Source organism: uncultured Clostridium sp., assembly GCF_963527835.1.
Classification (GTDB): domain Bacteria; phylum Bacillota; class Clostridia; order Clostridiales; family Clostridiaceae; genus Clostridium.
Window position 1 is genome coordinate 1 of sequence record NZ_CAURTC010000035.1, and the last position, 40,837, is coordinate 40,837.

A 40,837-nucleotide genomic window follows, 5' to 3' on the forward strand; every position below is an offset into this window, starting at 1 on the left:
CCCCATTACGGACTTTCACCGATTAGTACGTGCCCATGCTGGGCACACAATAAAATGCATAGTATGTAAAAATAACACACTATGCATTCACACTATATTAAAAAGTAATACTCAAAATTACTTTAAAACTTTATCTATTAAATTATTAAACTTTAAAAGATCATCTTCATCATATTCTTTTATTATTTCATTTATACAATAATATATATAATACTGTAATATTATTTTGCTAGCATCATTTAAAGCTATTTTAAAAATCGTTATTTTTTTAGACAATTCATCATTGGAATTATTAGGGATATTTATTTTTTCTAAAATTCTAGCATGTCCTAAAACTTCATATAACTTTTTTATAATTAGGTCTTTTCCATGAAAATTATCTTCGTTCAAATTACCTCCTATTAATTGCTCACAAATTATAATAAAATATTTTTTAATATATTATATTTTGTACATTATATCTAGTGAATACTTTCTTATATATTAATCTTTTACTTCACCAGATATATTTTTGTTTATAAAATATTTTCTTACCATAAATAATCCTGAGATTGCAATAATCCCCAATAATAATTCAGTCATTGCACCATCTTTAGGAATTAATAAAAGTTTTCTGGCTATTGCATAAAGTAAAACTTCCATAATAGTATCTGGAGTATGTAATGAAAGCATTATTACAAGCTCTATTCCTATTATTAATAAAAATATTTGTGCAAGTAAATCATTAATCTCTTCATACTCTACTATTCTCTTACTATTAATTATAAAAATTTCCACAATATGTTTTACAGCATCAATAGTAGCTAATAACACTAATAGCATAACTACTATAGCTAAAGCAACTTCAAAATAATTTGCTATTTTAATAATTACCACTTTAATTTTCTATAATTTTGTTAATACTATAACTGTAATAACATAGTAAGGAGGTGTTTGTTTTGAAAAATGATAATAAGAAAACATTTAATAAGGATAACTTTCTAAGAAATGGAACTAAATCTCAAAATCAATATGCCAAAAGTAGCTTTAATACTACCATAGAAGAACCAGCTTTAAATGAAAGTGGTATTGAAGCTAAAAAAAGAGGATTTTAATAATTTTCTTCTAATAGAATTTTAATAGACATATAACTTATAGGAATTTACATTAATGCCTTAATAGTTTTAAAGCTCTTGGTTTTTATGTAAAGATTATTTTAATATTTATGTGCTTTCGTACTTTATCTTTAAAATCATAAAAAGAATTAATCGTAAATTCCTATATGTCTCTCATCATCTTACAATTCTCTATAAAACTATACTAAAATTTATATGTTACTCATGTGATTTATTTTTAATAGATTATGCACTGTTATATAAAAATCTACTAATAAATAAATAAGTATAAATACAGTTAATTTTATAAATATCACTTCATTTCTTATAAACATATTAAGAAAAATTGGTTCTATATATTTTAATCCTAAAAATGTCATTAAAGTCCAAGCTATAGAGAATTTTAAGCTAACTAATCCCTTAAAATTATACTTTAAATTAGAGTAGTCCCAATAAACTTTATTAAATATTTCCTTTAATAAGTATCCACTTATGTATTCTATTATAGATGGTATAAAAAAGCAAAACATTAACATTAATATGGTGTAATCAGAAAAATAATTCTTTAATATTATAAGAATGCTTACAGTTATTCCATACATAGGTTTAAAAGGACCTATTAAAAAACCATCTTCTTTAAATTTTCCAGTTATACAAAAGCAATATACTTCTTCAATAATCCACCCTATAAAGGAATAAATAATAAAATTGAATAATGTATAATTAATTAAATTCATTGAGTTTATCACCTTCCTTAATGTTAATATTTGCATAACTTAATATATTTATTTATTAATTAAATGATTTTTTGCAATTACTTGTTATAATGTTCTTATAGTTATATAAAATATCATTTAATACAAGGAGAAATATATTATGCAAAAACTTTACTACGAAAATCAATATTTGAAAAAATTCACTGCTGAAATAGATGAAGTCAAAGAAGTAGGTAATGAGTTTCATATAGTTTTAAATAAAACCGCATTTTTCCCAAGGGGAGGAGGACAAAAACATGATTTAGGGAAAATCGATGAAATTGAAGTGTTAAATGTCTATGAAAAAGATAATTTAATTTATCATGTAATAGGTAAAAAGCCTTCAAGAATACATAATGTTAAGTGTTCAATAGATTGGTTAAGAAGATCAGATGGAATGAATCATCATTTAGCTCAACATATACTATCTGCATGTTTCTTTAATCTTTTTAATATAAATACAATTGCAGTTCATCATGGAAATGAATTTAGTACTATTGACTTTAATTCTATACTTACAGAAGAACAGGTACGTTCCTGTGAAAAATATGCTAATGATATTATTGAAGAGTCGTTAGATGTGGAATTTCTAACTCCAACTAAAAGAGAACTTAAGAATATGAAACTTAGAAGAGATCTTCCAGATACTAATGAACAAATACGTATTGTTAAAATTGATGATTTAGATCTTAATGCTTGTTGTGGTATTCACCCGAAATCAACATTAGATTTGAGACTTATAAAAATAAAAAAATATGAAAAACATAAAAAAGGATCTAGAATTGAGTTTATAACTGGATCAAAGGCTGTAAGTGATTCTTTAGAAAAAGATTTATTTGCACATTCTATGTGTAAATACTTAAATTGTAATGAAAAAGAAGCTTTAAATGGAATAGAAAATTTAAATTTACAGCTAAAAAACGTACTGAATGAAAATAAAAATATGAGCATTGAACTTTCAAAATATGAAATTAAAGAAATTATAGAAAACTCAGCTCAAATTAATAATATAAACATTGTTAAATATGTATACAATAATAAAACCTTAAAATTTGTTAATACAATTGTTTCACAAATAACAGAGGAAAATAATAGAATTGCTCTAATGGCATTAGTAAATGATGATAAAATAAACCTTATATTTTCATGTTCTAAAAATATAAAAAATGTTAATATGGGTGAATTATTAAAAGATGCAATAGTCCTTATAGATGGACGTGGTGGTGGAAATCAAACCCTTGCACAAGGTGCTGGTAAAAATATACTGAATTTAGAAAACACCTTAGAATATGCCTTTAATAAACTTAAAAACATATTATAAAATTTACGGAATGCTTAATAAATTTATTTTAAGTTAAACTTATTAAGAATGTGTTACTACTTCAGGATTCATTAGTTCAAAGTGGGTGAATAAAATTGTTTAACAAAATTCAGAATAAAAGTTATCCTCAGATTTTACGTTAATATAATTTCATAAAGAATAAAAAATCAACCGAAATCTCTAGTACTCTGAAGGTTGATTTTTTTATTTTAATATATTACAAATTTTAAATATATTACTATAATAATGTTTGGACTAATTCTTTGCTTGGTGAAGGTAATACTACAGTTCCTATAATATCTCCGCCCTCTTCAAGCTTAGCTTCTGCTGCTTCTATTGCTGCTTTAACAGCAGATACTTCTCCTGTAAGGATAACGTATCCTTTTCCGCCAAGGCCTCTTGCTATTCTTATTTCTAATAGTTCTACATTAGCTGCCTTTAGTGCTGTATCACCTGCAATTACAGAAGCAACAGCTGACATTGTTTCAATAACACCAATAGATGAAATATTGTCAAAATCACAAGTTGCTGTTATGGCTGGAAATACCTTTTCATGTACACTAGCTATTGTATACTCGCTTATAAGATAGCTAAGTCCAACTTCTTTACCGACGCCTACAGCATTTGTAACATCCCCTACATCTCCTGCTAATATTACTATATATTTACCTGGACACATTGGAGTTGCTAAGATAATTTCTACATTAGCGGATTTAACCATTTCATCTGCTGCTTGAATTCCTTTTGCAATACTTTTAAATTCTAGTAATCCAATAGATCTTCTCATTTCATTCTCTCCTTTCTAGTTATCCTATCTACTTATAACAATGCTATCATCATTTATTTCTTTTATAATTCCATCTATACTTGCATGAATCTTTGCACCTAATTTATCATTAGGTATATCTCCTATAAGATCACCTTTTTGAACTCTATCACCGATATTAACTACTGGTTCTGCTTTAACTCCTATATGTTGTGATCTTAAGATTACAACTTCCGAAAAATCATATTCCTCATTTTGAAGTGGTGCTTCAGCATCATATTTTTCTATATTTAATCGTTGCTTAAGCTTATGAACTGGAAACTTTCTATATTCTCTAAAATCATCTGCTTTTTCTGGAGCATTATGATTAGGATTTTTAATACCATTTTTAGCCAATTCACCTTTAAAGAAACTATTTAGCTTCCAAGGTTGAAGTCCCATAACACAAACTTGTTCACAAAGTCCACATTCACTGCATAAAAAAGAAGCTGTTGGTAAAATTTCTTTACTGCAAGTTCCACCATAACTTGCAATTCTCATCATCTTATCTGGTTCTAACTTATGTCCTAATAAATGTCTTGGACATACCTCAGTACACATTGAACAATGGCAACATGCCGCTCTTGCTTGTTTTAACATAGATTGTATGTTTCTTTTCTTTGAAACCACTATATTATGACTCCTAGGTATAACTATTAAGCCTTTAGTATTTTTCTTTATCGGTCTATCAATATCTTCTATTAATTTTCCCATCATAGGACCACCATCAATAATTTCAAACTCATCAATCAATGTTCCACCAGCTAATTCAAGAGCTTGCCTTATTGATATTCCAATAGGAACTTTAACAGTAATAGGATTTTTAACTTCACCTGTAATAGTTAAATATTTTTCAGTAACTGGTTTCCCTTCTAAAGCATTATATACATTTAATAATGTTTCAACGTTAATAACTATAACCCCAACATTTAAAGGAATGCCACCTTCTGGAACAACTCTTTTAGTTACTTCATAAACAGTAACTTGTTCGTCTCCTGCAGGATAAAAGTTTCCAAGTTCGAATAATTCCAGTTTTGGATATTCTCCTAATTTTTCATTTAAATTTTTCATTGCTGACTTATATTTACCCTTTAAAGCAATAACACCTTTAGTTGCTTCAGTTTGCTCTACTATTTTATTTAAGGCATATAAAAGTTTTGAAGCTTCTTCTGCCATCAATTGTTGATCTACTTTAAGAAGTGGTTCACATTCAGCACCATTTACAATAACATATTCAACTTTTGCATTTAATTTTACATGAGTTGGAAAACCAGCACCACCAGCACCAATTAATCCACCATCTTTTATTAAATCTAAAAAGTTTTTTTCCACTAATCTCATCTCCAATTCTATTTAATAGAGAAATTATCTACCATTACACATCTTCTTTTTCTTGTAAATGTTCTTGCAGATGTTAAACCTTCTCCAGTTGGGCCTGCAATAGTAAATGTTCCATGTCCTTCTGCACCATATCCAATTCCAGCATATGATGGAGCATTTTTAACAAATATAGTTGTTTGTACTGCTTTAGCAAATTTACTTAAATTATCTATATGTTTTGAGTGCATTATAGCAGTATGCCTATTTCCATGTTCAAGCTCAACACCAAGATCTATAGCTTCATCTACATTCCTAACTCTTATAACTGGTAAAATTGGCATCATAAGTTCTTCAACTGCAAACGGATGATTTGCTCCAACTTCAGCAAATATGACTCTTATGCTTGGATCTATATTAATTCCTAACTTACTCATTATATAATCAGCATTTTTTCCAACAAATTTTTTGTTTATAGTTCCATCTTCTGTTAAAACAAGTTTTTCTAATTGTGCAAGTATATTTTTATCAGTTATTTCTAAAGCACAATATTTTGACATACAAGTCTTTAAGTAATCCGCAACTCTATCTACTACTATTACTTCTTTTTCACAGATACATGGTAAATTATTATCAAAACTACAACCATCTATAATATCAACTGCAGCTTTTTCAATATCAGCAGTTTCATCAACAACTACTGGTGGATTTCCAGCTCCAGCTCCTATTGCTTTTTTACCACTTGAGAGTGCTACTTTAACAATTCCTGGACCACCTGTTGCACAAATCATATTAACTTTTGGATGAGCTAACATTATATTAGTACTTTCAATATTTGGATTTCTAACAGTAACTATAAGATTCTTAGGTCCATTTACTCTTTCTATTGCTTTATTAATAAGTTGTATTATAAATACTGAAACATCCTTTGCTCCTGGATGAGGTGAAAATACAACTGTATTACCTCCTGCAAGCATTGATATTCCGTTGTTTATTATTGTTTCAGTTGGATTAGTTGATGGTGCAATTGCTCCTATAACTCCAAATGGTGACATTTCATAAAGAGTTAATCCACCATCTCCAGTTTTAACACCTGCTTCAAGGTCTTCTACTCCTGGAGTTTTATCTAAAGCAAGATTGTTTTTAAGTATTTTATCTTCATATCTTCCCATTCCAGTCTCTTCAAAAGTTCTACGAGATATTTCTTCTACATTTTTTCTAACTTCTGCTTTAAATGCTTTAATTATTTCAGTTCTTTTATCTAATCCAACTTTTCTATATTCTTGCTCTGCTAACCATGCTTGTTCTATAGCATCATTTATATCTTCAAATACACCATATTCACCAACTGTCGTTGTAGGAGTATTCACAAATCCCATTATTTTCTTTTCAATATCTGCTAATGGATTTACTTCTTTTGGCACAGTCGCAGCGCTTGTAACTGCTTGTCCCTTTTCATTTCCTGTAAGCTCTTTAACTATATTCTTAACTATACTTTCTATATCTATCATATTTAAATCATTCATTCTATTTTCCCCCTAATTTCATTCTTTACTTACTTCAACGCTATCTACTATAGCAACAATAGCTCTATCTATAGGTGCATCCTTAGCATTAAATTGTTGATGTGCTGCATAACCAGTTGCTACTAATACAAGCTCACCATTACCTGCCCCAACAGAATCTATAGCTATTTCAATATTTCCTGCTGGATTATATTCTGGAGTTAATGGTTGTACCATAAGCATTTTCTTTCCTACTAGTCCTTCACTTTTGGTTGTTGCAACCACTACTCCAACCACTTTTGCTAAATACATATTTTTACCCTACCTTTTTATAATTTGTATCCCAAGCTCTTCTGCTAAATCTTTTGCAAGAGCTGTAATTATGGAGTTACTTGGAATTACAATTTTTTTATTCCCACTATTATTAGAGATTTCTTCACTTGAAATTACTTTTTTATTTATTTTGAATTCTAAAGCTCTGTCATTTTCATTAAATTCATTTTTTAAATCACTTAATACCATTTCATTTATATTACCGTCATCTATTTTAGATTTAACTTTGGGTAAAATCTCTTCACTAAAATCTTTTTTTACTACAGAATCAACTAGATTTTCCGAATTAACCAATTTTATTCCATAAGATTCTAATTTATCTAAATATCCTTTAATCATATTCATATAGGGAACAGGAATATTTTTGTATGGATTTTTTCTTGTACTTGATTCTCTAAAATCAACACTGTCTTTAGACATTATTACTTTTGTGCCATTTAAAATACACTTTGATATAAGTGCGGTTGGCATGGTATCGCTTATTCCATTTGCTACTTTGGATAAGGAATTTATACTTAAAGTTGCACCTATTAATAAATCAAATTCTTCATCATATATATGGTTACTATCTTCTAAATTACCATCTATATAAATATCTTCAATATTAAAAATTTCATTTATAATATTTCTATCTATTATTTGTGATGCATGTTTTGATAAAACTGCTTTTAATTTTATACCCTGAGTTTTTAATTTTTTCAATTCCGTGATGCTCTCTTTTAATCCCACTGTACTTCCTGTAAAAAACACTACAGCTTTTTTAGTTCTAAACGATTTATTTTCTAATTGAAACATCACTTCTTTTAAAACAACTTGGACAATCTCATCAAAGTTCAAATTAATCACCTCACTTAATGCAACTAACAGCAATACCTAGAGGTGTAACTAGCAATGGGTGGTTTGGTTTTATAGTTTCTATACCAATAATCTTTTCAAAAACAGATGTAAATTCACTGAAACTACAAGCTCCACCAACAACATAAATTTTATTTACATCATAGCCTTGTAAGTGTTTTTTTACAATGTAAGCCATCTTTTCTATAACCGGTTTGATAAGGATAAAATTATCTTTTTCTTTTTTAGGATCTTTTTTTAATTTTTCTGCTTCCTCAAAAGATATATTGTAATTTCCTGATAACACCAAGCTCATATGAGTACCACCAGTTGGTTCATCTGCTGTATATAGTACTTTACCATCTTTTAAAATACTTACTCCAGTTGTACCACCACCAACATCAACAACTGCTCCATCTTTTATTCCAAGTATTGCTGCTGCTGCAGTTGGTTCATCAATAATACTGACTAATTCGATATCAGCTGCTTCTAGTACATTTCCAATTGCTTTTACATTTCCCTCTAAAGTTCCAGGTGGGATTGCTGTTGATCCATAACTTATAGTTGCACCTAAAACCTTCTCTACTTTAGCTTTTAACTTTCTAACTATTTCTATAGCACCAATAAAATCTACAACTAGTCCATCTTTAACAACAGATGCTGGATATGATGCTCCAGCTACTGGATTATTGTTTTCGTCAACTACTGAAAGAACTATATTGGCTGTACCTAGGTCTACTCCAACTTTTAAGTTATTACTAACTTCATTGCACTTTTCTTCTTTTATTAAATTATAAAAAATATCCAACCCTTTATTTGCATCATATAACCCCATAGCTAAACTCCTTCAACTTTAGTAATTCTTATCTTATCACCATTTTTTAGTCCTGAAGCATTAGCTTCATCTGTATCAATATGCATTTCTGGTACAAAATCATCTGAAATCCTAATAATTACATTGTGGAAAGTTACTTTTCTTGGACCATAACTAGTTACATCTACTAACTCTCCATCTCTATATCCATATTTTTTTGCAAAATCTGTAGATAAATGAATATGCCTTGCAGCAATTATTACACCCTGATCTATTTTTATTTCCCCTTTAGGTCCCTTAAGTAATATTCCTGGAGTACCACTAAGTTTCCCTGATTGTCTTATGGGAGCATTTATACCTAATTTCATCTCATCTGATATTGAAACTTCTAATTGAGTAGATTCTCTCAATGGTCCAAGTACTCTTATTCTTTCAAAATATCCTTTCGGACCTCTAGCTTCAACTGTTTCATCATATGCATATTGTCCTGGCTGTCTCAACTCTTTTTTTATATTAGGTTTATAGTTTTCTCCAAATAAGCCTTCAAGCTCCCTTAATCCAAGATGAATATGCTTATTAGATATTCCTACGGGTATTAAACTTTCATTATACTTATTCAATTCTTCTATAACTGCTTTTGTAACAGTTAATATTATTTTTTCTATATCTACTTGAACCATATGAAATTTTTACTCCTTTCTTATATTAAAGATTAGACTGCGGTAATATTTTTTCAGTATCTATATGTGGCCTTGGAATTACGTGTATTGATACCACTTCTCCTACTTTTTGTGCTGCTGCTGCTCCTGCATCTGTCGCTGCTTTAACTGCTCCTACATCTCCTCTTACCATTACAGTTACTAGTCCTGATCCTATTTTTTCATATCCTACTAATGTTACATTAGCACTTTTAACCATAGCATCTGCTGCTTCTATAGCTCCTATTAATCCCTTTGTTTCTACCATTCCTAATGCATCTTTCATAATAATATCCTCCTTAAAATCAATCATTAATAATATTCCAAATATTCAGAATATATTTTTTAAAACAAATTCCTTAATAATATTATTTACTTAGTCTTATTTATTAATTTTCAACTTTTGGTATTAATTTTTCAGTGTCCATATGTGGTCTTGGAATTACATGTATTGATACCACTTCTCCTACTTTTTGTGCTGCTGCTGCTCCTGCATCTGTTGCCGCTTTAACTGCTCCTACATCTCCTCTTACCATTACAGTTACTAGTCCTGATCCTATTTTTTCATATCCTACTAATGTTACATTAGCACTTTTAACCATAGCATCTGCTGCTTCTATAGCTCCTATTAATCCCTTTGTTTCTACCATTCCTAATGCATCATGCATAATAATATCCTCCTCTTATTTCTTTATTTCATTAAAATGTATGCAAGAAGTCCTAGGTTCTCCTTTTTTTCTTGAACACACTGTGTCCATACATAAATTACATGTTATATTTTTTTCTTCAACTGCCTTAATATCTTTTTCTTTTTTATCATCTAGTATCTTTACTTCTTCATTAGATTTATGCTCATTTTCTACTTTATCAGCTTTTTTTTTACTTTCTAAGGATGTAGTAGCTTTGTTCTTAGAAAATATAATATTTTTTAATTCAGAATTAGGTCTAGGTATAATAGATGTAGCCAATACTTTATTCACCAAAGCAGCTGAAGTAGATGCAGATTGAATTGCAGCTTTTACAGCACCAACATCACCCTTTATTTTAACTACAACTGTTCCACCTTTTGAATTTTCATATCCTATGACTTCTACATTAGATGATTTTACAGCTGTATCAGCGGCTTCAATTCCGGCTACAAGGCCAATTGTTTCGATAAGTCCTAAAGCAAAGCTCTCCAGTTTAACCACCCCCTTAAATAATTTTTATTTTAAAATAAGCTATATATAAATTTAAAATAATAAATTCTAAAACTAAATATAAGGAGTACTTTGTGAGGTAGGTGTACTTCCTATTTTAGATAAAATATTTGTACCTAATTCTCTCGCTGTAATTAAAGCTTGCTTAACTGCTTCTGAATCACCATAAATTGTTGTCACACATTCATTGCTATAGCTAGTTTTATAGGCTGGTGACCAGTGATCTATTATATCAACATTTGATGCTTTTAAAGCACTATCTGCCATTAAAAGTCCTATTGCTGCTGGTGCTCCTACTATAACTCCAAATGCCGATCCTATTGGTGCATTAAAAGTCTTATTGCAAGCATAACTAGCTCTTGAAGTATATTGAATTTCTAAATGTCCACATTCATTAATGTATAGATTACCAAATGTTCTATTTAAATCATTTAAAGTGATTTCTACAGCTTGTCTTACATCTGATACATCAGCTGCTCCAAAAATTATTAATACTCCATGACCCGCATTACCTTTTGTATCTCTTGCAAGTTCAACTTTTATAATTTCTGAATTAGTTCCTTTTACAGCCTCATCGGCAGAAATTATCTGTGCACTTGCACCAGTACGTGCTCCTATTATTCCAATAGATCTATATTTTTTAGAAACATTCATCTTATTAAGTAGTAATTCATTTACATTTGCTATAACAAGACCTACTGTATCTCCAATTGCACTTCCAACAAACTCAGGAATATCATTTTCAAGACTAATCTTACTATTCTGAAAATTTTGGATATTTTTTAATTCTTCTTTATTTTGATTCGTATCAATTGTAATTTCTACATTTTTCAAAACTTCAGATATAATATTTCTCATTAATTGCTCCTGCACAATCAATCTCCTCCTATGAATTTAGTATTTTAAGTTTTATACATTTTATTAAACTAGGAATTACTGTAAATTAACAGCTAATTAAATTCTCTTTATTGGTATAATTTAATATTTACATTAAACATTCAAAACTTTGTTAAAAAAATTACAAATAATTTTAAAATTTTCTATATAAATTTTTTTTGAAAAATACCCATTTTATTATAATCGTATATTTACTTATACTTTTTATCACAATAATCAACTATAGCATACAGATTTTATGAATTAATACTCTGTGATAATTAACATGGCATTGTAATTACTTTTTTCTGTTAATTATTTAACAAGTATTTTCAAAAAAAATTATACCTTTTTAATTTCCATTATAAGCTTTAATTAAAATATCTCTTAAACCTTTTTCATCAGCATTTCTTGGATTTCCTCCAGTACAAATATCCTGCATTGCTCTACCACACATAGATTCTATAGCTAAATTAAATGAACTTTCATCAATTCCAAAATCTTTTATTCTTATTGGTATATTTACAGATTGTAATAAAGCTTTTAAAGCTTTCCCAAACATTACTACACCTTCTTTAAAGTCAGTATGTGGTAATCCTAATAACCTAGCTATCTCTGTATATCTTTTAGCAGCCTTAAAATCATAACAATCATTTTCATCAAATAATGATGAATTGTATTCTACAACATATGGTAAAAGAACCGCATTAGCTCTACCATGGGTTATTCCAAAAGTTGCACCTAATGCATGAGCTAAACTATGATTTATTCCAAGCCCAGCATTTTCGAATGCTATTCCAGCCATACAAGATGCATTATGAATTTTCATTCTTGCTTCTTGATCTACTCCATTTTTAAATACTTTTTCTGCATATTTAAATATTGTAGAAATAGCTTCTTTTGCTAATGCATCAGTATACTCTGATGCCCCTGTTGATACATATGCTTCAAGTGCATGAGTTAATACATCTAATGCGGTATCAGCAGTTACTGTAGGCGGAACACTTTTTGTAAAATTCCAATCTAATAATGCTACATCTGCATACATAACATCACTTTTAAGTGGTATTTTAGTATGTGTTGATGCATCAGTTATAACTGCATAAGATGTTACTTCAGAGCCAGTTCCACTTGTAGTAGGGATTGCTATAAAATATGGTTTTTCTTTATTTGAAGAAGGTAACTTTTGCTTTAGTACATCTAAAAAATAGATCATAGCCTTTGAAGCATCAATTACAGATCCTCCACCTATAGCAATTATAGTATCAGCCCCATAATCTAAGAATTTTTTAAATCCATGTGTAACAACTTCCATTGTTGGTTCTGGTTCTACTTCTGTAAATATTTCATAGTTTATTCTATTTTCTTTTAATATACTTGTTACTGGATCGATTACACCCAGCTTTGACATAACTTTATCAGTAACTATAAATATTCCTTTTGACTTTAAGTCTCTTAAATATTGTACTGCATTATCTTCATACAATATTTGTGCTGGAACCTTAAAACTTTTCATCTACTTTATACCCCCATTTTATTTTTGGAGAATATATAGCCTGTTAATTTAATAACATTCCTAATTAATTTGATTTTACCATATTAAACATAAATTTCAAGTATTTTTTATAAAATCTAAAAATATTTTTCAATTACGTAGTTTATATATATATTTCTCTTATAAATATACGTATTATGGTGCTTTTTTCTATCCTTAATTAATTATAACAAAATTCTGAAAATTTGTACAATAGTTTTTTTGAAAGTTTTTCCTTTAAACTATGTTAATATTTTAACTTGTTTTCGTATCGTTAATATAATTTATAACTTACATTATGTATTATATTAAAAAAACAAAAAACAAAGAAATTTATATATTCTTTGCTTTTTTGATTAATCCATATTTTAATATAATGCTTAATAAAATTGTAATTCCTTAAGCTCTTTCTATTTCTTTATTTGAGAATTTAATTTATCGTAAAGATTGCTTAAATTATCTATATCTACATTTTGATTTTTAAGATTTTCCATTCTTCTATCTATTATTTCCAATGTATATTTTGCCTCTTTAAAATCTTTATCTTTAATACAATTATTAGTATATGTTAATAAATAATCTATTTTTAAAACATCTTCTGCTAAATCTTCTTTATCCTCATTAACTAAGCTAACCAATAAAGAATAAACTTTAGGAGTTGTTGTATTTTTTGTTTCTTTTAATAAATCATTGTTTCTACTATTTTTTTTCGCCATTTTTACACCTCTTTCTAGTTAAGATAATATATCTTAAGTTTTAACTATGAAATTTCTAATTTATCTGATATATTATAATTCATTTTATTTATTAATTAGATTTTCATTATAAATTATTGCATAAAAAATTTCAACATTTAAGATAATACTTTCATTTTTTGATAAATGTATTTATTAATTATTCATAAGATTAGAATTAAATAAATAATTATTTTTACATTTTTAATATAGATTTTATATTCCCACACTATTCTTTTAATTAAAAGCCTTTATTTTCCTTGCATACTTAACAGAAATTTATGCAAAATATAACTATGATAATAGATTGAGGTGTTTAATGTTGAAAAAATTTTTATTTACATTATTAACTTGTTTAATAATATTTAAAACAAATGCTTTTGCTATTCCTTTAACATCAAATTTATATAAAGAAGGTGTTTATAGAGTTGATAGCACTGCTGGAAATACTGCAACAGCTAAGCTTACGACGCCTAATAATACTACATATTTATTAATATTTGATGAAAAAAATAATTTAGAGTTAATAAGACGTTTTGATTTTAAAAATGAAACTGCTAATTTAAATAAAATCAACGCTGGTTCTATTATTTCTGTAATTGGAAATGGTGAAATATCTATTAATTTTAACGACTAATATATATTAAATGTATCACATATATTCGATTAAAAAAATAAGCAATAAATAATAACTATTACATTTATTGCTTATAATTCCCCTTAGAATATACACTATACTATATTCTAAGGGGTTCTTTTTTACTTACTATTAATATTTTTTTCTTTATCTATTTTATCAAAACTATTTGCAACTGTAACTGTTGTTACCATTGTTCCATTTACATTAAGCATTGTACGTCCCATATCAAGAATTGGATCTATTGCAAGAATGCCGCCTGCTAATGAGAAATAATTTCCCATTCCCATACCTGATATTACTACAGATACTGCCATGGTAGCAGTACCCGGAAGTCCTGCGATTCCAAGTGAGCTTACTACTATTATTACAAGTAGCATTCCATAAAAGCTAAAATCCATAGGTGTTCCTGACATATTAGCAATTGTAACTGCCATTAATGCTGGATATATAGCTGCGCACCCATTCATTCCTGCATTAGATCCTAAACTCCCAACAAAGCTTGCTATTCCTTCATCTACTCCAACTTTTTCTGTTAATGTTTCTATTGTCACAGGTAATGTCCCTAAGCTAGATCTTGAAGTAAAAGCTAGTATTAAAGGTTCCATTGTATTTTTTAAATATTTAATAGGATTTAAACCATTAAGAGATATTATCACTAAATGTATTACAAACATTATAGCTATACTAACATATAAAGCTATTATGAAATCTAATACACTCATAAGTGCTGGTATTCCTCTTGCTGCAATTGTATTTGCAAGCAATGCTATTACAGCATAAGGCATAAATTTAATTACGGTCATAGCTACGCTTGTAGTAATCTTATATCCTGCTTCTACTAAATCTTTAGCTGGTTTTATTACATCAGAATATTTCTTCTTAAGTCTATTCATTGCCACTCCAATAAAGCCTGCAAAAATAACAACCCCAACAACATTTGCATCTGCCATAGCTTTAACTGGATTTGATGGAAGTAATCCTCTTAAAGTATCAACTACAGAATTTATTTCTTTCATTTCTGAGTTATTTTGAATAATTTCAAAACCCACTCCTAATTTAAATAAATTTCCTATAACAATTCCTACTATAGCAGCAATTGTAGTTGTACTAAGCAAAACAAGTAATGATCTAAATGTAAGTTTTCCTAAATTTTCTCCTTCTTTCATATTAATAATTACTCTTATTATTGAAAGAAATACTAATGGAATAACTAGCATCTTTAATAAATCCATAAATCCATATCCAAATAATCCATACCACTTTGTAACTTCATTTATCCAGGTTATTTTATCCGTTGTTTCTGGAAAACCTGCTACCACTTGTATTATTCCTCCAAGTAATAACCCTAAAACGGTTGATAAAATCATACGTTTAGAAAACTTCACTTTTTTTCTTTCAAGAATATTCATTAAATAAAATATTCCTATTAAAACTCCTATAAATAATATAGTTTTAAAATTAGTTATCATTAAAAAATCTGTTAAAAATGTACTGTTCATTTTCTTCCCCATCCTTTGTGTATTATTCCTATAAGTTTAGTATGATTTATATAATACCTAGAAAACATACTTATGTCAATATAGTTTATACATAAGTATGTTTTCTATGCTTCACTTTTATAATTATCACAATATATTTCAATATATTGATTCGGAAATTTTTGCTTTAAATTTACAATTATTTAAAGCAATTATAATTCACATTAATTCTAAACATTTATAATTTATCCCAATTTAAAGATTAAACGCCATTTTAAAGGCGTGTTAATATTATAGTATATATAATGTTCTTAGCTTTAGCTGGAGCTTAGTGATAATTGAAAGTTAGAGATTTCTATCTAGCAATGTATAACCATTATGAAGCGGATAAAATTATTTAATAGATTGAAATATTCGAATACAAATAATTTTCTATATAAAACAAGCGATACTAACTTAATTAGTACCGCTTTAAATTAATTTTTTAAATTGTTTGCATATCTTTATATATCTTATGGATAATTTCCATTCTCTCTTCTCCAAGGACATTTGATAACTTAACAGATACAAATCCATTCCTATACACATTATTTGCTACCAATATCTTAGATATTTTGCTTTCCATTTTCTCATAAGTTAGTAATCCCTCTAAGTATGTATCAACAAAATCTTTTAAACATGTTGCTAGTTCTGATGGATTCTTATAAACACTTCTCATAATAGTTCCTCCAATAATTTATTATGTATTGTATTTTTATTATATAATAAATTACTAAAGTTTCATATACTTAAAAATACTAAAAATCTTAACTTAACTCTTTTATTTGAATTAATTTAAGAAAATGCTGAAATAAAGGCATCTGATAATAGTATGATATATTTAATTCTTAGCATATTGGGATTTATTATGATTCCAGTATGGATAATGCAATATAATTTCAATAAAATTAGTGATTTATAATATTTTTCTTATAATTAAATGACAAATTACTCTAAAAATTCATAGAATGACAAATGTATAGCTACAAATTACTGCAAGCAATGGATATGTTCTTCAACTTCATCCCACTTTACCATATATCCCTGACCTTTAGAACAAAATACTGAACTTGAAGTATATTCTCTATCACTTTCTTTTTTATATTTTATTTTTTCTATAACCTCATCACTATTATGACATTCATCATATCCATCAAAACTTAAAGCAATGATACCTTTTCCTTTAGTAAAAGATATTAATTCCATACTATAATTCATAAAAGTTGCTACAGGACCCCTTCCAAAAATTATTGTTTTATTCTCTAAAGTTTCTTGTTCATTAAAACTTCCTGATAGTCTTTGAATATCTGATAATACTCTTCCAACATACTCATTTTTCACTGTTACTTTTAATTTATAATAAGGTTCTAATAAAATGTTATTTCCTTGCTCTAATCCTTGTCTGATTGCTCTATATGTTGCTTCTCTAAAATCACCACCGCTAGTATGTTTCAAATGAGATTTTCCATTAATCAATGTTATTTTTACATCACATATTTTAGAACCAGTTAAAATTCCTTTATGTTCTTTTTCAAAAATATGAGATTGAATTAATCTTTGATAACCTATATTTAAATTATCAACATGACATTTACTTTCAAATATTATTCCACTATTTCTTTCTCCAGGTTCTAGTTGTAAATATACTTCAGCATAATGTCTTAAAGGTTCAAAATGTCCATATCCATTAACTTTGTTTCCTATTGTCTCTTTATATAAAACTTCACAATCTCCAAATTCAATATCAAGTTTAAATCTTTCTTTAACTACTTCCTTTAAAACTTCTAATTGTATTTTTCCCATAATATGTATGTTTATTTCTTGTAAGTTCTCATCCCATAATACATTTAACCCTGGATCTTCTTCTTCTAAAATTTTAAAATATGAAAGCATTTCTTTAGTATTAACAGACTCATTAAATATAACTTTCGATTTTAATGTAGGTACTATATTATACTTAGTCTTTAAATTTGCTTCTCCAATACTATGACCTATTTTAAACTTAGTTAATCCAGTAACACCAAATACATCTCCAGCATATATAGTATCTTCTAATGTAAATTTATCACCATTATATATTCTTATTTGATTTATTTTTTCATTAAATTCTGTTTCATTTTCTGTATAAAGTAAGTTATCTTTTATTTTCAGACTTCCACTTAAAGCTTTTATATAAGTTACTTTACTTCCTTTTTCATCATAACGTATTTTGTATACCTTACCCTTAAATTTTTCATCGCCCTCTTCATAATTTGTATAAGTTAATAAATCTAACTTTTCTATAAAGTTATCTATATTAACATCTAGCAATGCTGAGCCACTTAAACAAGGAAAAATCATTCCTTCACTAATTTGTTTTTTCATAGAGTTTAGCCATAAATCCTTCTCATATCCACTATCTAAGTATATTTCTAAAAGTTTTTCATCTCTTTCTGCAATAAATTCTATTAATTCGGTATCCATTTCATTGCCATTTAAAGATTTATCAATTAAATATAAATTATTGGTTAATTTAGTCTTAATATCATTTAATACATTTTTTATATTTGCAATTTCTCTGTCAATTTTATTTATAAAAAAGAAAGTTGGTATGTCATTTTTTCTTAAAAGCTCCCATACAGTTTCAGTGTGAGCCTGAATTCCATCTACTCCACTTATTATAAGTATTGCATAGTCCATTATTTCTATTGCTCTTTCCATTTCTGTTGAAAAATCTACATGTCCTGGAGTATCTATAATATAATATTCATTATCATTGTATTTAAACAAAGCTTGATCGGAAAATACAGTAATCCCTCTTTGTTTTTCTATATCATGTTTATCTAAAAATGAATTTTTATGATCTACTCTTCCTAATGTTCTTATACTTTTTGTATGATAAAGTATCTGCTCAGCAAAAGTTGTTTTTCCTGCATCTACGTGAGCTAATATACCTATTGTTTTCTTCATATTTAAATCTCCTTTTAAAATGCTCCTGTTTACATATTAAAATTATATCATATATTGCTTTTAGCTTTTCTCATTTCTATTTTATGAATAGTAGCTTGTAACTAATCACTAGTATTTATATTACTTATAGTAAACTCATAGATAATAAATCCGAAAAATTCAACAGCTATATATAACTAATCCTAAAATTCACTTATACAATAAATAAAGACTTGTCCTAATGCATTTATATACATTAAGGCAAGTCTTTTAAAATCTAAGATATCTAACTAAGCTATATTTTTCAAGCACAATTATTAACTATGTGATAAATTATCATTATAAAAATCAAATACTTGATTTAAATATGCTTTCAATATTCCATCTTTTTCCCTATATACCTCATGTTTAGATCCTGCCATTAATACAAGTTTACAATTAGGTGCATATTGAGAAAATTCATTTTGTCCTTTTGGTTTTACATAAGTATCTTTTTCAGCTTGAAATAACAATACTGGTATTTCTACTTTTGAAACATTTTCTTTTTTAGTAATTTCTTTTGTTATATCTAAGGATGATTTTAACCAACTAAAAGAAGATCCACCTCTTTGAAACTCTTTGTTGCTAGATTGTATATCATAGTAATACTTGTATCTTGCTTCAGAGCTTGTACAAGAATCTTCTAAATTATATTCATTACTATATGGTTTTTGTGTAGGTGCATACTTATATCCTAAAGATATGTTTGTACATATCCAAGATATAGATTTGGCTAAAAAACTAGGGACACTGCCAGTATTAACTTCAAGCATTGGTGCACTTAAAATAGCTGCATCAAAATATCCTGGATACTCTTCTAAAAATTTAGTTCCAATAGCACCACCCATAGAATGTGCAAATAAAAATAATTTTTGATCACCAATTTCAGATTTAACAATATTATCTATGAACTCTTTAAAATCTGAAATATATAAGTTGAAATCTTCTATGTGAATTTGACTTTCATCTATTACGCCTAATGAACCAGAACGTCCATGCCCTCTATGTTCAATTCCATAAACAGAATATCCTCTATTTAAAAAATAATAAACCATTTCTTTATACTTTTCTAGCGTTTCTGTAAATCCATGACTTATTACAATTGTACCTTTAGAATTTTCTACTTCATATTTTTGATAATAAAGGTTAATATCATCATTTACTTTAAAGTACCCCTCTACTCTTTTATTTGCAAGATAGGGCTCTACTAATTTTTTCATAGATTCTTCATAATCATCTTCTTCAACAATTAAATTGTTAATTGCTATCTTTTCATTTTCATCAGCATAAGCAATTTGATTTAGAGTAACTCCAAATATTATGTTTAAAGAAAATATTAATAAAAATAATAATACCTTATAATTTATGTTACTTTTATACTTTAACAAATTCATATTATTTATTCACCTCCTCATTTGTAATATATGACATTATAGATAAGCCTATCTACTCTAATATATCTATAAGCCATTTATTACACTTAGTACATTTATAAATTCTAATAACAAATAAATCCAATTCTGTTCTATCAAAAGCTATTGGCATTTGATCTAACTCTTTTTTTGTTATAAAGTCATCATCTTTGTTTATATATCCATGTATTTCAATGAAATAATTTTCTTTAGTTTTTTCACAACATTCATTTGAACCAGCTACTTTTATTTTTTCATAACTAAGGTTATCACTAAGCTCTCTTATTATGGGTAATATGTCTTCAAATTCACTTATATCATCTAAAAAGTCTTCCTTATAAAACGTTAAATCTTTTATTTTAAAAAGTTCTTTCATTATTTTCAAATCTCCTTCTTATATATATTGTTTATTTGATTATTAATTCAACAGGACAATGATCAGATCCCTCAATTTGTGTATGTATATTAGCATCTACTAATTTATCTTCAAAATCCTTAGAAACTAAAAAATAATCTATTCTCCAACCAGCATTATTTGCTCTAGCATTGAATCTATAAGACCACCAAGAATATGCCCCTTCTTTATCTGGATAAAAGTATCTGTATGTATCTATAAAACCTGAATTTAAAAGTTCACTAAACTGTCCTCTTTCTTCATCACTAAATCCTGCATTATTTCTATTATTCTTAGGATTTTTCAAATCTATTTCTTTATGAGCAACATTTAAGTCTCCACATACTATAACAGATTTATCTTTATTTAATTCATTTAAGTAGCTTCTAAAATCATTTTCCCAAGCCATTCTATAATCTATTCTAGCTAATTTTTGTTGTGAATTAGGAGTATAAACATTAACCAAATAAAATTCTTCAAATTCTAATGTTACAACTCTACCTTCTTTATCATGTTCCTCAATTCCCATTCCTAATGAAACATTTAAAGGCTTTTCTTTAGAAAAAATAGCAGTTCCTGAGTACCCTTTTTTTTCAGCATAATTCCAATAATCATAATATTCTTCTAAATTTAAGTCTATTTGACCTTCTTGTAATTTGCTTTCTTGAATACAAAATATATCTGCATTGCTTTCTTTTAAAATATTTAGAAACCCTTTTTTTACACAAGCTCTTAATCCATTTACATTCCATGAAATTAACTTCTTCATACTATTTCTCCTTATAAGTATTAATATTATTTTAACTAATATAGATATAATAACATAAATATTATATTAATTACATAAAAAAACCTCTTATAAATTCAAGTCTTTTAGCGCATGTTAGATAGCTTTTAAAGCAAACTATAACTTTTACAAATATATATTTTACCTAAGTACCCATTCTTTTACTGATTTAACAACTACCTATATTAAAATATTATTTTTAATTAAAATTAAGGAGTGTTCAAAACAAAATTGCACACTCCTTAATTTAAAGTTTTTTATATTTAGTTAACATTTCTAATTAACTTTTAAGTTTTGCACTGCTTAAATGTTCTGCTGATATTCTTGCTGCATTTTTAAAATTTTTGCAATCATTTGAAATATATATCCTAATGCTTTCATCATTTTCTTCTGCATTAGCTTGATACAAAATATTTTGAACATATCCATGGATGAAATCATCCTTACTAAAGGTTAAATTGATTTCAGTTCCTACTCTAGTAATAACCTCTATTATATCCTTTAAATCTCTAGATTCTTTAGTAAATATAATTTCTCCACTTTCTGCAAGACAAAATTCAATTTTCATAGTTTTCATCCCCTTTTAGTATAATTCTCTATTTTAAGATAGTGTTGATATTTTAGTATAAATTCAGTGACAAAAGAATTAATAGTTCTAAAAAATAGCTTTCCCTGCCACTACTCCCTTATATTAAAATATAAACATATTATATGTATAATTATATCATATAAAATTATACATAATTACTAATTTTAGGTTTATAATTAACATATATTTTTATTTACACTATTTATAAATATCATTATATTTATTATTAAATATTTATGTTTTAGGCTCTGTTTTAAATGTGTGTTGATATATGCAATAGGCAAAGTGGCATTGTAATTGGATTTTTAGAACCCTTAATAAGTATTGTCACATTTACTGCTTGTCTCAATTTTATATTGGGAACAAGCTGAAATGGGACTATACTTATTTTAGTGTTCTTAAGTTCAATTACTCAGTCCACTTTGCTTATGCATATATCAACACTCTGCTAAAACATAGCCATGTTTTAATTCATTATTATACAAATTTATTTTTTTAATATGCCATTTAAAATTACATCTAAAACTTCATTTATTCCATCATTTAATTTAAAGTTATATTTCTTTAAGGTACTATTAATTAATAGTTCTTCACTAAGTTTTTCAATTATTAAAGAAACTATATTTAAATCTACATCACTTCTTATTTCTCCATTATCTCTCGCATCTTCTAATAATTTAATTATATTTTGCACTTTAAATTCCTTTAAGTTATTCAATAAATTCCATTCGTCTGGATAATACATTTTTATTTCTTCAATTACATTTGTAGGCAATTTGTATTCATGATAGCTATATATTATATTATTAATTTTGTTGTTTAACAAATTATCTTCATTAACACTCAATATTGTACTGTTCTTATCATTTTCTAATATTTCTTTAATATATTGCTTAATCATCTCATCTTTACTTGAAAAATGCTTATATATTGTTTTTTTACTTATCTTCAATTCAGATGCAATTAAATCTAATGTAATCTTTTTAAGACCATAATTTTCTATGTTTTTAGATACAGTTTCTAATATTTTTTTCTTCATCAAATTTCTCCTTATTAACAAATATTTTAATTAAAATTGAAGCTAGTATTAATATTAAAGTTAATATAATAAAAGAGCCTATTTCATTTATACTCCACATAACTCCAATAACTATAGATCCTATAAAAGATCCTACATATTGTAGACTGTTTATAATTCCATTTCCTACTCCTCTATAACTTTCTTCTAATATATAATTTCCTAAAGAAGGTACTATTGTTCCTACTGATATATACGCAATCATAAAAAATAATGTTCCTATAAAAATTGATACTAATGAATTTTTATTTATATAAAAACAAATTCCTATTGCACATATTAAAAATGATGAAATTAAGAAATTAATACTTTTAACATTATTAAGCTTTTTAACTACAATTCTCATAATTATTATAGCGATTAGAACCGTAGGCATAAACACCTTCCACATTCCATCTATACCTATTAATTTTTCTAAATATTGTGGAATAACAAAAAATACTGCTGTCATAATAAAATTATTTATAAAAGCTCCTAAATTTAATGCTATAAAACTTTTATCTTTCATTAAAATTTTTATTATATCCTTAGTAGATACTGCATTATCGTCTATCTGATTTCTGCTATCCTTCAAAAAAAATATTATAACAATCCATGCAATAAAAATTAAAAGTGCAGAATACAAGAACATATTTTTTACTGAAACAAATCTATGTATCATAGGACCTAATGCAAACGAGCATGCTGCAGCACTTCCTACAATAATACTAATAATGCTTAAATTATTTATTCTTTCTTTTTGACTTTCACTTTTACTTGCTATCCATGAATATCCAACACCAATAACTGCTCCACTTCCTTGAATAGCTCTTGCAAGTATTAATGTATATATATCTTTTGCATAATAAGCTAGTAATAATCCAAAAATAACTTGTAGTAGTCCAACTATCATAACTATTTTATTACCTTTTTTATCACTCCAAATTCCATATGGAATTTGGAATATAGCTTGCATTAATCCAAAAATACCTAATGATATGGATGCTAAAAGTGGTGTAGTATTTTCTAAATTTCTACTATATACACTTAAAAATGGCATAACCATAGTCATAGCCATTTGCCTTACCCCTAGTGCAAACCCTAAAGTTGTAATAAATACAAAACTCTTATGCTTTTTTATCCCTTCAAAATTCATAATTTTCTCCTTAATATTTCATTTCGGAAACTTTTTTTTAACTTTTAGTTTCCATGTATAAGATTATATCATCACAATTTTGAATTCACAAGTCTAATTAACTTAGATTATTCTCATTATCTCTTTAGTTCTTTTATTTGTTTTTCATAAAAGCAATTAAATTTATATACAAAAACCCTTTAACTTGGTCCACTTTTTACAACTTGATTTTTTTAATAAAAAATAGCCAGCCAAAATAATTTATTTAATCATCTTGGCTAGCTATCATATTATCTTATATTATAAATTTATTTACTTCTTCATTTAATTCTTCTATTAATTGAGCTAATTTTTCTGAAACAGTACCAATATCCTTACTTGAAACATTAAACTCTTGAGCAGTTGCATCAACTTCTTCTGTACTTGCAGCTAGTTCCTCTGAAATTGCAGTTACAGATTCTATAACTTCTAAAATTATATCTTTTTTCTTATTATTGTTATTAGAAATATTAGATACTTCTTGTATTTTAGGTGTAATTTCATTTAGTAAATCTGTAATATTATTAAATGAATTTATAGTATTATTAATGCTTATTTTTTGATTATCAACTTCTGAATTTATATCAGTACTTGATTGTATCATATTATTACATTCTTCAAGAACATTAACAATTATATTTCCAATTTGATTTACAGATTCCTTACTTTGTTCTGCCAGCTTTCTTATTTCATCCGCTACTACACTAAATCCTTTTCCAACTTCGCCTGCACGAGCTGCTTCAATTGCTGCATTTAATGCCAAAAGATTAGTTTGTTCTGCTATTTCATTTATAGTAGATGTTATGCCTTTAATTGATGCTATTTTCTTATTCATAACTACTATATCATCATTAAACTTACTAAAACTCCCATCAAAGTTAGTTAAAGAATTATTTAATTCATTTATAGTTTTATTACTTTCTATAAGTTTTGATTCTATATTTGAAGAAATCTCAGCTACTTTATCTATATTGCTGTCCATATAATCAATATTTTCTCCAAAATTCCTCATTTCATCATTAATTTTCATGATTTCACTTGTTTGACTTGTATTAGCTTTTGCTGATTCATGCATTGATATTGTTATATTTTCTGATCCAGATGATATTTGCATTGACGTATTTTCTAATACATCCGATTGTTCATTTAATATTATTAAATCATCCTTTACGCCTTTAAGTATTCCCCTAATTGATTCTTTGGTTTTCTTTAATGATCTATTAATTTCACCAATCTCATCATTTTTCACTAATTCTTTTTCATCTAATTCTTTATTAAATACTCCATTTTCTAAGACTTCTATATCATCTTTTAATCTTTTCAGTCTCTTTCCAAGAGATTGACCAATTATATATATTATAATTACAAGTACTAAAATTCCTACTAAAGTTACTCCGATGAATAAGCTTATTATAATAGACTCTTCTCTATCAACATCAGTAGCATTTACTTCTAAAGCTATTGACCATCCTGGTGTCCCTGAAATATTTGCATAAGCTATATATTTTTTTCATCTTCCATGTATTTTTCTACGTTACTTTCACCATTAACCATCTTTTCATGAATTAAAGCAATTTCTTTTAATGTAGGATCGTTTTTTCCTTCATTCATCATATTTTTGCCATTAATAACATCTTCTGTTGTTTCAGATGCTATTATAGTGCCTGTACTATCTAATATATACGACATTCCTGTCATTCTTAAATACTTTAAATTATTTATGTCTCTTGATAAAAATGCACTATCAAATGTACACGTCATAACCCCAACTATATCTTGTCCGTTTTTTAATGGTGTTGCAGCAAATACTATTTGCTCATTGGTTCCCTCTATAACTATTGGAGAACTTATATATATTTCATTATTAAGAGCTTTTTTAAAGTATTCTACTTCTGAAATATCTTCTTTGTAATTATCAGTTGATTCTAATTTACCATCTAATCCTGCTATTCCTATAGAACGTATGTTTAAATTCATTTGATAATTGCTTAATAGCTCTCTTTTTTCATCAAGTGTAAAATTCATATTAGATACAATACCATCACAGGCAATAGTTTTAACTACATTAATTTTTCCCGTTATTTTATCTTGTACTATAGTTGTGGCATCATTTATCATCTTTTTCATACAAGCGAGCTTTACTTCTGATAAAGTCTTTTGAACTACAAAGAATGTCCCTAAAAATGCTATACCAAATACCAGTACAAATCCCAATGATAATTTTTTAATTAAATTTGCTTTTATACTCTTGTTACTCTTCATAATTTACCACCTTTAATTAAATTTTAAATTTACATTATTTGATTTATTAAAGCATTTGTATAAAAATCATCTAAATAAAAATAGTATTATTAATATATTTATAACTAATGTTTTAAATATGTAAGCGATTTCCTATATAATCATATAATACCATTATATTTTAATTATTACAAATTTAACTTATGCATATGTTGTAGATGAATTCATACAACATATTCATAAGTTTTATAAAATATAAGCTATTAAATATATTTTTATCTATTTTCTCTTATTTCTAGTAGTACTTCTTTTACTAGGCTTAACAGTCTGTTTTTTAGATTGTCCTTCATTCTTTTCTTTTTTTAATTTACTTGACTTACCAACATAATTTTTACTTTTGTTTCCCACTTTATTTCCGTTATGAGTTTTATTTTTTTGGAATTTTTTAGTTTGTCTTTTATCTCTTATTAAGCATTTACTACCATTTCCTATAAGATCTTCTCTTCCAGCCTCAACTAAAGCTTCATATACTAATGTATAGTACTTTGGATTTTTATATTGAAGTAACGCTCTTTGCATAGCTTTGTCATGTTTAGTTTTAGGAACATAAACTTCTTTCATAGTTAATGGATCTAAACCAGTATAATACATAGTTGTAGATAATGTACCTGGGGTTGGATAAAAGTCTTGAACTTGCTCTGGTTGATAATTTATATCTCTTAAATATTCTGCTAACTCAATTGCATTTTTAAGTGTACTTCCTGGATGACTAGACATTAAGTATGGTACTATAAATTGTTTTTTACCTAATTTTTTATTTATTGAATAAAACTTTTCTGTAAATTCATCATATGTTTTTCCTGATGGTTTTCCCATATATTTCAAACTATCTTTTGAAACATGTTCCGGTGCAACTTTTAACTTGCCACTAACATGATATTCAACCAATTCTTTAAAAAATGTATCGTCTTTATCTGCCATTATGTAATCATATCTAAGTCCTGATCTTACAAAAGCTTTCTTTACTTTTGGAACTTTTCTAATAGCTCTAAGTAGATCTAAATACTCACTGTGATCAACCTCCATATTTTTACAAGGACTTGGATATAAACATTCTTTAGCTTTACATGCACCTAAAGTTAACTGTTTACTACAAGCTGGCTTTCTAAAATTAGCCGTTGGTCCCCCAACATCATGTATGTATCCTTTAAAATCAGGTAATTTAGTTATTTCTTCAACTTCATTTAATATTGATTCTTTACTTCTGCTTTGAACTATTCTTCCTTGATGAAATGTTATTGCACAGAAATTACAGTTTCCAAAGCATCCTCTAGAACTTACTGTACTAAATTTCACTTCTTCAATTGCTGAAATACCACCCATTCCTTCATAAATCGGATGATAATTTTTCATATAAGGAAGATCGTAAACATTATCTAATTCTTCCCTATTTAATGGAATTTCAGGCATGTTTTGAATCAAATACTTATTGGCATGCTTTTGTACAATTATTTTTCCTCTTACAGGATCCTGCTCTAGATATTGTACTCTGCTTGCATCGGCATATTTAAGTTTATCATTACATACTTCTTTATATGATGGAATTTCTATATAATCATTTAAATGATTTATTTGTTCAACAACATAACATGTTCCAGGGATATGATGAATATCTTTAGCGGGCATTCCTAAGCTTAATTTTTCTGCAACTTTTACTATTTGCTTTTCACTCATTCCATAAACAAGTAAGTCTGCACCACTGTCAATAAGCATTGATTTTCTTACTTTATCACTCCAATAATCATAATGGGCAAAACGTCTTAAGCTTGCTTCTATACCACCTATGACTATATTAACACCTTTATATGCTTCTCTTATTTTATTGCAATAAACTATTGTAGCTCTATCTGGTCTTAATCCAATTTCACCGCCAGGAGAATAAAAATCCTTATCTCTAAGTTTTTTACTAACAGTATAGTGATTAACCATAGAGTCCATATTTCCACCATTGACTAAAAATCCATATTTAGGTTCCCCTAATTTTTTAAAGTCATCAATTTCTTTCCACTTAGGTTGTGCTATTATACCAACTTTATATCCTTCTTTTTCTAACACTCTTGAAATAATAGCAGTTCCAAAGCTATGATGATCTATATAAGCATCAGCTGTAACAATTATAAAATCTAATTGCTCCCAACCTCTCTCTTCCATATCTTTTTTATTTATGGGTAAAAATTTCTTTTCATTTGTTGTCATCTTTTCACCTACTTAAATTAATATAATTCTACAATTACCATATTAGTGTATAGTTTAAAGCTTATATAGTCAAGATTTACAGGCTACAGTATTAATAATGGTGCGGCATATGATTATTTTTTATTCTTTAGGGTACTCATCATACCTTTAAAACACGGTATTCTAAAAGTTATTCACAGATTTAAGATTTTTATAATTTCCTAAAGAATAAAAAAATACAATTAAAGTGTGAAATACCATTACTTTAATTGTATCTTATTTTTTCACTATATTTTTAATTATCTATTTTCTCCCATAAAGAATACAGCAACTGTTCCTGGTCCTGAATGTGTTCCAATGATAGGACCTATAGTATTAATCATAATAGATTCTATTCCAAATCTTTCTCTAATTTTATTTGCTACAGTTTCAGCATCTTTCTCTGCATCACCATGACTTACAAATATAATATCATTTTCTGATTTATAGTTACCCATTAGTTTTTCCATATTATCAAGTAACTTTCCTAATGACTGCTTACGACCTCTTGTTTTAGAAATAGGTATAAGTTTACCTTCATTATCTACATGAATAATTGGTTTTACTCCTATTACAGTTCCAAGAATGGCAGTAGTTTTTGATACACGTCCACCTCTATATAAATGGTTCAAATCATCTACTGTAATGTATTGACAAACATTAAGCTTGTTTTCTTCAAGCCACAAAGCTATTTCTTCTATATTTTTACCATTTTTCTTTAATTCTACTGCCTTATAAACTAAAAGACCTTCGCCTGATGAAACACTTAAGGAATCTATAACTATAACTTTATTATCAGGATATGTTTCTTCTAATTCAATAGATGCAATCCTTGTACTATTATAACTGCCACTAAGTCCTGAAGAAAAGCAAATATGCAGTACATCATATCCTTCTTTTAAATATTTTTCAAATTGTATCTTTGCTTGTTCTGGATTTACTTGCGCTGTTGTTGGCATTGATCCTGAACGCATTTTATCGTAAAAATCCTTTATATCTAAAACTTCATCTCCTACGTATTCTTTACCGTCCATTTGAAATGACATTGTTAATAATCCTATGTTATTTTTATCAAAATATTCTTTTGGTAAATCTGTTGTTGTATCTGTTGTTATAATAAACTTTTTCATAAAACCTACATCCTTACTATTATTTAATTTCATACTATATATTATAGAATAAATTTTTATCTATAAAGATATTCACTAAATATTTTACTTTATAATAAAACTCTAATTATGTAAATTATATCATACCTTTATTAAACTATGTATTATAAAATAATAACTTTCCATGAAAAATTCACTGTTTTATATTAATATTTATATTTTTACTTTTATACACTTTTGTAAAAAATATCTATACCATTAATCTTTATCATTTTTTTAACAATTATACTTTAAAACAAAATAAAATTTCTAAAATAATTTTGAATCCATGAATATATTTACATTTCTCATTTAATAACCCTATGTAAAAAAACTCCAGCAAGTAAATATACGCCTCTTTCTTTACTCTATATTCATTTGTAAACTAGAACAAAATCGCTAAGGCGACTTTAGAGCCATCGATTTTTTTATCCATGCACCCTTTCCAAACACAGTGCAGGAATAATGGTGCGGTATATGCTTACTTAATAATATTATACTACAAATGTTCTTTAGTAAAATATACTATAAAACTTAATTTTTAAATTAAACTCTGTTTTAAATTTGTGTTGATATATGCAATAGGTAAAGTGGCATTGTAATTGGACTTTTAGAATTGTTAAGTGAAAATCAAAATTTTACATTTTGCTTTTTGAACTTACTCAGCGAAGTCGAGTTTCCTTTTAATATTCTCATTTACTGCTTGTCTTAATTTTATATTTGGAGCAAGCTAAGATGGGAATATAGTCACTTTAGTATTCCTAAGTTCAATTACTCCGTCCATTTTACTTATGCATATATCAACATAACCTTAAATTTTAGTATTATTATTTAAAAACTTGTTTCACTTCCAATATAACATGCTATTTTTCTATCTAAGTATACATCTTGAAGCTCATCCAATTTTTCTTCACTAGTTGGTTCATCATTGCTATAGCTATATCTTTTTCCAAGTTGAGTCCATTTCGAATCTCCCATCCTATGAAATGGTAGTAAATTTATTTCATAAATTCCTAAATCATTCATAAAATCAGCTGTTGCTATTGCATTTTCTACAGTATCATTAAAATCACGAATAACTGGCATTCTAATAACTAGCCTACCTTGCCAATTAGAATTTATTAATTCTTTTATATTTTTAAGAATTAAATCATTATATGCCCCTGTTTTTTCTTTATGTTTTTCTCTATCCATATGCTTAATGTCTATAAAAGCAAAATCTACATATTTCATTCCTTCTAAAAATATATCTGTATCCACAAAAGCTGTTGTTTCAACTGCTGTATTAATGTACATTTCTTTGCATTTTTTTAAAGTAGATATTAGAAACTCACTTTGATAAAAAGGTTCGCCTCCACTAAATGTAACTCCTCCATTTGAGCCCCAAAATTGCCTATCTCTATTTAAAATTTTTAACAGAGAATCTACGGTGTAATACTTTCCACAAATCCTTAATGCTTCATTATAACATACTTTAGCGCATTCAAAGCTAGTACAATTTTCACATACCTTCCAATCAACATTTAATGAGCTATCATCTTTAAACGATATTGCTTTTTTTTCACAAGCTTTTTCACATCTATTACATCCTTGATCATGCTTACACTTTCCTTCAGCAAACATTATTTTTTCTTTTTTCGTCCAGCTTTCTGGATTAGCACACCATTCACACTTTAAAAAACATCCACTAAAAAAGCATGTTGTTCTACATCCTGGCCCATCATGTACAGAATAACTTTGAATATCAAAAATCAAACCTTTATTTTTATCCATAAGTGTCCCCTTCTTATCATAATATTTTTAATTAATGATTTACTTATTGTTCTTATCTGAAAGTGGTAACATTATTGCAATAATTGCTGAAAAAATAAATGCACAAGCAGCAAATATTATAGAATTAAAATAACTTCCAGATAAATCATATAAGTATGCTCCCATAAAACTACCAACTGCTGGTCCTATAGCCATTACTATCAATGTTGCAAGTCCCCAGATTTTACCTAATGATTTATTTCCATATATAGATCCTGCATATCCTGCTACACCACCTGGTTCTATTGCCCAATACGCAGCAAAAAGAATACAAGATAGTATTCCAAATACAATAGATTTTTTAGTCATAAGTAAAAAACCACAAGCTAGCAATCCAATTATAGGTGCAAATATTAACATAACTTTTCTAGCTTTAGCTTCGTTATTATTGTATTTTCCAACCATTTTATCCGCTATTCTTCCCATAATAGGCATAGTGAATATTCCTGCAATTCCAATTATTATATAAAGATTAGTTGCAGTACTTAATGACATCTTTACATCAACATTCCAAAATTTAACCACTTGAGTCCAAATTAAAAACTCTCCAAGCATACTTCCTAAAAAAGTTAAAATAGCTCCCCAAATTGGGAATATACTGAAAGCTTCTTTTACAGTCCAAGTTCTTGCTGCATCTTTTTTACCATTAGACTTAATAGAATCTAGTCCAAAAGGTTCAAGATCATAATCTTCTGGATTCTTCTTTGCTACAGCTGCTGCAATTATAAGTGCAATAAGAACGACTACTGCTAGACCTCTCATTGCTGTTCTCCAGTCTGTAAAATTAAGTACTTGTTTAACAAGAAGACTTAATACTACTTGAGCTACTGGAGCCCCCATAAATGCAATTCCCCACATACTAGCATAGGATTTACCAACGTACCATTTACGTACAGAAACAGTTGATGAAACCCAAAGCATACCTGTTCCAATTCCAGCAAAAATAGCATATGGAATTAAATATCCTAAATAGCTTTGAGCATAACTTGTTACAAAAAAGCCTAAGCAAGCACATACTGATCCTATAGCATATGCAGGCTTTGTACCCCATTTATCAATTATCATTCCACTAAAATATGCAGTAATTGCATAAACTGTCATCATTAAAGAATATCCCAAAGTAAGTTGTGAAGATTGCCATCCTAAATTTTGTGACATTGGTACTTGTAGTACTGAGAAAGTTGATCTAAAGCCAAATAAGCAAAAAACAGCTAGCCATGAGGCTAGTACAACCATATGACCTAAATGATTAGCATTTTTTTGTTCCATATCATTACTCCTTTTTAAAGTAATAAAAGGGTATGTTAATGTCTTAGCATACCCTCTTTAATTTTTAGCTTTGTTTTATATATGATTACATAAAACAAAACCTAATTCTTAAATATATTTGATTATCTTTCATTTGCTATTTTTTATCATCTAATTTATTAGGTTTATATCCTTCACAAGTAGCAGCATTTAAATCTCCAAAAGTCCAAGCTTCCATCTTTAATCCTATACAAGTTCCCATATTATCTTTATCAGAATTCTTGAAATTCGTACAATTTCTACACTTATGAGCTTCATCAAAATTATTACAAACAGGTGTATCTATAAATATCATTTGATTAGATAATCTGCAAATTCCTTTTGCTGCATCTATTGATGAAAAATTTAAGCAATCATTGTGTTTCATATTTTCATTAGCCATTTTTTATTACACCCCTTCATATTCAGTTCTTGAAATAACTTCATCTTGTATTGGCTTACCAATCTCACACCAGTATTGTGTAAATCCTGCAACACGAACCATTAAATCTCTATAATTTTCTGGTTTTACTTGAGCTTCTTTTAAAACTTTTGAATCTACAACATTATATTGAATGTGATATCCACCCTTTCTCATATAAGAACGTGTTAAATCTAATAATTTTTTAGATCCTTCAATTCCTTTAATTGCACTTGGATGAATTTTTAAATTCATTTGTGAATTTTGAGATCTACTGTGGTCCCAAACTGTGGCAGATGTAAATAATGCATAAGGACCATTTTTATCTGTTCCTGGGTAAGCTGACATAGATCCATCTGCATAAGTTGTACCTGCTAAACGTCCATCTGTAGTTGCGAGTGTTGCTGCACCTTGTGCTCCATGAGTTGAAACAGAAATTTGACATGCATACATCTTCTTGCCATATAATGATTCATAATTATGACATACATCACAGAACCAATTTTCATAATCTTTTAATATATTATCAACATACGGATCGTCATTTCCATATTTAGGTGATAATAAGCAATCGCCATAAATATCATCATATTTAGAACTAACATCAGCTTTTTCTTGATCAGCTAATGAATAACTTCCTATTTCTTCTGCGGTCTTGAATCCAAAATTATTAAGTATAGCATCTTTCATTTCTTCAAGAGTATACTTCTTTTCATCATATACAAGTTTCTTTAATGAAGCTAAACTATTTATTGTATTTATAGTTCCACAGCTTTCTACATTGTAAGTTGCATTAAATCTATAACCTAAGTTTCCTATATGCTTACCAACATCTAGGCAATTTGGTTTTAATAATGAATTTACAATTGACATATTCTTTTTACGCCAAATATCATGTTGAATATTATTAGTCTTAGCAAGTACATCACAAGTTAACTCATAATATTCTTTAAATTGTTCAACTACTTCTTCAAATGTTCCTAATTTCTTGTTATGCTCAGGATACACTTGTAAATTAGTTCTGTAATCCTTTCCATTAGTCAATACAAGTTCTAATACTTTTGGATTAGCAATAAAGTGCACTCCAACAGAAGTAGGTTGACCTGCTCCACCTGGAATATCAAATTTTTCTCCATTTAAAGTAAGTTCTTTCCAGGTACAAGGTGAAGTTTCAAGACATCCACCTATAGCAACTGACCTTGCCTCTTCAACGGTCATTCCTTCATCGCCATATTGATTCATCATAAATTCTATTGCTCCACGATTATTCATCCATGCTGGATAACCTGAACCTGTTTTATCGCATTCAATACATTTTAGTAAAAATTCTTCTGGCAATTTTTCATCATAAAAACATGATAATGTAGGTTGAGGTGTTGCACATGTTATACCTGCTTCAACTATCAAATATTCTAATCTATTTGCTGCTGAACTTCCATCTTTCTTAAGTCCACCTAAAGTTAAGTTATTAAAGGTATTTCCTGAAAGAACTCCTCCAACAACACCTGTTGATGCAAAGCAATCAATACATGTAAATTTAACTCTATGAAGCTCTAAAAGTTCTAATACTTCTTTTTCTGTTATTCTTCCATTTTCTATATCTTGTTTAAACCAGGGATATAGTACTTGTCCAACTCTTCCTGGTGATAATCCTGAAATAGCATCTTCATTAATTACTGCTATGTGAATGATATAAGTTAACTGAAGAGCTTCTCTAAATGTACGAGGTTGTTTATGAGCAATCCAACCTAAACATTCAGCAATTTCAAGATATTCTTCTTTTTGGGCCTCATTTTTTTCAATTGCAGCTAATTCTCTAGCATGTTTTTCATAGTTTAATATCCAATTTTGAATACCTTCTAACGTGATTTTAACAGCTTCATAAAAATATAGACGGTCCATACCTACAAGTCCGTCTCCATCAGCATTACCTGCAACTTTCTTCTTACATTCTATAGCCATATCAATTAATCCATCAAAACCATATTGTAATGGATAATAATAATTTATAACTTCTCTGCCTTGAGGTAATGTAAATCCTGAATCAAACATACAAATCAAAGATTTCATTATATTTTCTTTTATTTCATAGTCTGGTACCATTTGTTCATATTTATGGCCCAAATCATCTACTGATTTATCAACCCATTCTTTAGCAAGTTTAACTAACACAGGAATTTCTTCTTGCCTCATTCCAAATTTACCTGCTATAGAAACTACGTTTCCAAAACTCTTTGTAACATTTCCTCCACCAGTACCAAATTTACTTAATTCTCCAGCACTAGCACTGCCTCTATTTAAAGCTTCCTTATATAATTCATCTTCTTTGGCTACGAAAAATCCTTCTGAAAGCCAAGGCATTGGGAATGATCCTCTATAATAATTAGTTTTTTGCATAACTAATTTTTCACCAGGTATAATATTAGGTGTTAAATGTGAGTAAGCGCATTTAAGAGATTCAGCTCTTCTTACTACATCTACTTCGCCTTCTAATTCATTCCATCTTCTGTTATACCAATATGGGAATTCAGTATTTGCAGTAGATAAAGTGTCATAATAAATTTCTCTTAATCTTTTAGCTCTAGGTGTTGGCTCTTTATTTATTTCACGTGTTGTCATTTCCTCTGGAGCTTCTCCTCCAAATTGGAAATTTATTGGTAGACCTTTTTCAGCTAAAATGTCTGCTAGCTTAGTTTTCTTATTCATATCATAATACTCCTCCTTTTTTATGTGCTTAATAGTTACTTTTATCTCAACTATTAACGCCCATAATATTCCTAATAATTTTAAAATATAACAGATGTCAATTATGGATAAAAGCTCCTATTTAGATGGATCTAAAACCTAAAATTTCATCTACAACTTATAAATCTATTTTTATTTTTCTTTATATTTAAATTCTATGTTAGCAACATGATTCTTATAATTAAACTAAGGTTGTAATAAATACCTATTAAAATAAAATAATATACAACCTAAGTTGTATATTAGCAATAAATCATCTATAAGCACTTAAGAAAATGCTCTTTTATTTTATAAAAAATAAGCTACTAAAACTAAAAATTATAAATTTTTAGTTTTAGTAGCTCACTTTTAGCATTAATTATAGTTTATACTTTCAATAAATCTTTCATCTTCTAATACTTGCCTTATAGCTTTAATAATGTCTGTATTAAACTCTCCTTTTTCACATTCATTACTTAATTTAAATATACTAGCTTCATTGTCCTTTAATTCATCTAATAGCTCAATATATCTATTTACTGTAATTAATATCTTTAAGTTTTGTGACATTTCTTTGGATGTTAAACCATCAGGAAATCCTTTACTATTCATCTTTTCATGATGGTTTCTTATCAATACTTTTAACCATTTATACATATTTAAGCCTGAAATAATATTTTCCCCAATTTCCACATGTTCCAACGATGTATTAGAAAAAATTTTACCTATATCATGTAAATATGCACCTATTATTAGTTGTTTCATTTCCTCGTCGTTTAAAAACAATATCTTACCAACTTTTTCACAGTAGTTTTTTACATTTTTACAATGTAAATATAAATTTTTATCTTTTAATCTTATAATATTTAATAAGCTCATGGTTACATTATCTATTTGTTCCATATTATCAAATATTCTTTTAGACTTTACAGCCCAGGCAATTCTATTTCTCAATTCTTGATAAACAATAGGCTTTGATAAAAACACGTCTGCCCCAACATTAAATCCCCGTATTCTATCTTCCACCTCACTTAATACTGTTAACATTATAATAGGAATATTTTGAGTTTCTTCGGTTTCTTTCAATTTTTTACATGCTTCAAACCCATTCATTCCCGGTAACATAACATCTAAAAGAATCACATCTGGCTTAACACTTCTAGCTAATTCAAACCCCTGAAATCCATCAAATGCTAAGTATACACAATAGCCCCATGTATATAGTAAATCCTTAATTATTTCGCAATTTTGCTTGTTGTCATCTATAATTAATACTTTACCCATGCTTTTTTCACTCCATGTTATTGATATTTTAATTTATACTAGGCACTGCGTTATAATTATTATCTTCTTGTTAAATTGGTATCGTAACTATAACCTTTGTTCCAATATCTATATTGCTTATCAAAAATATTTCACCTCCATGCATTTCAACTAATTTTTTAGTTAAAGGTAACCCGAGTCCAGTACCTTCATATTTTCTTTCATAAGAATTATCTACTTGTTCAAATTCATTAAATATCCTCTTTTGATCTTCTTTTTTTATTCCAATGCCATTATCCTCAACAACCAATTTCATATAGGCTAAATTCTTAGTAATATTTATCTGTACTTTTCCATCTTCTTCTGTAAATTTAATTGAATTAGAAAGCAAATTATATAATATTTGTTTTAATTTATTGGCATCAATTTTAATAATAAAATCACTAGGTTCTATATTTAAATTAATTTCAATGTTTTTACGATAAGCTAAGCTTTTAAGTACTGAAAAGCTCTCCATTGCAATATCTGAAATAGAGTATTCTCCTAAAGTAAGCTTCATTTTTCCTGACTCTATCTTAGATATGTCTAATACATTATTAATTAATTGTAATAAATGATTTCCACTACTTAAAATATTAGTTATGTGTTTAAGTTGTTTTGAATTTAATTCTCCAAATATCTCTTCCTTTAAAATTTCAGAGCAGGTAATAATTGCACTTAATGGAGTTCTTAATTCATGACTCATATTAGCTAAAAATAATGATTTGGCTTTATCAGCTTCTTTTAATCCTCTTATAGCTTCTCTTAAATCTTCTGTACGTAGTTTAACCTTTTCTTCTAAACTTTCATTTAATAAAAACAACTGCTTGGATAATTTCTTTTGTTCTATTTGTTCATCTTTTATATTCTTCAAATAAATTTCACGTTCATTTTCTGCACATTTTAAATCATCTGCCATTTTTTTAAATGCCTTAAGTAAAATTATTGTTTCATCCTTATTATCCTCTAAAAACTTTTTATCTATAATAACTTCGTTATTTCCTTTGGATATCTGATTTGCTAATTCTGTTGCTTTAATAATAGGTGTAGTTAATTTTCTCGAAACATACCTACAAATAAACAACATTATTATTAAGAAAAAAGCACAAACAAAAACAATTATATTTCTTTGCATATGCATAATAATAGAGAACTTATTTTCTGGAATACCAACACCTAATACAGCTACACATTCTCCATCACAATTTGATATAGGTTTATCTAAAAACATGTGAATTTCTCCACCAATGTTCTGTTTTCCAAAATAAGCTTTTTCCGATCCATTTAAATCTTTTATTGAAATAGGATTTAAACTTCCAACATAATTTTCTTTTTGTGGACTTCTAATATTAGATGATATTCTAATTTCATCAATAGAAATTGATAAGTATGAATTTTCAACGTTTTGTGAATATATTTTAGGAAAATAATCATTATTATTTATTGTTGATCCCAAAACTAAAAATCCTAGAAGTTTATCCTCTTTTTTATCATACACTGGTGAAATAGTAATAGATACTAAACTTTTATTTAAATATTTCTTTTCCTCTGTATTATCTATCTTTACTTTAAATTTATTATATTCTTTAGAATCATAGTAAAATAAATCATCTAAATTAAATATTTCCTCTGAAATAATAGTTTTATGACATTCTTTAGCTTTGTCTAATAATTCATTTAGCCTATCTAAATTACTTCCTTTTATTGATGGATGATTTAATAGTAATTTTTTATCATCACTAAATATAAAATATAAATCTATATAATCATAAACCTCTTTTAGCTCATCAATACTTTCATCTATAGTATTTGTATTTTTTTCTTTAAGTTCTCTTTTAAAATCAGATGAATTAGTGGTTTTTATTGAAATTTTCTCCATTTCATCTAATTGGTTTAACATTTGATTTTTTGCAATTATAAAAGCATTCTCTAAGTATCCTTGAGCTGATTTATCTATTTGATCATTTAAAATAACATTTGATAATATGAATATTAAAAGCATTGGTACAATTACAACTATAGATACAAAGATAATACATTTTTTCCTAATAGACATTTAAAGCCTCCTAGTATTTCATACTATTACTTTTACAAAATATAACTACCTCTAATCTATCTTTCATTTTTAATTTTCTTAATATATTAGTAACATGTGTTTTAACGGTCTTTTCACTTATATTTAACTTCATACAAATTTCTTTATTAGTCATTCCTAAGTTTATTAATTTAACAACTTCTACTTCCCTAAGTGTCAATTTATTTTCTAAGAAAAATAAATCTTCATTAAAATTTTCATTTTTATCTTTTTTTAATTGATTTACTTCTTTCTCATTATCTATTAAATTAAATACGTTCTCTAATAGCGTTATGATATCGTTTAACTTGCTTTCCACTAATATTTGTATACCTTTGACCATATTCTCATTTAAACTTTCTTTATCCTCTTCTAAATAAACTCCTCCCCCTAAACATATTGCTACTAAGTCATCACCATAAAAGATAGGGCATGCAAAATATGTTATTTTCATGTAACAAGTGTATTTTATACTCTGACCATTTTTCATAACATAGTCTATTATTTTTTGTTTTTCTTGCTTACACCTTTCAGTATTGTTTTTTATAATGTAATTACAAAACAAAGAAGAATTAGACCATACAGTTAAAGCTTTTCCTTCTAATGATATTATTCCTAAGCTTATATTAAACAAATCTGCATATAGATCTTGAAAAGATTGAATTTTCCTTTTACCTTTTATTTTAATCCAATTTTCGCTCTTTGAATTATCGCATGTATTCATTTATACTCACCTCAAATGTATTAATATAATTTAAAATCAATAAGTAGGTTAGTGCTTTAATAATAACATATTTTGTAAATACTATCAAAATTTATACTTTTATATTTAAGCAATTCATAAAAAATTCTGTGCTAAAAAAAGTAATGATATAGTAATATAAGCACAGTTATTATCTATATAAAAATTTAAGGTAAAAAGAAAACTTGCTTAACTCTTCTTTTTACCTTATAACATTAATTAAAACTCGATATAATTTTACTTTTATAAAAAATTATCTACCACTTACAATTTGCTTTATTTCCTTAGCAAATTCATTCACACCATTTGCATTCTTAGCATTAAGTAAAATCACATCTAGAAAACGATTTTTTTAATTTAAGAATAAATCTTTAAAATCACTGTTAAATTTATCAAAAAACGAGCAAATCGAGTAGGAGCTAAATAATTATTTTATTTAGCGTCCTCTCACACCAC

The 40,837-nt window shown here is 27.3% G+C and carries 39 protein-coding genes; 3 read left to right on the forward strand and 36 right to left on the reverse strand.

Annotated features, from left to right (window positions below; translation table 11 throughout):
- Positions 1-117: 117 nt before the first annotated feature.
- Together RYM86_RS14540 and RYM86_RS14545 are read right to left on the reverse strand one after the other, a co-directional pair.
- The gene (locus RYM86_RS14540) at positions 118-390 is read right to left on the reverse strand and encodes a hypothetical protein (RefSeq protein ID WP_315081385.1); all 273 of its coding nucleotides are present in this window, start codon (positions 388-390) and stop codon (positions 118-120) included.
- A gap of 93 nt (positions 391-483) precedes the next feature.
- Positions 484-876, reverse strand: a complete 393-nt coding sequence (locus RYM86_RS14545) for a hypothetical protein (RefSeq protein ID WP_315081387.1) — start codon at positions 874-876, stop codon at positions 484-486.
- Positions 877-938: 62 nt separating this feature from the next.
- Here RYM86_RS14545 and RYM86_RS14550 point away from each other — a divergent pair, with 62 nt between their 5' ends.
- Positions 939-1,094 carry a hypothetical protein gene (locus RYM86_RS14550; RefSeq protein WP_252212317.1) on the forward strand — a complete coding sequence of 52 codons (156 nt, stop codon included), beginning with the start codon at positions 939-941 and terminating at the stop codon, positions 1,092-1,094.
- 212 nt (positions 1,095-1,306) lie between these two features.
- Here RYM86_RS14550 and RYM86_RS14555 read toward each other — a convergent pair whose 3' ends face one another.
- Positions 1,307-1,831, reverse strand: coding sequence for a putative ABC transporter permease (locus tag RYM86_RS14555; RefSeq protein WP_315081388.1), 525 nt, complete (start codon positions 1,829-1,831; stop codon positions 1,307-1,309).
- 139 nt (positions 1,832-1,970) lie between these two features.
- Here RYM86_RS14555 and RYM86_RS14560 point away from each other — a divergent pair, with 139 nt between their 5' ends.
- On the forward strand, positions 1,971-3,170 hold the full coding sequence (locus RYM86_RS14560) for a DHHA1 domain-containing protein (RefSeq protein WP_315081389.1): 1,200 nt from the start codon (positions 1,971-1,973) through the stop codon (positions 3,168-3,170).
- A gap of 238 nt (positions 3,171-3,408) precedes the next feature.
- Here the strand turns inward: RYM86_RS14560 and RYM86_RS14565 are convergent, their stop codons facing one another.
- The 13 genes from RYM86_RS14565 to RYM86_RS14625 all read right to left on the reverse strand — a co-directional run bounded on the left by RYM86_RS14565 (position 3,409) and on the right by RYM86_RS14625 (position 13,801).
- Positions 3,409-3,957 (reverse strand): BMC domain-containing protein, encoded by a 549-nt coding sequence (locus RYM86_RS14565; protein ID WP_252212320.1) that lies wholly within the window; start codon positions 3,955-3,957, stop codon positions 3,409-3,411.
- Between the two features lie 24 nt (positions 3,958-3,981).
- The gene (locus RYM86_RS14570; protein WP_315081390.1) at positions 3,982-5,307 is read right to left on the reverse strand and encodes a 4Fe-4S dicluster domain-containing protein; all 1,326 of its coding nucleotides are present in this window, start codon (positions 5,305-5,307) and stop codon (positions 3,982-3,984) included.
- A gap of 17 nt (positions 5,308-5,324) precedes the next feature.
- The gene (locus tag RYM86_RS14575; protein WP_315081391.1) at positions 5,325-6,818 is read right to left on the reverse strand and encodes an aldehyde dehydrogenase EutE; all 1,494 of its coding nucleotides are present in this window, start codon (positions 6,816-6,818) and stop codon (positions 5,325-5,327) included.
- Positions 6,819-6,836: 18 nt separating this feature from the next.
- Positions 6,837-7,109 (reverse strand): EutN/CcmL family microcompartment protein, encoded by a 273-nt coding sequence (locus RYM86_RS14580; RefSeq protein WP_315081393.1) that lies wholly within the window; start codon positions 7,107-7,109, stop codon positions 6,837-6,839.
- A 9-nt stretch (positions 7,110-7,118) separates the two neighbouring features.
- On the reverse strand, positions 7,119-7,967 hold the full coding sequence (locus RYM86_RS14585) for a flavoprotein (RefSeq protein WP_315081394.1): 849 nt from the start codon (positions 7,965-7,967) through the stop codon (positions 7,119-7,121).
- Positions 7,968-7,977: 10 nt separating this feature from the next.
- On the reverse strand, positions 7,978-8,799 hold the full coding sequence (gene eutJ / locus RYM86_RS14590) for an ethanolamine utilization protein EutJ (protein ID WP_315081395.1): 822 nt from the start codon (positions 8,797-8,799) through the stop codon (positions 7,978-7,980).
- A 2-nt stretch (positions 8,800-8,801) separates the two neighbouring features.
- Entirely contained in the window at positions 8,802-9,458 is a 657-nt protein-coding gene (locus RYM86_RS14595; RefSeq protein WP_315081396.1) for a phosphate propanoyltransferase, read from the reverse strand.
- A 25-nt stretch (positions 9,459-9,483) separates the two neighbouring features.
- Positions 9,484-9,765 (reverse strand): BMC domain-containing protein, encoded by a 282-nt coding sequence (gene pduA / locus RYM86_RS14600; RefSeq protein WP_222629467.1) that lies wholly within the window; start codon positions 9,763-9,765, stop codon positions 9,484-9,486.
- Between the two features lie 100 nt (positions 9,766-9,865).
- Positions 9,866-10,147 (reverse strand): propanediol utilization microcompartment protein PduA, encoded by a 282-nt coding sequence (gene pduA, locus RYM86_RS14605; RefSeq protein WP_252236171.1) that lies wholly within the window; start codon positions 10,145-10,147, stop codon positions 9,866-9,868.
- A 12-nt stretch (positions 10,148-10,159) separates the two neighbouring features.
- On the reverse strand, positions 10,160-10,666 hold the full coding sequence (locus RYM86_RS14610; protein ID WP_315081397.1) for a BMC domain-containing protein: 507 nt from the start codon (positions 10,664-10,666) through the stop codon (positions 10,160-10,162).
- A gap of 63 nt (positions 10,667-10,729) precedes the next feature.
- Complete coding sequence (pduB, locus tag RYM86_RS14615) at positions 10,730-11,548, reverse strand: propanediol utilization microcompartment protein PduB (protein WP_315081398.1); 819 nt, start codon at positions 11,546-11,548, stop codon at positions 10,730-10,732.
- A gap of 355 nt (positions 11,549-11,903) precedes the next feature.
- Positions 11,904-13,067: a 1-propanol dehydrogenase PduQ gene (locus tag RYM86_RS14620; protein WP_315081399.1), complete on the reverse strand. Its 1,164-nt coding sequence runs from the start codon at positions 13,065-13,067 to the stop codon at positions 11,904-11,906.
- 428 nt (positions 13,068-13,495) lie between these two features.
- Positions 13,496-13,801 (reverse strand): hypothetical protein, encoded by a 306-nt coding sequence (locus RYM86_RS14625; RefSeq protein WP_315081400.1) that lies wholly within the window; start codon positions 13,799-13,801, stop codon positions 13,496-13,498.
- 337 nt (positions 13,802-14,138) lie between these two features.
- On the opposite strand from RYM86_RS14625, the gene RYM86_RS14630 reads away from it, so the two are divergent.
- Positions 14,139-14,456 carry a hypothetical protein gene (locus RYM86_RS14630; protein ID WP_315081401.1) on the forward strand — a complete coding sequence of 106 codons (318 nt, stop codon included), beginning with the start codon at positions 14,139-14,141 and terminating at the stop codon, positions 14,454-14,456.
- 122 nt (positions 14,457-14,578) lie between these two features.
- Here RYM86_RS14630 and RYM86_RS14635 read toward each other — a convergent pair whose 3' ends face one another.
- From RYM86_RS14635 to RYM86_RS14730, 20 genes are all read right to left on the reverse strand, one after another.
- Positions 14,579-15,958, reverse strand: coding sequence for a cation:dicarboxylate symporter family transporter (locus RYM86_RS14635; RefSeq protein ID WP_315081402.1), 1,380 nt, complete (start codon positions 15,956-15,958; stop codon positions 14,579-14,581).
- A 463-nt stretch (positions 15,959-16,421) separates the two neighbouring features.
- The gene (locus RYM86_RS14640) at positions 16,422-16,655 is read right to left on the reverse strand and encodes a TIGR04540 family protein (RefSeq protein WP_315081403.1); all 234 of its coding nucleotides are present in this window, start codon (positions 16,653-16,655) and stop codon (positions 16,422-16,424) included.
- Positions 16,656-16,966: 311 nt separating this feature from the next.
- Positions 16,967-18,925 carry a TetM/TetW/TetO/TetS family tetracycline resistance ribosomal protection protein gene (locus tag RYM86_RS14645; RefSeq protein ID WP_315081404.1) on the reverse strand — a complete coding sequence of 653 codons (1,959 nt, stop codon included), beginning with the start codon at positions 18,923-18,925 and terminating at the stop codon, positions 16,967-16,969.
- A gap of 296 nt (positions 18,926-19,221) precedes the next feature.
- Entirely contained in the window at positions 19,222-20,337 is a 1,116-nt protein-coding gene (locus tag RYM86_RS14650; protein ID WP_315081405.1) for an alpha/beta hydrolase, read from the reverse strand.
- A 52-nt stretch (positions 20,338-20,389) separates the two neighbouring features.
- A complete protein-coding gene (locus RYM86_RS14655) occupies positions 20,390-20,731 on the reverse strand; it encodes a hypothetical protein (protein WP_315081406.1) in 342 nt (113 codons plus the stop codon).
- 31 nt (positions 20,732-20,762) lie between these two features.
- A complete protein-coding gene (locus RYM86_RS14660) occupies positions 20,763-21,518 on the reverse strand; it encodes an exodeoxyribonuclease III (protein WP_315081407.1) in 756 nt (251 codons plus the stop codon).
- Between the two features lie 298 nt (positions 21,519-21,816).
- On the reverse strand, positions 21,817-22,104 hold the full coding sequence (locus tag RYM86_RS14665) for a hypothetical protein (RefSeq protein WP_315081408.1): 288 nt from the start codon (positions 22,102-22,104) through the stop codon (positions 21,817-21,819).
- Between the two features lie 508 nt (positions 22,105-22,612).
- The gene (locus RYM86_RS14670; protein WP_315081410.1) at positions 22,613-23,164 is read right to left on the reverse strand and encodes a TetR/AcrR family transcriptional regulator; all 552 of its coding nucleotides are present in this window, start codon (positions 23,162-23,164) and stop codon (positions 22,613-22,615) included.
- Positions 23,133-24,338: an MFS transporter gene (locus tag RYM86_RS14675; protein ID WP_315081411.1), complete on the reverse strand. Its 1,206-nt coding sequence runs from the start codon at positions 24,336-24,338 to the stop codon at positions 23,133-23,135. The genes RYM86_RS14670 and RYM86_RS14675 overlap by 32 nt, the downstream gene beginning before the upstream one ends.
- Before the next feature lie 274 nt (positions 24,339-24,612).
- Positions 24,613-25,605: a methyl-accepting chemotaxis protein gene (locus tag RYM86_RS14680; protein ID WP_315081412.1), complete on the reverse strand. Its 993-nt coding sequence runs from the start codon at positions 25,603-25,605 to the stop codon at positions 24,613-24,615.
- 248 nt (positions 25,606-25,853) lie between these two features.
- A complete protein-coding gene (locus tag RYM86_RS14685) occupies positions 25,854-26,618 on the reverse strand; it encodes a cache domain-containing protein (RefSeq protein WP_315081413.1) in 765 nt (254 codons plus the stop codon).
- A gap of 258 nt (positions 26,619-26,876) precedes the next feature.
- A complete protein-coding gene (locus tag RYM86_RS14690) occupies positions 26,877-28,853 on the reverse strand; it encodes a YgiQ family radical SAM protein (RefSeq protein WP_315081414.1) in 1,977 nt (658 codons plus the stop codon).
- Positions 28,854-29,131: 278 nt separating this feature from the next.
- Positions 29,132-30,001, reverse strand: a complete 870-nt coding sequence (locus RYM86_RS14695; protein WP_315081415.1) for a DegV family protein — start codon at positions 29,999-30,001, stop codon at positions 29,132-29,134.
- Positions 30,002-30,850: 849 nt separating this feature from the next.
- Positions 30,851-31,792: a 4-hydroxyphenylacetate decarboxylase activase gene (hpdA, locus tag RYM86_RS14700; RefSeq protein WP_315081417.1), complete on the reverse strand. Its 942-nt coding sequence runs from the start codon at positions 31,790-31,792 to the stop codon at positions 30,851-30,853.
- A 39-nt stretch (positions 31,793-31,831) separates the two neighbouring features.
- Positions 31,832-33,100, reverse strand: coding sequence for an MFS transporter (locus RYM86_RS14705; RefSeq protein ID WP_315081419.1), 1,269 nt, complete (start codon positions 33,098-33,100; stop codon positions 31,832-31,834).
- A gap of 136 nt (positions 33,101-33,236) precedes the next feature.
- Positions 33,237-33,521 (reverse strand): 4-hydroxyphenylacetate decarboxylase small subunit, encoded by a 285-nt coding sequence (gene hpdC / locus RYM86_RS14710; protein ID WP_315081421.1) that lies wholly within the window; start codon positions 33,519-33,521, stop codon positions 33,237-33,239.
- Positions 33,522-33,527: 6 nt separating this feature from the next.
- On the reverse strand, positions 33,528-36,245 hold the full coding sequence (gene hpdB / locus RYM86_RS14715; RefSeq protein WP_315081422.1) for a 4-hydroxyphenylacetate decarboxylase large subunit: 2,718 nt from the start codon (positions 36,243-36,245) through the stop codon (positions 33,528-33,530).
- A gap of 393 nt (positions 36,246-36,638) precedes the next feature.
- Positions 36,639-37,547 carry a response regulator gene (locus RYM86_RS14720; RefSeq protein ID WP_315081424.1) on the reverse strand — a complete coding sequence of 303 codons (909 nt, stop codon included), beginning with the start codon at positions 37,545-37,547 and terminating at the stop codon, positions 36,639-36,641.
- Between the two features lie 70 nt (positions 37,548-37,617).
- Positions 37,618-39,621, reverse strand: coding sequence for an ATP-binding protein (locus tag RYM86_RS14725; RefSeq protein WP_315081425.1), 2,004 nt, complete (start codon positions 39,619-39,621; stop codon positions 37,618-37,620).
- A gap of 10 nt (positions 39,622-39,631) precedes the next feature.
- Entirely contained in the window at positions 39,632-40,363 is a 732-nt protein-coding gene (locus tag RYM86_RS14730) for a LuxR family transcriptional regulator (RefSeq protein ID WP_315081426.1), read from the reverse strand.
- Between the last annotated feature and the right edge of the window lie 474 nt (positions 40,364-40,837).

What these genes read in the sequence shown, in the direction of transcription:
- hpdB (WP_315081422.1), bottom strand. Translation starts at nt 36,245, where the DNA reads ATGAATAAGAAAACTAAGCTAGCAGACATTTTAGCTGAAAAAGGTCTA.
- RYM86_RS14555 (WP_315081388.1), bottom strand. Translation starts at nt 1,831, where the DNA reads ATGAATTTAATTAATTATACATTATTCAATTTTATTATTTATTCCTTT.
- RYM86_RS14560 (WP_315081389.1), top strand. Translation starts at nt 1,971, where the DNA reads ATGCAAAAACTTTACTACGAAAATCAATATTTGAAAAAATTCACTGCT.
- RYM86_RS14725 (WP_315081425.1), bottom strand. Translation starts at nt 39,621, where the DNA reads ATGTCTATTAGGAAAAAATGTATTATCTTTGTATCTATAGTTGTAATT.
- RYM86_RS14705 (WP_315081419.1), bottom strand. Translation starts at nt 33,100, where the DNA reads ATGGAACAAAAAAATGCTAATCATTTAGGTCATATGGTTGTACTAGCC.
- RYM86_RS14620 (WP_315081399.1), bottom strand. Translation starts at nt 13,067, where the DNA reads ATGAAAAGTTTTAAGGTTCCAGCACAAATATTGTATGAAGATAATGCA.
- RYM86_RS14565 (WP_252212320.1), bottom strand. Translation starts at nt 3,957, where the DNA reads ATGAGAAGATCTATTGGATTACTAGAATTTAAAAGTATTGCAAAAGGA.
- RYM86_RS14625 (WP_315081400.1), bottom strand. Translation starts at nt 13,801, where the DNA reads ATGGCGAAAAAAAATAGTAGAAACAATGATTTATTAAAAGAAACAAAA.
- RYM86_RS14655 (WP_315081406.1), bottom strand. Translation starts at nt 20,731, where the DNA reads ATGAAAGAACTTTTTAAAATAAAAGATTTAACGTTTTATAAGGAAGAC.
- RYM86_RS14595 (WP_315081396.1), bottom strand. Translation starts at nt 9,458, where the DNA reads ATGGTTCAAGTAGATATAGAAAAAATAATATTAACTGTTACAAAAGCA.
- RYM86_RS14630 (WP_315081401.1), top strand. Translation starts at nt 14,139, where the DNA reads ATGTTGAAAAAATTTTTATTTACATTATTAACTTGTTTAATAATATTT.
- RYM86_RS14575 (WP_315081391.1), bottom strand. Translation starts at nt 6,818, where the DNA reads ATGAATGATTTAAATATGATAGATATAGAAAGTATAGTTAAGAATATA.
- RYM86_RS14690 (WP_315081414.1), bottom strand. Translation starts at nt 28,853, where the DNA reads ATGACAACAAATGAAAAGAAATTTTTACCCATAAATAAAAAAGATATG.
- RYM86_RS14665 (WP_315081408.1), bottom strand. Translation starts at nt 22,104, where the DNA reads ATGAAAATTGAATTTTGTCTTGCAGAAAGTGGAGAAATTATATTTACT.
- hpdC (WP_315081421.1), bottom strand. Translation starts at nt 33,521, where the DNA reads ATGGCTAATGAAAATATGAAACACAATGATTGCTTAAATTTTTCATCA.
- RYM86_RS14580 (WP_315081393.1), bottom strand. Translation starts at nt 7,109, where the DNA reads ATGTATTTAGCAAAAGTGGTTGGAGTAGTGGTTGCAACAACCAAAAGT.
- RYM86_RS14685 (WP_315081413.1), bottom strand. Translation starts at nt 26,618, where the DNA reads ATGAAGAGTAACAAGAGTATAAAAGCAAATTTAATTAAAAAATTATCA.
- RYM86_RS14675 (WP_315081411.1), bottom strand. Translation starts at nt 24,338, where the DNA reads ATGAATTTTGAAGGGATAAAAAAGCATAAGAGTTTTGTATTTATTACA.
- hpdA (WP_315081417.1), bottom strand. Translation starts at nt 31,792, where the DNA reads ATGGATAAAAATAAAGGTTTGATTTTTGATATTCAAAGTTATTCTGTA.
- RYM86_RS14635 (WP_315081402.1), bottom strand. Translation starts at nt 15,958, where the DNA reads ATGAACAGTACATTTTTAACAGATTTTTTAATGATAACTAATTTTAAA.
- RYM86_RS14660 (WP_315081407.1), bottom strand. Translation starts at nt 21,518, where the DNA reads ATGAAGAAGTTAATTTCATGGAATGTAAATGGATTAAGAGCTTGTGTA.
- RYM86_RS14720 (WP_315081424.1), bottom strand. Translation starts at nt 37,547, where the DNA reads ATGGGTAAAGTATTAATTATAGATGACAACAAGCAAAATTGCGAAATA.
- RYM86_RS14695 (WP_315081415.1), bottom strand. Translation starts at nt 30,001, where the DNA reads ATGAAAAAGTTTATTATAACAACAGATACAACAACAGATTTACCAAAA.
- RYM86_RS14640 (WP_315081403.1), bottom strand. Translation starts at nt 16,655, where the DNA reads ATGAGAAGTGTTTATAAGAATCCATCAGAACTAGCAACATGTTTAAAA.
- eutJ (WP_315081395.1), bottom strand. Translation starts at nt 8,799, where the DNA reads ATGGGGTTATATGATGCAAATAAAGGGTTGGATATTTTTTATAATTTA.
- RYM86_RS14670 (WP_315081410.1), bottom strand. Translation starts at nt 23,164, where the DNA reads ATGAAGAAAAAAATATTAGAAACTGTATCTAAAAACATAGAAAATTAT.
- RYM86_RS14645 (WP_315081404.1), bottom strand. Translation starts at nt 18,925, where the DNA reads ATGAAGAAAACAATAGGTATATTAGCTCACGTAGATGCAGGAAAAACA.
- RYM86_RS14730 (WP_315081426.1), bottom strand. Translation starts at nt 40,363, where the DNA reads ATGAATACATGCGATAATTCAAAGAGCGAAAATTGGATTAAAATAAAA.
- RYM86_RS14650 (WP_315081405.1), bottom strand. Translation starts at nt 20,337, where the DNA reads ATGAATTTGTTAAAGTATAAAAGTAACATAAATTATAAGGTATTATTA.